General features: G+C 69.9%; 51 protein-coding genes (1 of these 51 cut by a window edge). 31 read left to right on the top strand and 20 right to left on the bottom strand.

Annotated features, from left to right (window positions below; translation table 11 throughout):
• Together AC1RN0_RS14280 and AC1RN0_RS14275 are read right to left on the bottom strand one after the other, a co-directional pair.
• Positions 1-813 carry the 5' portion of a pyridoxal phosphate-dependent aminotransferase gene (locus tag AC1RN0_RS14280; protein WP_492788122.1) on the bottom strand. 390 nt of this gene lie to the left of the window's left edge, so 813 of the gene's 1203 nt are visible here — the first part of the coding sequence; it begins with the start codon at positions 811-813; the stop codon falls past the left edge of the window.
• A 99-nt stretch (positions 814-912) separates the two neighbouring features.
• Positions 913-1557, bottom strand: coding sequence for a nucleotide-binding protein (locus AC1RN0_RS14275; RefSeq protein ID WP_492788121.1), 645 nt, complete (start codon positions 1555-1557; stop codon positions 913-915).
• Positions 1558-1778: 221 nt separating this feature from the next.
• On the opposite strand from AC1RN0_RS14275, the gene AC1RN0_RS14270 reads away from it, so the two are divergent.
• The 10 genes from AC1RN0_RS14270 to AC1RN0_RS14225 all read left to right on the top strand — a co-directional run bounded on the left by AC1RN0_RS14270 (position 1779) and on the right by AC1RN0_RS14225 (position 13691).
• Positions 1779-2504 carry a TVP38/TMEM64 family protein gene (locus tag AC1RN0_RS14270; RefSeq protein ID WP_492788120.1) on the top strand — a complete coding sequence of 242 codons (726 nt, stop codon included), beginning with the start codon at positions 1779-1781 and terminating at the stop codon, positions 2502-2504.
• Between the two features lie 74 nt (positions 2505-2578).
• On the top strand, positions 2579-4525 hold the full coding sequence (locus tag AC1RN0_RS14265) for an alkyl/aryl-sulfatase (RefSeq protein ID WP_492788119.1): 1947 nt from the start codon (positions 2579-2581) through the stop codon (positions 4523-4525).
• A 248-nt stretch (positions 4526-4773) separates the two neighbouring features.
• Positions 4774-6342, top strand: coding sequence for a 2-isopropylmalate synthase (locus AC1RN0_RS14260; RefSeq protein WP_492788118.1), 1569 nt, complete (start codon positions 4774-4776; stop codon positions 6340-6342).
• A gap of 9 nt (positions 6343-6351) precedes the next feature.
• Positions 6352-7230 carry a DMT family transporter gene (locus tag AC1RN0_RS14255; RefSeq protein WP_492788117.1) on the top strand — a complete coding sequence of 293 codons (879 nt, stop codon included), beginning with the start codon at positions 6352-6354 and terminating at the stop codon, positions 7228-7230.
• Between the two features lie 171 nt (positions 7231-7401).
• Positions 7402-8445, top strand: coding sequence for a rod shape-determining protein (locus tag AC1RN0_RS14250; RefSeq protein ID WP_492788116.1), 1044 nt, complete (start codon positions 7402-7404; stop codon positions 8443-8445).
• A 48-nt stretch (positions 8446-8493) separates the two neighbouring features.
• A complete protein-coding gene (mreC, locus tag AC1RN0_RS14245; protein ID WP_492788115.1) occupies positions 8494-9573 on the top strand; it encodes a rod shape-determining protein MreC in 1080 nt (359 codons plus the stop codon).
• Positions 9570-10085, top strand: coding sequence for a hypothetical protein (locus AC1RN0_RS14240; RefSeq protein WP_492788114.1), 516 nt, complete (start codon positions 9570-9572; stop codon positions 10083-10085). The genes mreC and AC1RN0_RS14240 overlap by 4 nt, the downstream gene beginning before the upstream one ends.
• Positions 10082-12076 (top strand): penicillin-binding protein 2, encoded by a 1995-nt coding sequence (gene mrdA, locus AC1RN0_RS14235; protein WP_492788113.1) that lies wholly within the window; start codon positions 10082-10084, stop codon positions 12074-12076. The genes AC1RN0_RS14240 and mrdA overlap by 4 nt, the downstream gene beginning before the upstream one ends.
• A complete protein-coding gene (rodA, locus tag AC1RN0_RS14230) occupies positions 12073-13230 on the top strand; it encodes a rod shape-determining protein RodA (protein WP_492788112.1) in 1158 nt (385 codons plus the stop codon). Before mrdA ends, rodA begins: the two co-directional genes overlap by 4 nt.
• Before the next feature lie 74 nt (positions 13231-13304).
• Positions 13305-13691 carry a four helix bundle protein gene (locus AC1RN0_RS14225; protein ID WP_492788111.1) on the top strand — a complete coding sequence of 129 codons (387 nt, stop codon included), beginning with the start codon at positions 13305-13307 and terminating at the stop codon, positions 13689-13691.
• Positions 13692-13799: 108 nt separating this feature from the next.
• Here AC1RN0_RS14225 and pip read toward each other — a convergent pair whose 3' ends face one another.
• Both pip and AC1RN0_RS14215 read right to left on the bottom strand, forming a co-directional pair.
• Positions 13800-14795 carry a prolyl aminopeptidase gene (gene pip / locus AC1RN0_RS14220; RefSeq protein WP_492788110.1) on the bottom strand — a complete coding sequence of 332 codons (996 nt, stop codon included), beginning with the start codon at positions 14793-14795 and terminating at the stop codon, positions 13800-13802.
• Between the two features lie 156 nt (positions 14796-14951).
• Positions 14952-15953: an alpha/beta fold hydrolase gene (locus AC1RN0_RS14215; protein ID WP_492788109.1), complete on the bottom strand. Its 1002-nt coding sequence runs from the start codon at positions 15951-15953 to the stop codon at positions 14952-14954.
• 102 nt (positions 15954-16055) lie between these two features.
• Between AC1RN0_RS14215 and AC1RN0_RS14210 the strand changes: the two genes are divergently transcribed.
• Both AC1RN0_RS14210 and AC1RN0_RS14205 read left to right on the top strand, forming a co-directional pair.
• A complete protein-coding gene (locus tag AC1RN0_RS14210; RefSeq protein ID WP_492788108.1) occupies positions 16056-17276 on the top strand; it encodes a multidrug effflux MFS transporter in 1221 nt (406 codons plus the stop codon).
• A gap of 229 nt (positions 17277-17505) precedes the next feature.
• Positions 17506-17760: a hypothetical protein gene (locus tag AC1RN0_RS14205; RefSeq protein ID WP_492788107.1), complete on the top strand. Its 255-nt coding sequence runs from the start codon at positions 17506-17508 to the stop codon at positions 17758-17760.
• Between the two features lie 62 nt (positions 17761-17822).
• Here the strand turns inward: AC1RN0_RS14205 and AC1RN0_RS14200 are convergent, their stop codons facing one another.
• A complete protein-coding gene (locus AC1RN0_RS14200) occupies positions 17823-18200 on the bottom strand; it encodes a DUF423 domain-containing protein (RefSeq protein ID WP_492788106.1) in 378 nt (125 codons plus the stop codon).
• Between the two features lie 109 nt (positions 18201-18309).
• Here AC1RN0_RS14200 and AC1RN0_RS14195 point away from each other — a divergent pair, with 109 nt between their 5' ends.
• From AC1RN0_RS14195 to AC1RN0_RS14155, 9 genes are all read left to right on the top strand, one after another.
• Positions 18310-19419, top strand: a complete 1110-nt coding sequence (locus AC1RN0_RS14195) for an Rv3169 family protein (RefSeq protein ID WP_492788105.1) — start codon at positions 18310-18312, stop codon at positions 19417-19419.
• A complete protein-coding gene (locus tag AC1RN0_RS14190; RefSeq protein ID WP_492788104.1) occupies positions 19416-20429 on the top strand; it encodes a phosphotransferase family protein in 1014 nt (337 codons plus the stop codon). The genes AC1RN0_RS14195 and AC1RN0_RS14190 overlap by 4 nt, the downstream gene beginning before the upstream one ends.
• Positions 20426-20857: a hypothetical protein gene (locus tag AC1RN0_RS14185; protein ID WP_492788103.1), complete on the top strand. Its 432-nt coding sequence runs from the start codon at positions 20426-20428 to the stop codon at positions 20855-20857. Before AC1RN0_RS14190 ends, AC1RN0_RS14185 begins: the two co-directional genes overlap by 4 nt.
• Before the next feature lie 2 nt (positions 20858-20859).
• Entirely contained in the window at positions 20860-21897 is a 1038-nt protein-coding gene (locus AC1RN0_RS14180; protein WP_492788102.1) for a DUF1176 domain-containing protein, read from the top strand.
• A 27-nt stretch (positions 21898-21924) separates the two neighbouring features.
• The gene (locus AC1RN0_RS14175; RefSeq protein ID WP_492788101.1) at positions 21925-23094 is read left to right on the top strand and encodes an MFS transporter; all 1170 of its coding nucleotides are present in this window, start codon (positions 21925-21927) and stop codon (positions 23092-23094) included.
• Positions 23091-24293: a sialidase family protein gene (locus tag AC1RN0_RS14170; RefSeq protein ID WP_492788100.1), complete on the top strand. Its 1203-nt coding sequence runs from the start codon at positions 23091-23093 to the stop codon at positions 24291-24293. The genes AC1RN0_RS14175 and AC1RN0_RS14170 overlap by 4 nt, the downstream gene beginning before the upstream one ends.
• Before the next feature lie 468 nt (positions 24294-24761).
• Positions 24762-27245: a coiled-coil domain-containing protein gene (locus AC1RN0_RS14165; RefSeq protein ID WP_492788099.1), complete on the top strand. Its 2484-nt coding sequence runs from the start codon at positions 24762-24764 to the stop codon at positions 27243-27245.
• A 67-nt stretch (positions 27246-27312) separates the two neighbouring features.
• On the top strand, positions 27313-30021 hold the full coding sequence (gene ppc / locus AC1RN0_RS14160; protein WP_492788098.1) for a phosphoenolpyruvate carboxylase: 2709 nt from the start codon (positions 27313-27315) through the stop codon (positions 30019-30021).
• Between the two features lie 107 nt (positions 30022-30128).
• Positions 30129-31277, top strand: a complete 1149-nt coding sequence (locus AC1RN0_RS14155) for an acyl-CoA dehydrogenase family protein (RefSeq protein WP_492788097.1) — start codon at positions 30129-30131, stop codon at positions 31275-31277.
• A gap of 58 nt (positions 31278-31335) precedes the next feature.
• Here AC1RN0_RS14155 and AC1RN0_RS14150 read toward each other — a convergent pair whose 3' ends face one another.
• The 3 genes from AC1RN0_RS14150 to AC1RN0_RS14140 all read right to left on the bottom strand — a co-directional run bounded on the left by AC1RN0_RS14150 (position 31336) and on the right by AC1RN0_RS14140 (position 33062).
• A complete protein-coding gene (locus tag AC1RN0_RS14150; RefSeq protein ID WP_492788096.1) occupies positions 31336-31941 on the bottom strand; it encodes an ATPase in 606 nt (201 codons plus the stop codon).
• A gap of 8 nt (positions 31942-31949) precedes the next feature.
• Positions 31950-32330 (bottom strand): TA system antitoxin ParD family protein, encoded by a 381-nt coding sequence (locus AC1RN0_RS14145; RefSeq protein ID WP_492788095.1) that lies wholly within the window; start codon positions 32328-32330, stop codon positions 31950-31952.
• 69 nt (positions 32331-32399) lie between these two features.
• Positions 32400-33062 carry a TetR/AcrR family transcriptional regulator gene (locus AC1RN0_RS14140; RefSeq protein ID WP_492788094.1) on the bottom strand — a complete coding sequence of 221 codons (663 nt, stop codon included), beginning with the start codon at positions 33060-33062 and terminating at the stop codon, positions 32400-32402.
• A 323-nt stretch (positions 33063-33385) separates the two neighbouring features.
• Here AC1RN0_RS14140 and AC1RN0_RS14135 point away from each other — a divergent pair, with 323 nt between their 5' ends.
• Entirely contained in the window at positions 33386-36781 is a 3396-nt protein-coding gene (locus AC1RN0_RS14135) for a beta strand repeat-containing protein (RefSeq protein ID WP_492788093.1), read from the top strand.
• A 22-nt stretch (positions 36782-36803) separates the two neighbouring features.
• On the opposite strand, the gene AC1RN0_RS14130 is transcribed toward AC1RN0_RS14135, so the two are convergent.
• The 6 genes from AC1RN0_RS14130 to AC1RN0_RS14105 all read right to left on the bottom strand — a co-directional run bounded on the left by AC1RN0_RS14130 (position 36804) and on the right by AC1RN0_RS14105 (position 43061).
• On the bottom strand, positions 36804-37742 hold the full coding sequence (locus tag AC1RN0_RS14130) for a hypothetical protein (protein ID WP_492788092.1): 939 nt from the start codon (positions 37740-37742) through the stop codon (positions 36804-36806).
• Between the two features lie 201 nt (positions 37743-37943).
• Positions 37944-39227 carry a sulfatase family protein gene (locus tag AC1RN0_RS14125; protein ID WP_492788091.1) on the bottom strand — a complete coding sequence of 428 codons (1284 nt, stop codon included), beginning with the start codon at positions 39225-39227 and terminating at the stop codon, positions 37944-37946.
• Between the two features lie 8 nt (positions 39228-39235).
• Complete coding sequence (locus AC1RN0_RS14120; RefSeq protein WP_492788090.1) at positions 39236-40090, bottom strand: class I SAM-dependent methyltransferase; 855 nt, start codon at positions 40088-40090, stop codon at positions 39236-39238.
• Entirely contained in the window at positions 40080-41261 is a 1182-nt protein-coding gene (locus AC1RN0_RS14115; protein WP_492788089.1) for a vWA domain-containing protein, read from the bottom strand. The genes AC1RN0_RS14120 and AC1RN0_RS14115 overlap by 11 nt, the downstream gene beginning before the upstream one ends.
• 203 nt (positions 41262-41464) lie before the next feature.
• Positions 41465-41980, bottom strand: coding sequence for a GNAT family N-acetyltransferase (locus AC1RN0_RS14110; RefSeq protein WP_492788088.1), 516 nt, complete (start codon positions 41978-41980; stop codon positions 41465-41467).
• A gap of 43 nt (positions 41981-42023) precedes the next feature.
• On the bottom strand, positions 42024-43061 hold the full coding sequence (locus AC1RN0_RS14105) for an alpha/beta hydrolase family protein (protein ID WP_492788087.1): 1038 nt from the start codon (positions 43059-43061) through the stop codon (positions 42024-42026).
• Positions 43062-43168: 107 nt separating this feature from the next.
• Between AC1RN0_RS14105 and AC1RN0_RS14100 the strand changes: the two genes are divergently transcribed.
• The 5 genes from AC1RN0_RS14100 to dxs all read left to right on the top strand — a co-directional run bounded on the left by AC1RN0_RS14100 (position 43169) and on the right by dxs (position 47938).
• Entirely contained in the window at positions 43169-44089 is a 921-nt protein-coding gene (locus tag AC1RN0_RS14100) for a histone deacetylase family protein (RefSeq protein ID WP_492788086.1), read from the top strand.
• 60 nt (positions 44090-44149) lie between these two features.
• On the top strand, positions 44150-44773 hold the full coding sequence (locus tag AC1RN0_RS14095; RefSeq protein ID WP_492788085.1) for a histidine phosphatase family protein: 624 nt from the start codon (positions 44150-44152) through the stop codon (positions 44771-44773).
• 74 nt (positions 44774-44847) lie between these two features.
• Positions 44848-45102 carry an exodeoxyribonuclease VII small subunit gene (locus tag AC1RN0_RS14090; RefSeq protein ID WP_492788084.1) on the top strand — a complete coding sequence of 85 codons (255 nt, stop codon included), beginning with the start codon at positions 44848-44850 and terminating at the stop codon, positions 45100-45102.
• Positions 45099-45980 carry a polyprenyl synthetase family protein gene (locus AC1RN0_RS14085; RefSeq protein ID WP_492788083.1) on the top strand — a complete coding sequence of 294 codons (882 nt, stop codon included), beginning with the start codon at positions 45099-45101 and terminating at the stop codon, positions 45978-45980. The genes AC1RN0_RS14090 and AC1RN0_RS14085 overlap by 4 nt, the downstream gene beginning before the upstream one ends.
• 41 nt (positions 45981-46021) lie before the next feature.
• Positions 46022-47938 (top strand): 1-deoxy-D-xylulose-5-phosphate synthase, encoded by a 1917-nt coding sequence (gene dxs / locus AC1RN0_RS14080; RefSeq protein ID WP_492788082.1) that lies wholly within the window; start codon positions 46022-46024, stop codon positions 47936-47938.
• Between the two features lie 3 nt (positions 47939-47941).
• Here the strand turns inward: dxs and AC1RN0_RS14075 are convergent, their stop codons facing one another.
• The 6 genes from AC1RN0_RS14075 to flgF form a co-directional block, all read right to left on the bottom strand.
• The gene (locus AC1RN0_RS14075) at positions 47942-49927 is read right to left on the bottom strand and encodes an alpha/beta hydrolase family protein (RefSeq protein ID WP_492788081.1); all 1986 of its coding nucleotides are present in this window, start codon (positions 49925-49927) and stop codon (positions 47942-47944) included.
• Between the two features lie 108 nt (positions 49928-50035).
• Positions 50036-50497, bottom strand: a complete 462-nt coding sequence (locus AC1RN0_RS14070) for a hypothetical protein (protein WP_492788080.1) — start codon at positions 50495-50497, stop codon at positions 50036-50038.
• A 74-nt stretch (positions 50498-50571) separates the two neighbouring features.
• Positions 50572-51303: a flagellar basal body L-ring protein FlgH gene (flgH, locus tag AC1RN0_RS14065; RefSeq protein WP_492788309.1), complete on the bottom strand. Its 732-nt coding sequence runs from the start codon at positions 51301-51303 to the stop codon at positions 50572-50574.
• Between the two features lie 10 nt (positions 51304-51313).
• Entirely contained in the window at positions 51314-52054 is a 741-nt protein-coding gene (gene flgA, locus AC1RN0_RS14060; protein ID WP_492788079.1) for a flagellar basal body P-ring formation chaperone FlgA, read from the bottom strand.
• A 1-nt stretch (position 52055) separates the two neighbouring features.
• Positions 52056-52844: a flagellar basal-body rod protein FlgG gene (gene flgG, locus AC1RN0_RS14055; protein ID WP_492788078.1), complete on the bottom strand. Its 789-nt coding sequence runs from the start codon at positions 52842-52844 to the stop codon at positions 52056-52058.
• Between the two features lie 14 nt (positions 52845-52858).
• Positions 52859-53593: a flagellar basal-body rod protein FlgF gene (gene flgF / locus AC1RN0_RS14050; RefSeq protein ID WP_492788077.1), complete on the bottom strand. Its 735-nt coding sequence runs from the start codon at positions 53591-53593 to the stop codon at positions 52859-52861.
• A gap of 214 nt (positions 53594-53807) precedes the next feature.
• On the opposite strand from flgF, the gene AC1RN0_RS14045 reads away from it, so the two are divergent.
• The 4 genes from AC1RN0_RS14045 to AC1RN0_RS14030 all read left to right on the top strand — a co-directional run.
• On the top strand, positions 53808-54428 hold the full coding sequence (locus tag AC1RN0_RS14045; protein ID WP_492788076.1) for a flagellar basal body-associated FliL family protein: 621 nt from the start codon (positions 53808-53810) through the stop codon (positions 54426-54428).
• A 26-nt stretch (positions 54429-54454) separates the two neighbouring features.
• Positions 54455-55570: a flagellar motor switch protein FliM gene (gene fliM / locus AC1RN0_RS14040; protein ID WP_492788075.1), complete on the top strand. Its 1116-nt coding sequence runs from the start codon at positions 54455-54457 to the stop codon at positions 55568-55570.
• A complete protein-coding gene (locus AC1RN0_RS14035; protein ID WP_492788074.1) occupies positions 55567-56028 on the top strand; it encodes a DUF6468 domain-containing protein in 462 nt (153 codons plus the stop codon). Before fliM ends, AC1RN0_RS14035 begins: the two co-directional genes overlap by 4 nt.
• Positions 56025-56791, top strand: a 767-nt coding sequence (locus AC1RN0_RS14030) for a MotE family protein (RefSeq protein WP_492788073.1), incomplete at its 3' end; no start/stop codon positions are given. The genes AC1RN0_RS14035 and AC1RN0_RS14030, both read left to right, overlap by 4 nt.

Raw genomic sequence — 56791 nt, 5'->3', positions numbered from 1 at the left:
GTTGGACGTGGTCTGGCTGATCATCTTGCCCATGGCCTTGATCAGCTCGACCGGACCGGCCGCGTAGCCAATGCGCCAGCCGGTCATGGCGTAGGCCTTCGACACGCCGTTCATCGTCAGGGTGCGGTCGTAGAGCTTCGGCTCGATCTGGGCGATGGTGGTGAATTCAAAGTCGTCGAACACCAGGTGCTCGTACATGTCGTCGGTCAGCACCCAGACCTGCGGATGGCGCAGCAGCACATCGGCGATCGCCTGCAGGTCGGCGCGGGTGTAGGCGCCGCCGGTCGGGTTGGACGGGCTGTTGAGGATCAGCCAGCGGGTGCGCGGCGTGATGGCCGCTTCCAGGGCCTTCGGATCGAGCTTGAAGTTGGTTTCGACCGTGGTCTCGACGGTCACCGGTTCGCCGCCGGCGAGCAGGACCATGTCCGGATAGGACACCCAGTAGGGCGCCGGGATGATCACCTCGTCGCCGGGGTTCAGCGTGGCCATCAGGGCGTTGAAGATCACCGGCTTGCCGCCCGGCGCCACATGCACCTGGGCCGGGGTGTAGGTCAGGCCATTCTCGCGGGCGAACTTGGCGCAGATGGCCGCCTTCAGCTCGGGCATGCCGTCGGGGTCGGTGTACTTGGTCTTGCCGGCGCGGATCGCGGCGATGGCCGCGTCCTTGATATTGTCGGGGGTGTCGAAGTCCGGTTCGCCCGCCGACAGGGCGATCACGTCGCGGCCGGCGGCCTTGAGGGCGCGGGCCTTGGCGCTGATGGCGATGGTGGCGGACGGCGCGATGCGCCGCAGGGCTTGGGACTCGATCGACATGGTTCTTCGGGGCTCCCCGGACTCGGAGTGTCAGGATTGCCCGGGGTCATAGACGCGCGCGTGCTGCGGCGCAACGAAACGGCGGCCGGTAAGGGCGGATCAGGCGCTTTCGACGGCCCGTTCGACGCCGAGCCGGCGTCCCAGATCGCGCCACAGGCCGGCGACCTCGCGGGCGGCGGTCGAATTGGGCTCCCATTCTCCCGCCGAGACGCCATGGGCGATGGCCGCCTGGTAGACGGCGCGCGCCCGCAGGCCGACGCCGGCCAGCGGCAGGCCGCAGAAGCGCAACGCCTCGATCGCCCGCAGCACCGCGGGCGGCTCGACGCCCTTGCGGCTCGGCGGGGCCTGGTTGAGCACCACCACGCCGGAGCGGCCGAGCCGACGCACGGCCTCCGACGAGCGGACGACGGAGGCGACGTCGAGGAAATTCGGCCGGCTGACCAGCACGCAGAGATCGGCGAGGTTCATCGCCATGGCCACCTCGGCCTCCGGCGTCGAGGGCGTGTCGATGACCAGCAGGTCGACGCCTTCGCGGCTGGCCGCCATGTGCAGCTGGAACAGCTTGCCGGCGGCGGTCTCGACCACGGAGGGCCCCGGCCGGGTCCGCGCCTTCAGGGCGTCGGTGGCGGAGCGCTGCGGGTCGATGTCGGCCAGCAGGACCCGCGCCCCGGACGCGTAGGCCGCGAGGGCCAGGTTCACCGCCACCGTGGTCTTGCCCACGCCGCCCTTGCGGGATGTCACCACTATCGTCTTCATCGCACCCGATCGCCCCGATCGATCAATGTTCTGTTAACCCGATTGCCCCCGCATTGAGTAAGGTCAATGCACGACACCCCCCGAATTGGGCTCCAGGCCCGTCTGGACCATATTTGTGCGTTTTTGCGTCGTTCAGGTGACGCTCCGCGAGGCGCGACCGCGGCCTGATCGTGCTTGACCCCCGGGGTGTGATCGGCGAGGCCTTGGCGATGAAGCGCGCCTTCCAGTTTCTGATGAACATGGACGCCAAGGCCTGGCGGACCGTCGTCGTGGCCTTCCTGCTGTTCGGCGGGGTCGGCGTGGTGTTTCTGTTCGCCGCGCCGTTGCTGGGCCTGAACAGCGAGACCACGGTCGAACAGTGGCTCGGCGCCGCGCACGGTCCGTGGGCCCTGCCGGTGGCCGTCAGCGCGTTCGCCGTGCTGGCCTTCATCGGCGTGCCGCAGTTCGTGCTGATCGCCGCCGCGGTCGTCGCCTTCGGGCCCTGGACGGGCCTCGCCTACAGCTGGATCGGAACCCTGTTCTCCTCGACCATCGGCTTCTGGCTGGGCCGGGCGTTCGGCGGGCGGCTGATCCGCGACGTCGCCAGCGAGGGCGTGGCGCGGTTCATGAAGCTGATCGGCCGCAACGGCTTCATGGCCAGCCTGATCGTGCGGCTGGTGCCGGCGGCGCCGTTCATCGTCGTCAACATGGCCGCCGGCGTGGCCCCGATGCGGTTCCGCGACTTCTTCGGCGGCACGGCCATCGGCATCATCCCGAAGATCGCCCTGACCGCCTTCGCCGGCAACTCGATGGTCCAGGTGCTGCGCGGCGGCGGGCTGCAGCACATCGTGCTGATCGTCCTGGCGGCGGTCATCTGGGTCGGCGGCGCCTGGGTGGCCCGATCGTGGCTTCGGCGGCGCGAGGATGACGCCGAACGGGAAGACGCCGGCCGCTGATTGTAACCCGGGTGTCAATCTTACGGCCGTGATCCGCTACCACGGCCGGTAACAAGACGACCCGGGAGGAAACCATGCGCCGACTGTTCGCCGTTCTGACGGCTTCGCTGATGCTGGCCGGCCCGGCGGCCGCCGCCGAGGCGCCGTCCGCCGCCACCGGCAAGGCCCAGGCGGCGCTGAAGAAGTCCCTGCCGTTCGAGGATCGCCAGGACTTCGACTTCGCCACCCGCGGCTTCATGGGCAGTCTGGCCGACCCGGTCATCCGCCGCGCCGACGGCGTCGTGGCCTGGGACCTGTCGGCCTACGACTTCCTCAAGGGGGAGGCGCCCGACACGGTGAACCCCAGCCTGTGGCGGCAGGCGCAGCTGCTGTCGAAGAGCGGGCTGTTCCAGGTCAGCGACACCATCTGGCAGGTGCGCGGCTTCGACGTGTCGAACATCACCTTCATCAAGGGCCAGACCGGCTGGATCGTCATCGATCCCCTGACCACGGCCGAGGTGGCGAAGGCCGCCTACGCCCTGGTGACCGAAAAGCTCGGCGCCCGGCCGATCGTGGCGGTCATCTACACCCACAGTCACACCGACCACTTCGGCGGGGTGAAGGGCATCGTCAGCCAGGCTGACGTCGACGCGGGCCGGGTGCAGATCATCGCGCCCAAGGGCTTCCTCGAGGAGGCGGTCAGCGAGAACGTCATCGCCGGCGTGGCCATGAGCCGCCGGGCGACCTTCCAGTTCGGCTACGGCCTGACGCCGGGCGTCGACGGCCAGGTCAGCTCCGGCATCGGCAAGGGCATCTCCAAGGGCACGGTGACGCTGATCGCCCCAACGGTGAACATCGACCACACGGGCCAGGTGCTGACGGTCGACGGCGTGAAGATGGAGTTCCAGATCACGCCGGGCACCGAGGCGCCGGCCGAGATGAACCTGTTCTTCCCCGACCTGCGCGTGCTGTGCATGGCCGAGAACGCCAACGCCACCATGCACAATGTGCTGACGCCGCGCGGGGCGCTGGTCCGCGACGCCAGGGCCTGGGCCGGCTACCTGTCGGAGTCGCTGGCGCTCTACGGTCCGCGCACCGACGTGATGTTCACCAGCCACGGCTGGCCGCGGTTCGGCGGGGAGGTCGTGCGCGGCTACCTGGCCGATCACCGCGACGCCTACAAATACCTGCACGACCAGACCGTGCGGCTGATGAACCAGGGCTATGTCGCCGACGAGATCGCCAACCGCATCGCCCTGCCGCCGGTGCTGGCGCGCGAGTGGTTCAACCGCGGCTACTACGGGACCATGAGCTTCAACAGCCGGGCGGTCTATCAGCGCTACATGGGCTGGTACGACGCCAACCCCGTGCATCTGGCGACCCTGCCGCCCGCCGACGAGGCGGCGCGCTATGTCGAGGCCATGGGCGGCGCCGACAAGGTCCGGGCCCTGGCCCAGGCGGCCCACGACAAGGGCGACTACCGCTGGGCGGCGATCCTGCTGAACAACATCGTCCTGTCGGCGCCGACCGACACGGCGGCGAAGGAGGCCCTGGCGCGCGCCTACGACCAGATGGGCTACCAGGCCGAGAGCGCCCTGTGGCGCAACATGTACCTGACCGGCGCCGACGAACTGCGCAACGGCATCAAGGCCACCCCGGCGGCCGGGTCGAGCGACATGATCGCCAACCTGCCGTCGCCGATGATCTTCGACCTGCTGGCCGTGCGGCTGGATCCGGCCAAGGCCGGCGACAGCGAGCTGCGCATCCTGTTCGTGTTCACCGACCGGGGCGAGCGCTACCTCGTCCAGGTCCGGCACGGGGTCCTGACGGCCGAGGCGGCGGCGGACGACGCGAAGGCCGACGCCACCCTGACCCTGCCGCGCGCCCTGCTGATGCAGTCGCTGTTCACCGGCGCCCCGCTAGCGCCGAAGGTGGCGTCGGGCGAGGCCAAGGTGTCGGGCAATCCGTTCGCCCTGCAGAAGCTGGTCGGCTGGTTCGACAAGCCGGCCGGCGGCTTCCCGATCGTTACGCGCCCGGAGTAGGTCGTCCTCAGACGGAAAGTTCTTGCGCCGGCGCGGCTTCGAGCGCGCTCCGGCGCAAGACTGTTGCTTGAATCGCGGGATTCCGGTATTCGTCAGGCATGCAACGTGATCGCGCCGATCTGCTTCTACTCGCGCTGGGGCTTAGCCGCCCCTGGGCGTCCGCCTGACCGCACGACCGCGGCCTGGCGCTCAGGGGCTTTTTTGATCCGCACCCTGATCCCGGCATTCGACCTTTGCAGAGACGTTACATGACCGCCCCCGTATCCGCCGCCTCGCGCGACCGCGTCATCATCTTCGACACCACCATGCGCGACGGCGAGCAATCGCCCGGCGCCTCCATGAGCCACGACGAGAAGCTCGAGCTGGCCAAGATCCTCGAGGAGATGGGCGTCGACGTCATCGAGGCCGGCTTCCCGATCGCCTCCAACGGCGACTTCGAGGCCGTCCGCGCCATCTCGCGGATCGTCACCGAAAGCACGGTCTGCGGCCTGGCCCGCGCCGCCGCCGTCGACATCGACCGCTGCGCCGAGGCGATCAAGCCCGCCGCGCGCGGCCGCATCCACACCTTCATCTCCACCAGCCCGGTGCACATGAAGTGGAAGCTGCAGATGGAGCCGGACGCCGTGCTGGAGGCCGTCACCGCCTCCGTCGGCCGGGCCCGCAACCTGTGCGGCGACGTCGAATGGTCGGCCGAGGACGCCACCCGTACGGAGCGCGACTTCCTGCTGCGCTGCGTGGAGGCGGCGATCCGCGCCGGGGCCTCGACGATCAACCTGCCCGACACCGTCGGCTACAGCTTCCCCGAAGAGTACGCCGCCATGTTCCGGGACGTGATCACCAACGTGCCCGGCGCCGACAAGGTGGTCTTCTCGGCCCACTGCCACAACGACCTGGGCCTGGCCGTGGCCAACTCGATCGCCGCCCTGCAGGGCGGGGCCCGCCAGGTCGAGTGCGCCATCAACGGCATCGGCGAGCGCGCCGGCAACGCGGCGCTGGAAGAGATCGTCATGGCCCTGAAGGTCCGCGGCGAGACCCTGGGCTTTGACAGCGAGGTGGACCCGATCCACATCACCCGCGCCAGCCGCTACGTCTCGGCCATCACCGGGTTCCCGGTGCAGTTCAACAAGGCCATCGTCGGCAAGAACGCCTTCGCGCACGAGAGCGGCATCCACCAGGACGGCATGCTCAAGAACGCCGAGACCTACGAGATCATGAAGCCGGAGGACGTGGGGCAGGGCGCCACCAACCTGGTCATGGGCAAGCACTCAGGTCGTCATGCGTTCCGCGAGAAGCTGAAGGCGCTGGGCTACGACCTGGGCCAGAACGCCCTGAACGAGGCCTTCGTCCGCTTCAAGGAACTGGCCGACAAGAAGAAGCACGTCTTCGACGATGACCTGATCGCCCTGGTCGACGACGCCCTGGCGCGCGGCTCCGAACGCATCCGCGTCGTGCACCTGCGCGTCGTGGCCGGCACCGAGGGCCAGTCGGCCGAGCTGACCCTGGCCGTCGACGACGTCGAGAAGAGCGCCCAGGCCAGCGGCGACGGTCCGGTCGACGCGGTGTTCAACGCCATCCACGAGATCGTGCCGCACAAGGCCGCCCTGCGGCTGTTCCAGGTGCACGCGGTGACCGAAGGCACGGACGCCCAGGCCCAGGTGTCGGTGCGTCTGGAAGAGGACGGCCGCATCGCCACCGGCGCGGCGGCGGATACCGATACGCTCACCGCCAGCGCCAAGGCCTATGTCAACGCGCTCAACAACCTCTTTTCCCGCAAGGAAAAGGGCAAGCCCGACACGGCGATCGCGAGCGGCTTCTAGCCCCGCTCCATGCTCTGGATTCCCATTACCGTCGCGGCCGCCGGCTTTCAGGTCGCGCGGAACGCGGCGCAGCGCAGCCTGCTGACCGGGGCCGGGCCGTGGGGCGCGACCCTGGTGCGGTTCCTGTTCGGCCTGCCGTTCAGCATCCTGTTCTCGGCCGTGGTCCTGCTGCTGACGCCGTCGGACCTGCGGGTCACGCCGGTGACCCTGGCCTGGGCGGCGCTCGGCGGGGCGATGCAGCTGGGGGCCACGGCGGCGCTGCTGACCGCGATGCATCGCTCGAGCTTCGCGCTGGGCACCGCGTTCCAGCAGAGCGGCCTGCCGTTCGCGGCGCTGCTGGGGCTGCTGGTGTTTCACGATCATCTGAGCCTGCCGGGGTGGGGCGGGGTGCTGCTGGCCTCGGCCGGTCTGGTGGTGCTGTCCTGGCCGCGAACGGGCGAGCCGGTGCGCGACTGGAGCGCGGCGGGCCTCGGGACCCTGTCGGGGTTCTGCTTCGCTGTCTCGGCCAACGCCTTCCGCCAGAGCGCCCTGGCGCTCGACCCGGTCCATCACATCCCCGCCGCCCTGGTCACCGTGGCGATCGTCCAGGCGATGCAGTCGGCCGGACTGACGCTGTGGATGGCCATGCGGGACCGACCCTCGCTGCGCTCGGCGCTGGGATCCTGGCGCGTGTCGCTGGGGGCCGGCCTGTTCGGAGCCCTGGCCTCGGCCGGCTGGTTCACCGCCCTGGCCCTGTCGCCGGCCGGTCCGGTGCGCGCGGTGGGGGTGGTCGAAATGCCGCTGGCGGCGCTGGCCGGACGCCGGCTTTTCGCCGAACAGGTGACGTTGCGCCAATGGCTGGCGGGCGGCGTAACGGCGGTCGGGGTGATCCTCGCGGCGTTCGGTTAAGACGCCGCCGCAATAGACCTTGAAATCAACACGTTCGCGGTGCACACGGCGTGTCGTCAGCTTGCCCTGCCACCCGGCGATGCTGCGTCCGGAGGGCGCGTTCGCGGATTGGTGCAAGGCTTGCAGGCCCTGCCTCGCCCGTCCCAAAAGCTCTCAGACTCAAGGCTCTGAATGTTCGGCTCACTCTTCGGCGCCATCTCGAATGACATCGCCATCGACCTCGGCACCGCCAACACCCTCATCTACATGAAGGGCAAGGGCATCGTGCTGAACGAGCCGAGCGTTGTGGCGCTTCGCAATGTCGGCGGCCGCAAGATCGTGCACGCCGTCGGCATCGAGGCCAAGCAGATGCTGGGCCGCACGCCGGGCCACATGGAAGCCATCCGTCCGATGCGCGACGGGGTCATCGCCGACTTCGAAGTCGCCGAGGAAATGATCAAGCACTTCATCCGCAAGGTTCATAACCGCAAGGGCTTCGTGAACCCCAAGGTCATCGTCTGCGTGCCGTCCGGCGCCACCGCGGTCGAGCGCCGCGCGATCAACGACTCCTGCCTCAACGCCTCGGCCCGCCGCGTCGGCCTGATCGACGAACCGATGGCCGCGGCCATCGGCGCCGGCCTGCCGATCCATGAGCCGACCGGCTCGATGGTCGTCGACATCGGCGGCGGCACCACCGAGGTGGCCGTGCTGTCCCTCTCGGGCATCGTCTATTCGCGCAGCGTGCGCGTCGGCGGCGACAAGATGGACGAGGCGATCATCAGCTACATGCGCCGCCACCATAACCTGCTGATCGGCGAGACCACCGCCGAGCGGATCAAGAAGGAAATCGGCACCGCCCGCGCGCCGGCCGACGGCGAAGGCCTGTCGATCGACGTCAAGGGTCGCGACCTGATGCAGGGCGTTCCCCGCGAGGTGCGCATTTCGGAGAAGCAGGCGGCCGACGCCCTGGCCGAACCTGTGAACCAGATCGTCGAGGCCGTGAAGGTCGCGCTGGAAGCCACGCCGCCGGAACTGGCCAGCGACATCGCCGACAAGGGCATCATGCTGACCGGCGGCGGCGCGCTGCTGCGCGGGCTCGACGCCGAGATCCGCGACCACACCGGCCTGCCGGTGACGGTGGCCGATGACCCGCTGTCCTGCGTCGCGCTCGGCTGTGGCAAGGTTCTTGAACACCCGAAGTGGATGAAGGGCGTGCTGGAAAGCACTCTCGCGTAACATCAGCATATGAGTCGGGGCCGGGGGTGGCCCTGACGGAGACATCGGGTGGCTCTGCGTCAGGATTCGTTCGGCGAATTGAAGGTTCCGCTGACCTGGATGGCAGTGGTGGCCCTGATCGTCTGCGCCGTCGTGGGCGTCTCGATTTTGCTCAGCGACCGTCGCGAAACGTTCCAGACTGAAGCCTACGGCGCGGCGCGCCAGGCCGTGGACACGGTGTCGGCCCCCGTCGGCGGCGCGGTCGCCGCGCCCGGCCGCTGGACCGGCGACCTGCTCGGATGGCTGCGCAGCTACGTCGCCGTCGCCCACGAAAACCGCCGCCTGCACAAGGTGATCGTCGGCCTGCAGACGCAGGCGGACGAAGCCGTGCGTCTGCGCGACGAGAACGAACGCCTGCGGGCCATGCTCGGGGTGCAGACCGATCCACCGATCCCGATGGTCACCGCCCGTGTTGTCACGGACTCGCGCGGCCCGTTCGCCAACGCCCGCCTGGCCAACGCCGGGGCCAACGCCGGCGTGGTGGTCGGCTTCCCGGTGCTCAGCGAGCGCGGCCTGGTCGGCCGGGTGGTCGGGGTGTCGGGCAGCGCCAGCCGCGTGCTGCTGCTGACCGATGTGGCCTCGCGCACCCCGGTGATGATCGACCGCAGCAACGCCCGCGCCATTCTGACCGGCGACGGCGGCCCCAATCCGAAACTCGAATACCTGCGCGGCCGCGACGCGGTGCACCAGGGCGACCGGGTGCTGACCAGCGGCGACGGCGGCGTGCTGCCGCGCGGCCTGCCGGTCGGCCGGGCGGTCAAGGGCCTCGACGGCCGCTGGCGCGTGGTGCTCGACGCCGACGCCGGCGCGATCGACTGGGTCCGCATCCTCAAGTTCAAGGACTATTCGCAGCTGGCCGACCAGGCCGCCCTGGCCCAGACCCATCTGCCACCGGTGATCACCGAGAACCCTGACGAGCGCATCATCGGCGCCCCGGCGCCGGCGCCGAAGCCCGCGACGCCCCCGGCGACCCCGTCTGCGACCGCCGCGCCGCCGCCGAAGCCCGCCACGGCGCCGGCGGCGAAGCCCGTCACACCGCCCGCGACCGCGGCGCCGAAGCCCGCCGCCGCGGCGAGGCCCGCTCAATGAGCTTCTCGGCCGCCCGGCCGCTTGACCCCTGGCGCTGGATCGGCGTGCCGGCCCTGCTCTGCATCGGCGCGACCATCCTGCTGGCGGCCCCGATCCAGCTGTTCGGCCTGCGCCTGCCCGAGCCGGTCTTTCCGATGGTCTGCGCCTTCGGCTGGGCGGTGATCCGGCCCTCGATCCTGGCGCCGGTGGTGCTGTTGCTGATGGGCCTGTTTCTCGACCTCTACTGGGGCGGCGCGCTCGGGCTGTGGGCCGTGTCCCTGCTGCTGGCCTATGCGGTGACCCTTGCCATGCGCAACATGATGACCGGCCAGAGCCGGCCGATGATGTGGGCCTGGTACGCCGGCATGACGCTGGCGGCCCTGACCGCCGGCTACCTGATCACCATGCTCGACGTGAAGGCCGCGCCCAGCATCGTCGGCGTGATCTGGCAGTTCCTCGCCACCGCCATCCTCTATCCGTTCGCCCACCGGCTGATCGACCGCTTCGAAGACGCGGACGTGAGGTTCCGATGAGCGAACCGACAATCTTCTTCAGCGAGGTCAACGAGAAGCAGGGCGCCTTTACCCGGCGTGCGTTCCTCATGGGCGGCCTGACCGGCGCCGGCCTGCTGGCCCTGACCGGCCGGCTGGTGCACCTGCAGATCGTCGAGGCGCAGCGCTACCAGAAGCTCGCCCAGTCCAACCAGTTCAACTTCCGCCTCGTGCCTCCGCCGCGCGGCCTGATCCTCGATCGCAACGGCGTGACCCTGGCCTCCAACCGGCCCAACTTCCGCCTGCTCGTCTCGCGTGAGACGGACATGGACGTGGAGAAGACGGTCGACGACATCGCCACCCTGGTCGCCATCGATCCCAAGAAGCGCGACCGGCTGATCAAGGACATCAAGCGCGCGCCGAAGAAGGCGCCGGTCCAGGTCATGGAGGACATGAGCTGGGAGGAGTTCTCGCGCATCAACGTCCGCGCGCCGGAGCTCGCCGGCGTCACCGCCGACATGGGCGAGGTGCGGGTCTATCCCTACGGCGGCGCCTTCGCCCACGTCATCGGCTATGTGGCGCGGGTCAACGACAAGGATATCGATGCGGCCAAGAAGGCCGGCATCAGCCCTGACCCGCTGCTCTACAATCCCGGCTTCCGCATCGGCCGGCAGGGGGTGGAGAAGGCCTTCGACGTCGAACTGCGCGGCAAGGCCGGGGCGCAGAAGCAGGAGGTCGACTCGCGCGGCCGCGTCGTGCGCCAGGATCCGGGCGGCGACATTCCCGCCACGCCGGGCAAGGAAATCCGCCTGACCCTGGACGCCGACATCCAGAACCGCGCCCTCGAGGTGATGGGCGAGGAGAGCGGCGCCATCGTGGTGATGGACTGCCGCACCGGCGACCTGCTGTGCATGGCCTCGACGCCCAGCTTCGACGCCAACCGCTTCGTCAAGGGGCTCGCCGGGCCGGAATACCGCGCGCTGGCGCAGTACGAACGCAAGCCGCTGCTCGACAAGGCCATGAGCGGCACCTACCCGCCGGGCTCGACCTTCAAGCCGATGGTGGCGCTGGCCGCGCTGTCGGCGGGGGTCAACCCCGAGGTCCGCGTCAACTGCGGCGGCAGCTGGGACTTCGGCGGCCGGACCTGGCACTGCTGGGGCCGGCACGGGTCGCAGAACATGCACGACGCGATCAAGAACTCCTGCGACATCTATTTCTACCAGACGGCGCTGAAGGTCGGACCCGATCCGATCGCCGCCGCGGCTCACGCCTTTGGCCTCGGCGGCACCTTCGACATCGGCATTCCGGGCCAGAAGAAGGGCATCGTTGGCTCCACCGAGTGGAAGCGGAAGGCCAATCGCAATCCGGCCAACCGGACCTGGTTTCCGGGCGACACCGTCAACTACGGCATCGGTCAGGGCCTGATCGCGGTGAACCCGCTGCAGTCGGCGGTGATGACCGCCCGCCTCGCCAACGGCAAGAAGGCCCTCAATCCGCGCCTGATCAAGTCGGTCGGCGGGGTGGACCAGCCGCACGGCGACGCCGTGCCGGACCTGCCGTATTCCAAGGAGCTGCTCGACTATGTCCGCGGCGGCATGATCGCCGTGGCCAACGACACCTCGGGCACCGCCTATCGCCAGAGCCAGCTGGGCCTGGGCGACATCCTCATGGCCGGCAAGACCGGCACGGCCCAGGTGCGGGTGTTCAAGACCGGCGAGTCGCGCAAGAGCGCCGGCGTCCGCTGGTCCCTGAAAGACCACAACTGGTTCATCGCCTTCGCCCCGATCGACGATCCGCGCTACGCCATCTCGGTGCTGATCGAGCACGGCGGCCTGGGCGGCGCCACGGCCGCCGCGCCGCGCGCCCGCGAGGTCATGCGCGTGGCCCTGCTCAAGGACCCGGAACTGCGCGCGCGGATCGAAAAGCCGCTGCCGATGCCCGAGATCGACCCCAACGCGCCGGTCGAGGGCGCCGCGCCGCTGCCCGCCGATGTCGGCCCCCCGCCGCCCACGCCGCCTGGAACGCTCCCATGACCCTCAGCGGCGGCCTCACCCGTCCCGGCGAACGCGATCGGCTGATCGTCAAGTTCACCGAGATCGACTGGACCTTCTGCCTGATCCTCTGCCTCATCGCGGGGGCGGGCGGGATGATGATGTTCTCGGCCGCCGAGTCCTCGTGGATGCCGTGGGCGGCGCCGCACCTGATCCGCTTCGCCGTGTTCTTCGTGATGATGATTGTGCTGGCCATGGTCGACCTGCGCGTCTGGTTCGCGGCGGCCTATCCGGTCTACGTCATGGCGCTGATCCTGCTGGTCGGCGTCGATCTCGTCGGCGACAGCGCCAAGGGCGCGCAGCGCTGGCTGGAGCTGGGGCCGCTTCGCTTCCAGCCGTCCGAGGTGATGAAGATCGGCATCGTGCTGGCGCTGGCGCGGTTCTACCACGGCATCTCCGCCGACAACGCCCGCTTGAGCTGGTGGCTGCTGGTGCCGGTGGCGATGATCGGCGCGCCGACCCTGCTGGTGGCGCTGCAGCCCGACCTCGGCACCGCGATCCTGATCGCGGCGACGGGGCTGGCGATCATGATCCTGGCCGGCCTGTCCTGGCGCGTCATCGGGGCCGGCGTCGTGCTCGGCGTCGGCGCGGCGATCCCGTTCGTGATGTTCGTGCTGCACGACTACCAGCGTCAGCGGATCCTGACCTTCCTGCACCCGGAGAACGATCCGAAGGGCGCCGGCTATCACATCCTGCAGTCCAAGATCGCGCTCGGCGCCGGCGGGCTGCTGGGCAAGGGCTATGGTCTCGGCAGTCAGAGCCAGCTGGACTTCCTGCCCGAGAAACACACCGACTTCATGTTCGCCACCCTGGCCGAGGAGTTCGGCTTCGCCGGCTGCTTCTCGATCCTGTTCCTCTACGGGGCGATCATCTTCATGGCCCTGCGGATGGCCTCGGTCAGCCACAGCCACTTCGGCCGCCTGTCCGCCGCCGGCGTGACCGCGACCTTCGCCCTCTACGTCCTGATCAACGGCGCCATGGTCATGGGTCTGGCCCCGGTGGTGGGCGTGCCGATGCCGCTGCTCAGCTACGGCGGCACCGTCATGATGACGGTGATGATCGGGTTCGGGCTGGTGCAGTCGGTGCGAGTGCACAGGTATTCTGAAGTCACCAGCGGGCGTGGCTCGTTGATGTAGCCGCTGGCTTTGGCGCCTATTTATGCGACCTATGCGCGTGTATGAGGGGCTAGGGATTAGGGACTAGGGGCTAGATGGCGCCCGTAACGTCTTACAAGGATCTCGTTGTCTGGCGGCGGGCCATGGACCTGGCGGAAGAGGTCTATCGTTTGTCCCGGCTGCTGCCCCAGGCCGAGCAGTATCGACTGACAAGCCAGGTTCTGCGATCGGTCGTCTCGGTGCCGGCAAATATCGCGGAAGGACATGCGCGGTCGGGTCCACGCGAATTTCTGAAATTCCTGAGTATCGCCGGTGGCTCGCTGGCCGAGACAGAAACGCTCCTGGTGCTCGCTGTGCGGACCGGCCTGCTTCCGGCGGAGCGAGCGTCGACGGCTATGGCGCTGTCGGACGAGGTCGGGAGAATGCTCGGCTCCCTGAAACGCAGATTGAAGAGCACGCTTCCAGCCAAACGCTCTGCCTAGCCCCTAGCCCCTAGCCCCTAGCCCCTAGTCCCTAGCCCCTGGCCCCTGGCCCCTGGCCCCTGGCCCCTGGCCCCTGGCCCCTGGCCCCTGGCCCCTGGCCCCTGGCCCCTACCTAAGCCGCGCCGCCTCGTCCGTCGCGCGGATCAGGGCATCGATGACGCCCGGCTCGGTCGAGGCGTGGCCGGCGTCCCAGATGATGTTGAAGCGGCTCTCGGGCCAGGCCTTGTGCAGCGCCCAGGCGCTTTCCAGCGGCGTGACCACGTCGAAGCGACCCTGAACGATCCAGCCGGGAATCTTGCGGATCTTCTCGACCTGCTTCAGCAGCCAGCCGTCCTCGGGGAAGAAGCCCTTGTTGGCGAAGAAGTGGCATTCGATGCGGGCGAAGGCGATGGCGAAATCGACCTCGTTGAACTTCGGCGGGCGGGCTTCCGGGCCGCGGATCGACAGGGTGTCGCCCTCCCACTGGCTCCAGGCGGCGGCGGCTTCGGCCTGCACCTTGCGGTCGGAGTGGACCAGCCGCTTGTGATAGGCGGCGATCATATCGTGCCGCTCGCCCTTGGGGATCGGCCCGACGAACCGCTCCCAGGCGTCGGGGAACAGGAACGACGCCCCGTCCTGGTAGAACCACTTCAGCTCGCGCTGGGTCAGCAGGAACACGCCGCGCAGCACCAGGGCCTCGACGCGCTCGGGATGGGTGATGGCGTAGGCCAGCGCCAGGGTCGATCCCCAGGAGCCGCCGAACACGGTCCACTTCTCGACGCCCAGATGCTCGCGCAGCCGCTCGATGTCCTCGATCAGCGACCAGGTGGTGTTGTCCTCGAGGCTGGCGTTGGGCCGACTCTTGCCGCAACCGCGCTGGTCGAACAGCGCCACGCGCCACTTCGCCGGGTCGAAGAACCGCCGCATGGTCGGGTTGATCGCGCCGCCGGGGCCGCCGTGCAGCACGACCGCCGCCTTGCCCTTCGGGTTGCCGCATTCCTCGTAGTACAGCTCGTGCGGCCCGCCCGTCGGCAGCCAGCCGATGTTGTAGGCCTCGACCTCGGGATACAGGCTCCGGCGCGAGCTGGAATGACCGGGGGAGGACGGAGACGCTGAACGATCCATACGGCTGTTCTAGCGCCGCGGAGGCGCCGGGGCCAATGACAAACGAGCCCCGACACGTTGCGTGGTTCGACATGCGCCCGGCGGGCGCTGCTCACCATGACCTGCCCTGGCGTACGTCATCCTGGGTTGGCGCGAAGCGCCGTGTCGAAGGTCGCACTACAGCGGAAACCGCCGCCCCAGCCAGTCGAGGATCAGCCGGTTCACCTGCTCGGGCTCCTCCTGCTGGGTCCAGTGGCCGGAGCCCAGCACCAGCTGCTTTTCCAGGTCTGGGATCAGGTTTTCCATGCCGTCGGCGGAGGAGGGCGGCAGGACCGCGTCCTTCTCGGCCATGATCATCAGGCTGGGCTGGCGCACGCGGTACTCGAGGTTCGCCGACTGCTCCCAGTTGCGGGTGAAGTTGCGGTACCAGTTGATGCCGCCGGTGAAGCCCGTGCGCTCGAAGGTCTCGACGAAGGCCTCGAACTCCTCGTCGGTGAGAAAGAAGGGCCGGGGGTCGACCGCCGGGTCGTAGGCCGCGATGGCGTCGACCATGGCGAACAGCGACGGATCGCCCTCCTTGCGTTCCGAGGCGAAGCCCTGGGACGCGCCCGGCATGTCGATGGGCCGGCGCAGGAACATGTCCATCACCTTGCGAGCGTCGGCGTTGAGCACGGCGTCGGCCTCGCCCGGCGTCTGGAAGTGGACGATGTACATCCGGTCGCCCATCCGTTTGCGCATGATGGCGATGGGGTCGACCGGCGAGCGGGCGTTGAACGGCGTGTTCAGGCCGATGACCCCGGCGACCCGGTCGGGATGGCGGATGGCCATGTGCCAGACGATGATGCCGCCCCAGTCGTGGCCGACGAAGATGGCCTTCTGGATGCCCTTCTGGTCGAGCAGGGCGATCAGGTCGGCGCAGAGGTTTTCGAGATCGTAGCTCAGGACGTCGGCCGGCTGGTCGGTCAGGCCGTAGCCGCGCTGGTCGGGCGCGATGACCCAGCGGCCCGCCTCCGACAGCGCCTTCAACTGATGGCGCCAGGAGAAGGCCAGCTCCGGGAAGCCGTGGCAGAAGACCAGCGGCACGCCCTGACCCTCGGGGCCGGCTTCGTAGTAGGCCATGCGGATGCCGTTGACGTCGGCGTACTGCACGGGCGGCATCATGGCGTTGAGAGCGGACATCTGGCGTTTCCCCATCTGTTTTTCCCGACCCTGACGGGTGGTCGTCGGGGAAGGCAAGGGGAGGGAGACAATCGGAATGCATCGCATTAAACACGCTCCACCTTGAACCCTTCGCCCGCACCTTCCCGCCCGTCCGCCACGCCCTGGGGCCTGGTCTTCCTGCTCGGATCGCTGACGGCGTTCGCGCCGATGTCGATCGACATGTACCTGCCGGCCTTTCCGTCGATCGGGGCGGCCCTGCACGCCAGCGCCAGCCAGCAGCAGGCGACCCTGGCGGTGTTCCTGTTCGGCATGGCCATCGGCCAGTTCCTCTACGGGCCGGCGTCGGACCGTTTCGGGCGTCGCATTCCGATCCTCGTCGGCGTCGTGGTCTATGTCGCCGCCTCGATCGCCTGCGCCCTGGCGCGGGGACCGGAGTGGCTGATCGCGGCGCGCTTTGTCCAGGCGCTGGGCGGCTGCGCCGGGGCCGTGGTGGCGCGGGCCGTGGTCCGCGACCTGTTCGACCACACCGAGACGGCGCGCATGCTGTCGCTGCTGACCCTGATCATGGGCCTGGCCCCCATCCTCGCGCCGATGTCGGGCGCGGTGGTGCTGCAGGCGCTGGGCTGGCGGGCGATCTTCTGGGTGCTGGCCGCATTCGGCACGCTCTGCGGCCTGGCCGTGTTCTTCCGACTGCGCGAGAGCCGGTCCGAGGCCACCGCGCTCCAGGCGCGGTCCGAAAGTCCGCTCAGGGCCTACGGCGCGCTGCTCTCCAACCGGCGACTGATCGGCTACTGCGTCGGCGGCGGGCTCAACGGCGCGCTGCTGTTCACCTACATCTCCTCGTCATCGGGCCTGATGATCGAGACCTACGGCTTCACCCCGTTCCTCTACACGATCGTGTTCGCCTGCAACGCCTTCGGCGTGATCGGGGCGGGCCAGGTCAACCGTATCCTCCTGCGCCGGATCTCGCCCGACCAGGTGCTGGCCCGCGCCAGTCTGGCGGCGCTCGGCTTCGGCGCGCTGCTGGTGCTGTCGGCCCTGACGGGGCTCGGCGGCAAATGGCTGGTGCTGCCGCTGCTGTTCGCCTGCCTCGCCAGCTACGGCCTGATGGCCGGCAACACCATGGCCGGGGCGCTGAACGTCGACCCCAGGCGGGCCGGCTCCACCTCGGCCCTGATGGGCGGCCTGTCGTTCGCGGCCGGGGCGTTCGCCTCCTGGCTCGGCGGCGTGCTGCACGACGGCACCGCCCGGCCGATGGCGGCGGTGATGATGGTCTGTCTGCTGGGCTCGAGCGCGGCGCTGTGGGGGTTGGCGCTGCCGAGGAAGAGCGCGGCGGCCTGACTTCGACGGCGCCTAGCCGCGATAGGCCGTCAGACGGGTCAAGGTCCCCGACCCACTACACTGCGGCCATAGCCACGACTCGACGCAAATTTTGACGGAAACACCGGGCACAGAGCCGCGTATGACGTAGGCGCTTGCCTTCGCTCCGTTCCACATCCGGGTCTCAATCCGCGATGTGCTGGCTCCGCGCGCTGGGCGCGCCTTGATCTCATTCAGGGATTCGTCCCTGATGACGATCAGTTCGTACGCGCTTCCCGAAGCGCTCCGAAACGAGAAGGCGTACCGCTCCATCTCGATCTGCGAGGACCTTTCGACCCCTTCGAGAACCGGACCGTCGCTCGTTCTGGTGATGCAGATCTCACCCACTCTGGCGGAGCAGGACGGCATATTCGCCGATCGAGCCATGATGACGGAGAGAACGGTCAACGAAATCGCCATCGCTGCGATCACTGTCAGAGTGACTGCCGTTCGCTTCATGTCTTGATCGCCTCGACTTGAGGAAGAGTGGAGCCGCCGCGTTTCGTCCGCAATGGCAAACCAGTCCCCTTAGGTCTGATCCACGCCGCGCGCGGCCCAGGCGAGAACGCCCCAGCCGATCAGGAAGCCGACCCCGCCCAGCGGCGTCGCGAACACCAGCCAGTGCGGCCCGCCGAGCGCCAGGGCGTAGAGCGATCCCGAGAACAGCACCGTCCCGCCGAGGAAGAAGGCCGGGGCGAACCGCGCCCGCCTCGCGCCGATGTTCATGAAGGTCGCGCAGGCGAAGGTCGCCATGGTGTGCATGAATTCGTAGGTCGCGCCGGTCTTCAGCCAGTCTTTCGCCACAGGGTCCGAAACCCCGTGCGCGGCGAAGGCGCCGATGGCCACGGCGGCGAATCCGCTGATCGCCGCCAGCGTCATCCAGGTGCGTCTCGTCCAGCCGGTCATGCTTTCCCCACCGTCACGGTTGCCTAGTCAGGTTGTCATCGTTCACTTTGGAGGCTGTAGGCCTGAAACGCTCCTGTGAGAAGCGACCGGCCGTTGGAGGAACAAGGCCATGGCGCTCACCAAAGGCGACGATTTCCCGATCCACCAGACGGCGGAGCCGGTCGCCTATTCGGGGACCGACCGGAACTTCTACGACCGGTATTTCTTCAACGGCTATCATCCGCAGGCCGGCGAGGACTTCTTCGCCGCCGCGTTCGGCGTCTATCCGCATCTGAACGTCGTCGACGCCGCTTTCGTGGTCGTGCGCAATGGCGTCGAGACGGCGCTGCACGCCAGCGGCTGGCTGGTCGACCGGCTGGACCTGAAGGTCGGGCCGGTGGCGATCGAGATCCTCGAGCCGCTGCACCGCCTCAAGCTCAGCGTCGACTCGCCCGAGCACGGCCTGAAGGCCGAGATCACCTTCGAGAGCCGCGCCCATCCGATCGAGGAGCCGCGCTTCGTCCGTCGCCAGGGCACGCGCACCTTCATGGACTACACCCGCCTGACCCAGAACGGCCACTACACCGGCTGGATCGAGCTGGACGGCGAGCGCCGCTCGGTCGACGGCTTCGTCGGCACCCGCGACCGGTCGTGGGGCGTGCGGCCCGTCGGCTTCCGCGACAGCCAGGAGGTGGTCCCGCCCTCGGCCCCGCAGTTCTACTGGCTGTGGTCGCCGTCGAGCTTCGACGATGGCAGCTTCTTCTTCCACAGCAACGAGGACGCGACCGGGCGGCCGTGGAACACCCGGGCCGTCTGGACGCCGGACGGCTCGACCGAAGAGCAGATGCATCACCTGAACGGCGCCGCCGCCATTGAGTGGAAGAGCAACTCCCGCCACGCCAGGAGCGCGGTCGTGACCCTGACCGACGACTACGGCAAGCCGGCCGGGTCGGTGGCCTTCCAGCCGATCTACGAGTTCCAGATGATGGGCCTCGGCTATACCCATCCGACCTGGGGCCACGGCCAGCTGCACGGCCAGCTGACGGTCGAGCGGGAGGACATCAAACTGTCGGAGGCCGACCCGACCCTGCCGTTCAACCTGCATGTCCAGGCGCTGTCGGACGTGGTCTATACCGACGCCGCCGGCAAGGTGCGCAAGGGCCGGGGCGTGCTCGAGCAGCTGGTCATCGGCCCGCATGGCCCGTCGGGCTTCACCGGCATCATGGACATGGCCAAGTGACACTGCAGGACCAGCTCGAAGCCTATCTGACCCGCATCTGGGAGACGCCCGCGCGGGTCACGACCATCGCCCGCATTCCGGGCGGGGCGAGCCGCGAGACCTATCGCTTCGACGTCGAGGTCAACGGCGGGACGCGCGGCCTGATCCTGCGCCGCGACCCGGTGGGCAGCCTGATCGACACCGAGCGGAAGCTGGAGTTCCTCGCCTTCCGCTCGTTCTTCGGCTGTGGCCTGCCGGTGCCTGAAGCGGTGGCGCTGGAAGAGGAGGGCGCCGAACTCGAGCGGCCGTTCTTCATCATGGGCCGCATCGACGGCGGCAAGGCGCAGAGCCCGTTCACCGTCGCCCCCTACGGCGAGCACGCACGGGCCATCGGCGAGCAGTTCTTCGGCCACCTCGGCCAGATCGCGGCCGCCGACCCGGCGACCCTGCCGATCGCCGAGGCCGCCACGGCCCCGGCGCTGGACGCCTGCTGGAAGAAGGAACTCGACTACTGGGAAGGCGTCATCGACGCCGACGAGGAGCATCCGCAGCCGATCGTGCGCGCCTGCATCCGCCGCCTGCGCGCCAGCCCGCCGCCGCCGGCCCAGAAGCTGTCGGTGGTGCACGGCGACTACCGGACCGGCAACTTCATGCACGACGGCGCCGGCAAGGTCATCGCCCTGCTGGACTGGGAGATGGCCCACATCGGCGATCCGCTGGAGGACCTCGGCTGGGCCATGGAGCCGCTCTGGTGCTACGGCGAGACCGACCGGGTCTCGGGCATGGTTCCGCGCGAGGAAGCCATCGCCATCTGGGAACGGGCCAGCGGCCTCAAGGTCGATCCGGCCGCCCTGGCCTGGTGGGACCTGTTCGCCTCGGTCAAGGGCCAGGCCATCTGGACCTCTTCGGCCAAGGAGTTCCGCGCCGGCGGCTTCAGGGATCCCGTGCTCGGCCTGTCGGGCTGGTACACGGCGCGCCAGCAGGACCTGGTGCTGGCCAACCGGCTCGCCGCGCTGGAGGCGCTCGCATGACCCCGACCGTTCCCGAACTGCTGCAGGGCAACTTCATCGCCCTGATGGAGCCGCCGCCGCCGGAGTCGACGGGCGACTTCCTGCAGAGCCGCGTGGCCGTCACCGGCATGATCAGCCTGCTCTGCGCCCAGGAAGCCGAACGCGGCATCGCCGCCCGGGTGTGGGAAAACGGCGCCATCCGCGAACTTCTGGCCCGCTCGGCGCCGACCTATGGCGCCGCGTTCGCCGAGGCCGCCGCGGGCGAGGACGGCGATCTGTCGCTGACCGCCCTGGACGCGGCCAACGCCGCCCTGCGCCGCGCGCTGATCGCGCTGCATATCGCCGTGGAGAACGCCCGCGACGCCGCTCTGGATACCGTCATCCGGGGGCTCTACGTTCAGATGGCCGAGGCGCGTCGCCTCGACCTGCCGCCTCTGCCCGCGAGTTGACCATGCGCACCCTCGTCGCCCTGACCGCCGGACTGACGTTGCTGACGGCGGGGGGCGCCGGGGCGGCCGGGGTGAAGAGCTTCCGGGACTGGTCGGCGGTCTGCGACAACCGCAACACCTGCGTGGCCTTCACCTATGCGCCTGACGACGCCGACGTCGCCTGGCTGCGGCTGGAACGCGCGGGCGACGCCGGCGCGCCGGTCGCGATTGTCATCGCCATCTACGCCGAGGATGACCCCGAGGTCGGCGGCGGCCCCTGGGCCCTGACCATCGACGGGAAGCCCGTCGCCGGGCTGGGCGTCCTGTCGCCGGTGCAGGACGGCACGGGCTTCTGGCGCGCCGAGGTTCCGGTGGCGGCCGGCCGCGCCCTGGCGCTCGCCGCGCGGGACGGATCGACCCTGTCGATCGCCCGCAAGGGCAAGCCGCCGATGACCCTGTCGCTGTCCGGCGGCGCGGCGACCATGCTGTGGATCGACGACCAGCAACACCGGATCGGCTCGCCGACTGCGCTCGGTCGCGGGACGGGAGCGCCGACCGCCATCGTGGTCCCGCCGGCCCCGGTGATCACCGCCGGCGCGGCGGTTTCGCAGACCGGCCTTCCAACGGCCGTCCCCGCCCCGGTGATGAAGCTCGTCGGCGACTGCGAGGACATGGAGGACCGCGCGGTCGAGCCGCTGATCGCCCGGCTGTCGCCCGGCGTCGTGCTCTACGCGCCGGTCTGCAGTCTCGGGGCCTACAACGCCGTCCACAGCCTGATCCTGGCCGACGAGGCGGGGCGCAATCCCCGTCTGATCAGTCTGCCGCTGCCGGCCGGCCTCGAGCAGACGAGCATCAGCGACCCGATGAACCTCGACTACGACCCCGACACCCGCATTCTCGGCAGCTTCGCCAAGGGCAGGGGCCTCGGCGACTGCGGCGACGAGGTCCAGTGGATCTGGGACGGCAAGGCCTTCCAGGTGCTGTCGATGCGGCTGATGCCCGATTGCCGGGGCGTGCCCGGCGACGACTGGCCGGTCCTGTTCCAGGCGGCGGTTCGCTAAACGGGCCCGACTCTGCTAGCGCGGGGCATGTCACGCGCCACCCTGCTCGGCCTGTTCTACTGCTCGATCTTCATCGGCACCGGGGCGAGCCTGCCCTACATGCCGGTCTGGTTCCGCGCCCATGGCCTCAGCGGGCTGCAGATCGGCGTGATCCTGTCGGCGCCGATGCTGGCGCGGGTGATCATCGCCCCGGCGCTGGCGGTCTGGGCCGACGGCTTCCGCATCCGCCGCACGCCGATGATCCTGCTCGGCGCGGCCTGCGGCGCCAGCTATGGCCTGATCGGCCTGGTCAGCGGCTTCGGGCCCTGGCTGGTGTTCTGGCTGGCGGCCTCCAGCTTCCTGTCCACCATCATCCCGCTGGGCGATGTGCTGACCATGCGCCGGGCGCGGACGGAGGGCTTCAACTACGGCCTGCCGCGCGGCATCGGCTCGATGGCCTTCGTCGTCGCCAACATCGGCATGGGCGCGCTGATCGCGCGGCTTGGGCCGGACATCGTCATCCCCTGGATCTGCGCCGCCGGCCTGTCGGTGGCCCTGGCCGCGCGTTTCCTGCTGCCGCCCGATCCGGTGCATGAGACGGGCGAGCGGCCCGGCCGGCGGGACCGCTGGCGCGGCGTGTCGGACCTGATGCGCAACCGGCCGTTCCTGCTGGCGGTCGGCTCGACGGCGCTGATCCAGGCGACCCACGCCTTCTACTACGCCTTCTCGGCGTTGCTGTGGAAAGCCCAGGGCGTGCCCGCGACGGTGGTCGGCCTGCTGTGGGCCACCGGCGTGGCCGCCGAGATCGCCTTCATGTGGTTCTGCGAGCCCCTGCGGCGAAGGCTCGGCCCCGAGCGGCTGGTGATCCTCGGCGGGGTCGCGGCCGCGGTCCGCTGGACGGCCTTCGCCTTCACCCCGCCGGTCTGGCTGCTGTTTCCTCTGCAGACCCTGCACGCCCTCAGTTTCGCGGCGGTGTTCATGGGCTCGCTGCAGCTCATCGAGCGCAACGCCCCGGCCCACAGCGCCTCGGCGGCCCAGACCATCAGCTCGGCCGTGTCCGGCGGCCTGATCATCGGGCTTGCGACCCTCGCCAGCGGCCGTCTCTATGACGTGGCCGGCGCGCGGGGCTATCTCGGCATGTCGGGGCTGGCGCTGGTCGGACTGATCGGCGCCTGGCGGCTCGCGGTGGCCGGGCGGAAGGCGAGGGCGGCGGCATGAGGCGATGGGGCGTTCTGCTGGGCCTGATGGCCCTGACAGCCTGCGCGCCGCGGGGCGACGATCCCCTGGCCCGCGAGGTCGGCGGCCTGCGCGGCGCGCTCATGGTCCCGGTCGCCGACGGTTATGTCCGCAACGGCGCCGGGGCGACGATCCGTCTGAAGGACGGGCGGCTGTTTCATCTCGTCACCCGCCATCGCAAGAAGGCCGGGGTGTCGATCGACCACTGGCCGGCCGACATCGCGGTGATGACCTCGGGCGACGACGGCCGGACCTGGACCCGCCCGCGCACCCTGTTCCATGGCCCGGGGCCCAGCGCCGTGCAGCCGGCGCTGGCGCGTCTGGCCTCGGGCGAACTCGGCGTCAGCTACAGCCGCATCACCGACGGCGCGGTCGCCGACAAGGTGTTCCGCTGGTCGAGGGACGAGGGAAAGACCTGGTCCGATCCGGTCCCGGTCTGCCCGCCGATCGCCTACTGCACCAGCGCTCACGACCGCCTGACGGTGCTCGCGAGCGGCCGGCTGGTGATCCCGTTGCACGTCAAGCTGAGCGTCAATCCCGAGCAGGACGCCACCCGCGTCGCCCGGTCCGACGACAACGGCCGCAGCTGGAAGGTGTCAGACCAGACCATCAACGTGCCGGTGATGATCCCCGGCTACCGCGCGCCGAAGGGCATGTCGGTGCTGCCGAGCTTCTGGGAGGCCAGTATCGTCGAGCGCCTCGACGGCTCGCTGCTGATGCTGGGCCGCACCCTTGCCGGCGGCCTGTACGCCACGACCTCGACCGATCGGGGAGAGCACTGGACAGCGCCGGCGCCGACAACCCTCGTCACCGGGGCCTCGCCGGGCGAGGCGGTGCGGCTGCCCGGGCCGGACGGAACCTTGATGGTTATCTGGAACCGCTGTTGTCTGGGGCCGAAAAGCGCCCAGTTCGGCCGGCGGCTCACGCTGTCCTCGGCGGTCAGCCACGACGGCGGCCTGACCTGGGGCGGCGTCCGCGACCTGGAGGCCATCGCGCCGGTCGGGCGGGTCGAGTATCCGGCGATCCTGATCTCCAACGGCAAGGTCTACGTCACCTATCGGGTGCTGGGCCGGTCGCTGCCGCCGGGAGGCTCGCAGGAGTACCTGGCGGTGCTGCCGGTCGACTGGTTCGACGTCGAGGCGACGTTCCATCAGCCTGAGGCCGCCGCCACGGCGCGGTGACGCGCGGATGATGACCAAAACTTCATGCCCCCGGCGGTTGAAGCGCGGCGAGTCCTGACGGATAACGTCGCTATCCGGGGTCGGGGGACGGGCCGTGCAGGCTCTGCTCGAAATCATCGCCGCGCTTGTCTTGTGGGGCGCCTCCGTGGTCCTCGCCCAGTTCGGGGTCGAGGCCGACTTCGCGCGGCCCGTCGCCCCGGTTTCGGCCCCCGCAAATCCGGACCGGCGCGCCGCCCCGACGCCGCGCGAAACGCCCGCGACCTGCCCCGGCCAGGGGGTCAGACGGACCCCGGTTCACGTTGTTTGAGCCTGCGCGACCGTCCGTCACGGGGCGGACGTTAACGAAACCTTTTCAAGCCCTTTTCCCGGGCGAGTTTCACCGTTAGGTTTCTCCCAGCGCGCGAGGTGTGGGGCCGGCGATCGCGCGGCATTTTGTCTTCTTGGCCCCTGCAGGACCGCGACCCGCGAATGACGGCCAGGAAGCCCCGCTCTCCGTTCGATTTCTCCCGCGTGTCGCGCGAGGTCGCCGCCTCGCAGCAGGTCGCTGAACAGATCGCCGAAAGCGAGCTGGACGCCCCGCCGTCGCTCGAGGCCGAACTGGAGATCCGCCAGGCGCCGCCGATGGTCGAGATGGCCGCCGAGGACGCCGCGCCGCCGACGCCGGTCCGACCGGTCGAACCCAACGCCGAGCCGCCGCTGCCGCCGGCGGTCCTGTACCGCGCCGAGAAGATCAAGGAGCCCTCGGGCAGCCCGATCTGGATCGGCGCGTTTCTCGTCAGCGCCCTGTGGGCCGTGGCGCCCGTCGCGTTCGCGCTGGGCTGGAGGTGGAAGATCGAACCGCTCGGCGACGACCCGCTCGCGCTCGGCCTGTTCGCCGTCCTGGCCATCGGCCCGGCGGCGCTGGTGTTCGTCGCCGCCTACGCCCTGGTTCAGGGCCGCAAACTGGCCGCCGAGGTGCGCCGGGCGCGCGACACGACTTCCCGCCTGCTCGGTCCGGCCGCCATGGCCGCCGCCGAAACCGGCTCGGTGATTGAGTCCGTCCGCCTGCAGATCGACAGCGCCGCCGGCGCCGCCCATGAGGCGCGCGAGACCATGCTGGCGCTGCGCCAGGCCATGGCCGAGGAGACCGAGCGTCTCGCCGCCGCCGCCGCCCAGTCGACCCGCGTCGCCGCCGATCTGGCCACGACGCTCGGCGCCGAGCGCGAACAGCTGGCCGAACTGAGCGGCGAGCTCGACGCCCGCGCCACCGCCGTCACCGACTCCATCACCAGCCAGGCCCGCATGGTCGCCGAGGCGTCCGACCTGGCCGAAACCCAGCTGCGCGAGGCCGAGGCCGCCCTGGCCGCCCGCGCCGCCGATCTGGCCGCCGCCGCGGGCGAGGCCAGCGACGCCGCCCGCGTGGCCGGCGAGGACCTGGCCCGTCAGGTCGCCCGCCTGGAGACGGCCGGCGTCGGCGTCGGCGACCAGATGCGTCTGGTCGAGGAGGGCCTGACCCAGCAGCGGGCGTCGCTCGTCACGGTCGCCCACGCCCTGCGCGCCGATCAGGAAGACTTCGCCGCCCTGGCCGAGAGCCGCACGGCGCAGCTGTCCGAGTTCATGATCCACGCCACCGAGGGCGCGACCAACCTCGGCGAACAGGCGGCCAAGGGCGCCGAGGCCCTGCGTCAGCTGATCGCCGACGCCGCCGAGCGCTTCGAGGCCCTGACTGAACACGCCCGCGCCGAACGCGCCGCGCTCGGCGAGGAAGCCGCCCAGGCGCTTTCGCTGGTCGGCTCCGCGGCGGCCCGCGAGCGCGACGGTCTGGAAGATGATCTGAAGCAGGCCATCGAGCGGCTCGGCGCCGCCGCCCAGGCCGCCCGCGAGGTGGCCGAGGGCCACGCCGAGGCCGCCAGCCAGCGTGTCGACCAGCTGAGCGAAGCCGCCTTCGCCGCGCACCAGAAGGCCGACGCAGTGTTCGAGGCGCGCCTGACCGAGGCCCGCGACCTGATCGAGCAGTCGGCCCAGATGGTCGAGCAGGCCGGCGCCGCCACGGCCCAGAAGCTGGAGCAGGGGGCCGCCTCCGCCCGCGGCGCCCTGGCCGAACTGGAGCGCATGCTCGGCGAGGTCGACGCCCGCGCCTCGCGCCTGCCCGAGGCCGCCCGCGCCCGGGTCGAGGAAGTCCGCGTCTCGGTCGAGCAGAGCATGGACGACCTGCTGGCCGCGGCGCGCCGCGCCGCCGAAGAGACCCAGACGATCGACGCCACCTTCCAGGAACGCGTCCGTCGCAACTACGACATGCTCAGCGAGGCCGTGAAGGTCATGGGTGTGGTCGCCGGGGCCGCCGGCAACGCCGCGCCGGCCATCGGGGCCAGCCGCACCCAGCGCGTCGAGACGGCGATCCGCGCCGCCGAGGCGCCGCCGTCGCCCTCGGCCGAGGCCGCCGGCCTTCGCCCGCGCCTCAAGCTGACGCCGACCGCCACGGACGAGGAATTCCGCAGCGTGTTCGAGACCGCCGGCGGTCGCACGCCGGCGCCCCAGCCCGCGCACGAGCCCGGCGAGAGCGGCTGGAGCTGGAAGGACCTGCTGACCTCGATCGACAGCGATGCGGGGGATCCGGAGAGCCTGGCCGAGCGCATGGCCGCCGAAATCGCCGGCATGGGCATCGACCCCGCCGCCCTGCTGCCGCGCAACCGCATCGACGAGATCGCCGCCGCCGTCCAGACGCGCGACGTCGAGGGCGCGCGCGAGGTGGTCCGCCGCCTGGCCCCGGCCGCCATCCGCCGTCTCGTCCGCCGCCTGTTCTCCGACGCCGCCATGCGCGGCCAGACCGAACGCTTCCTGCAGCGTTTCGGCGGGATGATCGAGGAAGCGGGCGAGCGCGACCGCAGCGGCCTGCTGGCGGGGACCCTGCTGGCCTCCGACGGCGGCCGGGCCTACCTGCTGCTGGACGCCGCGGCGGGCGATCTCGGCTAGGCGCGCCGGGAACAGGATCGGCTGTCATTGCTTGTGATCGAGGGGCCGCTTTGACAGAAGGATGGCCATGGCGCGCCCCCTGAGCTTGCAGATTCCCCGGTCGGCTTCCGGCCCCACCAGCCGGCATGTGCGGCAGAACGTGAAGCTGATGGACGACCTCCTGATGGAGGCCATCGGCTATCTCGACGGGGAGGACGCCGCGGCCCTGGTCGGCAGCGCCCGGCGCGCGGCCTCCGAAGGCGGCGACGCCCCGCATCTGGGCTTCCTGTTCAACGCCGTGACCCCCGACGAGGGCATGCTGCTGGCCCGGGCGTTCGCCTGCCACTCCATGCTGGCCAACATCGGCGAGGACGTCGCCGGCCGCCGCCGCCAGGCCGAGGACGAGGGGCAGGGCGACGCGGCCCGCACCGTCGCCGCGGCGCTGGAGTCGCTGGGGCTCGGACCCGACGCCCTGGCCGACCTGAACGTCGTGCCGGTGCTGACGGCCCATCCGACCGAGGTGCGCCGCCGGGCGCTGGTCGACCGCGAGGCGGAGATCTCGCGGCTGATGGCGCTGCGCCGCCACCACCTGCCCGTCGACCTCGACAAGCGCATCCGCGAAAGCCTGTTCCGCGAGGTGGCGCTGCTGTGGCGCACCCGCCTGCACCGCCCCGAGAAGATCACGGTGCGCGACGAGATCCGCAACGCCCTGTCGATCGTGCGCACCTCGATGTTGCCGGCGTTGATCGACCTCTACGAAAACTGGAGCGATGTGATCGGCGGCGGCGGCGACGTGCCGCCGATGCTCAAGCTGGGCAGCTGGCTCGGCGGCGACCGCGACGGCCATCCCGGCGTCACCGGCGAGACCCTGCGGCTGGCGTTGAGCTCCCAGGCGCGGGTGATCCTCGATGTCTACGCCGCCGAGGTGCGCCGGCTGTGGTCCGACCTGGCCATTTCCGACGTCTACGAGGGCGCGTCCGAGGCGCTGCTGACCCTGGCCCGGACCTCCGACGACGCCTCGATCCATCGCGCCGACGAGCCCTATCGGCTGGCGCTGGAGGTGGTGTTCGACCGGCTGTGCGCCACGTCCCTGTCGCTGACCGGGGCGATGGTCGCCTTCGCCACGACCGCGCCGGCGGCCTCGGTCCGGCCCTATGAAAGTCCGGCCGCGTTCGTCGCCGACCTGGAGACGGTGCGGGACTCCCTGGCCAGGCACGGCGGCGAGCGGCTGATCGGACCGCGCCTGACGACCCTGCTGCAGGTCGCGCGCGTCTGCGGTTTCCACCTGCTGGCCATCGACATGCGCCAGAATGCCGACGTGCATGAGCGGCTGGTCGCCGAACTGATCACCCGGTCCGGCCAGGACATCGACTATCTGGCGCTCGACGAGGACGCCAGGGTCGCGCTGCTGCTCGGCGAGATGGCTCACCAGCGCCCGCTGCGCTCGCCCTTCGCCGACTACAGCGAGGAGACCATGCGCGAGCTGGCCACGCTCGAGGCGGCGGCCGAGGCGGTGACGCTCTACGGCCCCGACGCCATCGGCGCCTATGTCGTGTCCAAGACGGCCAGCCTCTCGGACATCCTCGAGCCGCTGGTGCTGCTGGCCCAGGTCGGGCTGGTGCGGGGCGGCGCGCAGCCGCGGGCCCATGTCCGCGTCTCGCCGCTGTTCGAGACCATCGAGGACCTCGACCACGGCCCGGCCATCCTGCGCCGCTGGCTCGAGCTGCCGCTGGCCCGCGCGATCCTCGGCGACAGGCCGGTGCAGGAGGTGATGGTCGGCTATTCGGACTCCAACAAGGACGGCGGCTACGTCGCCTCGCGGCGCGGGGTGGCGCGCGCGGCCTCGGCCCTGGCGGCCGTCTGTGACGAGCTTGGCGTTGGCCTGCGCATCTTCCACGGCCGCGGCGGCTCGGTCGGCCGGGGCGGGGGCCCCGCCGCCGAGGCCGTGCTGGCCCAGCCGCCCGGCACGGTGCAGGGCCGCCTCCGGATGACCGAGCAGGGCGAGATGATCGCCCGCCGCTACGGCGACCAGCCGACCGCCCGGCGCAATCTCGAAAGCCTCGTCGCCTCGGTGCTGATCGCCAGCAACGACCGCCGCGCCACCGGCCCGTCGGCGAAGGCCACGGCGGCCATGGACGCCCTCGCGGCCGGCTCGTTCGCCGCCTACCGCGCGCTGGTCTACGAGACCCCGGGCTTCACCGACTTCTTCTGGGCCGCGACGCCGATCAGCGAGATCGTCCAGCTCAACATCGGCAGCCGGCCGGCCTCGCGCACCGCCAGCCGCGCGATCGAGGACCTGCGGGCCATCCCCTGGGTGTTCAGCTGGTCGCAGGCGCGGTTCATGCTGCCCGGCTGGTTCGGCTTCGCCGGCGGCGTGGCGCGCGCCGGGCTGACGATCCCGCAGCTGACCGATCTGGCCGGCGAGTTCGACGTCTTCGCCGCCCTGCTGTCGAACATGGAGCTGGCCCTGGCCCAGAGCGACATGACCATCGCCGCGCGCTACGCGGGCCTGGCCCATGATGTGCCCAACGCCGGCGCGATCATGGACGCCATCCGCGCCGAGCACGAGCAGGCCGTCGCGATCGCCCTGGCCATCCGCGGCGGCGACCAGCTGCTCGACGATCGCCCGGACCTGCTGGAGTCGGTCGAGCTGGCGGCCCAGGCCGTCGATCCGTTGAACTTCCTGCAGCTGGAGCTGCTGTCCCGTCGCCGCGCCGGCGACCAGGACGAACAACTGCGGCTGGCCATCCAGCTGACCGTGGCAGGCGTGGCGGCGGGCCTGCGGAACACGGGCTAGGGACAGACGCCTCGGGTGTCTGTCCCTGACGTTACGGGAGGCTTCCCCTTTGCGTCGCCCTCCCTTACTGCATCGGCAAAACAAACCGACACAAGGGACGCGCCACCATGGCCCTAGACGCCGAAACCCGGGACCAGTTCATCGACACCCTGCGCCGGTTCGTCACCGAACGGCTGCGGCCGCTCGAGGCCCAGGTGGCCGAGAACGACAAGGTGCCGGACGCGATCGTCCAGGAGATGCGCGACCTCGGCCTGTTCGGCATCTCGATCCCCGAGGAATACGGCGGCCTCGACCTGTCGATGGAAGATGAATGCCTGGTGGTGTTCGAACTGGGCCGCGCCAGCCCGGCGTTCCGCTCCGAGATCGGCACCAACGTCGGCATCGGCAGCCAGGGGCTGGTGATGTTCGGCACCGACGAGCAGAAGGCGAAGTGGCTGCCCGGCGTCGCGTCGGGCGAGGTCGTCACCTCCTTCGCCCTGACCGAGCCGGAAGCCGGTTCCGACAGCGCCGCGGTGCAGACCCGCGCGATCCTCGACGGCGACGCCTATGTGCTGAACGGCTCCAAGCGCTACATCACCAACGCCGGAAAGGCCGGGCTGTTCACCGTCATGGCGCGCAGCAATCCGGACGTGAAGGGCGGCGGCGGCGTCTCGGCCTTCCTCGTGCCGAGCAACCTGCCGGGCATCACCGTCGGCAAGCCCGAGAAGAAGATGGGCCAGCACGGCGCCCAGATCCACGACATCACCTTCGACAACGTGCGGGTGCCGGTGGAGAACCGCCTCGGCAACGAGGGCGAGGGCTTCAAGGTGGCCATGCAGGTGCTGGACAAGGGCCGGCTGCACATCGCCGCCCTGTGCGTCGGCGTGGCCGAACGCCTCATCGCCGACAGCGTCGCCTACGCCGGCGAGCGCAAGCAGTTCGGCCAGGCGCTGGCGCAGTTCCAGCTGATCCAGGGCATGATCGCCGACATGAAGACCGAGTGCATGGCCGCGCGCGCGCTGGTCATGGAGGGCGCGCGCAAGCGCGACCGCGGCGAGACCATCGTGCTGGAAGCCGCCGCCGCCAAATACTTCGCCTCGGAGATGGTCGGCCGCGTCGCCGACAAGGCCGTGCAGATCTTCGGCGGCGCCGGCTATGTCGCCGACTACGGCATCGAGCGCCTGTACCGCGACGTGCGCATCTTCCGCATCTACGAGGGCACCAGCCAGGTGCAGCAGATCGTCATCGCCCGCGAAACGATGAAGCGGGGCGGTTAGGCGAGGAGGACCGGGTCCGGCGACAGCCGGCGCCTGTCTCCGTATCGCGAGAGACGGACTATGGCAGGTCGCCGCCGTAAAGGTTGATCGCCCAGTCGGGGAGGGGCGCGCCGACCTCGGTGGCCTTTCCATCGACAAAGCTGATCAGGAGCCTGGGAGCCCGGCCCAGCCCGCTGCTGTCGAAGACTTCGGCGCGGTCAGCGCTCAGCACGGCGCTCCGTATGAGCGGCTGGTTTCGCGCGTAGCGGGCCCGGACGCGATCTTCCGGCGCCCGATGGCCCTCTTGCCTCACCCGGGCCCGGACGCGGAGGACCGCCATGTCCGCATCCTCGACGTTGAGATGATAGACGACAATCCGATAGCCCCGCGTCCGGGCGGCCTGCAGAAGGTCAAGCTTGGAGGGGTGCGAGAAGGTTGTCTCCACCACGAGATCCTCGCCCGCCCCGATCAGTTCCCGCCGCCGCAGGTCTGCAAGACGTTGGCCCTCGGCGGACTCTTCGATGGTCTCGGCCACATGGCCGAAGGTCTTGAGAGCCAATTCGTCGGCGTTGACGAATTCCGCGTCCAGCCTTCCGGCAAGCCGGTGTCTGTAGAAGGTGGTTTTGCCCGCACCGTTGGGTCCGGCGAGGATGAACAACGTCGGCGACGGCGCGAAAGCGGCCATCGGGAAACTCAGCTCGCCTTGCGAAGCCGCGGCTTGAGCGGACGTTGGACGAGCTTGCCCTCGTCGTCGAGCCCGACAGCGCCGGGCAGGTCCGCCAGAGCCGCGTAGGCGGCGATCTCGTCATCCGGCGGGGTCCTGAACCGGTCATGCATCTGGTCGAGCACCGCTTCCTGTTCATCGCGTGAAAGGGTGCGCAGCGTCACCTTTCCCTCCAGCGTCTCGCGCACCCGGCTCACCGGCATGCCCGGGGCGCTTTCCAGCGCCCGGCCCAAACGGGCCCAGTGCTCGATCTGGCCGCCCAGCGAACGGTTGACGAGCTCGGCTTCGCGACGGGCATCCTCGACGAAGGCGCTGGTCAGCTTCACGGAAGCGAAATTGCGGGCGGCCATGGCAAGGCTCCGACGGAAGGTGTCATAATGACACCTCGCGTGGCCGGATTCAAGGTCGTGGACCCGCCCCTAGCGCAGGAACCCCGCTTCGGCGAAGTCGAGCATCCGCTCCAGCAGGGCGTCGACCTCGCCCTCGCGGGTCAGGCCGCCGGACAGGACGTGCAGCCGGTCAAGCTCCATGAAGCGGTTCTGGTGGATCATCCCCAGCACGAAGTGCAGCCGCCAGTAGACCTCCTCCGGCGCCAGGCCGGGCAGGGCGGCCAGCAGGGCGTCGGCGAAGCGCTTGAGGTGGCTGACGTCGCTGCCCAGAACCTCGCGGATTTCGGCCGTGCCCTCGCTGCGGGCGCGGATCAGGAACTGCAGCGAGATGCGCCGGTCGTTCGACGGGTCCAGCCACTTGAGCGGCGGGGCGAACAGGGCGGTGAGGATCTCGCGCACCGGCGGCTTGCCGGCGTTGCGGTCGGCGGCCTCGTGCAGCATCCGCGCGCGGTCGCGGTTCAGCTCCTGGGTCCGGCGCCGGAAGATCTCGAACAGCAGGGCGTCCTTGGAGCCGAAGTGGTAGTTCACCGAGGCAAGATTGACACCCGCCTCGGCGGTGATGTCGCGCACCGAGACGTTCTGGAATCCGTGCAGGGCGAACAGCCGCTCGGCGGCGTTGAACACCAGCTGCTTGGTGGCGGCCTCGGCCTCGGGAGTCTTGGGCTCCACGCCGGGATCGTCAGTGTGACTCAAAACGCAGCCCTTCCGTTCCGTGACGGCAGCTTTACGGGCGCCGCGTCTCCGCGCAAGAGGCGATGAACAGTTGTTCGATTGCTGTGGCGTGGCGACGCACCCGGCGCGCGCCGCGCCGGCGTTTAACGCGCCATAAAGCGTTTCAATGTCTTGCCTTGGGTCAACGCGACGCAGGGTGTCATGAGATATTGGCTTGTACGAAAAGCTGATTCTCGCGTCATCGTTGCGTCCAGTCAGCCAAACCGGAAAGGCTTTCATTTCCGGGTTGTTCCAGGCAACCGCCGACGTACGCCGACTGGCGACCGGCTGGAGGATTGAAGACCATGCCCGCTCCCGCCCTCTCCGGTCTCGATACCGTCGTCTTCCTCGAAAACACGGTCAACGCCACCCCGCAGGTCATCGATTCGAGCGTGGTGTTCACCGACGTCGATGACGATTTCAACGGTGGCCGCCTCACGGTGACGGGGCTGCTGGCGGAGGACACGGTTTCGATCCGCTCCGTCGGCAACAACCCCGGAGAGATCAGCTACAACAGCGGCACGGGCGAGGTCAGTTACGGCGGCGTGGTGTTCGGTGTCGCCGTGGGCGGCGCCGGGGGCGCCCTGACGATCACCTTCGACGCGGACGCGACGTCCGCGGCCATCGACGCCCTGATCGAGAATCTTACCTACGCCAACAGCAGCGACACGCCGACGTCCAGCCGGACGCTGACGATCAATGTCTTCGATGCGGCGGGCCATGACATTCAGGGCGCCTTCGCGGTGACCCAGCTGGTCGGCGCCGCTGACCCGTTCGATGCGGGCACGGTCAGCGGCTACAACCGGCCGACGGTCGCGGATCTCGACGGAGACGGCGATCTGGACCTGATCGTCGCCGACGGCGGCGGCTTCGTGCACTATTTCGAGAACACCGGCTCCGCGACGTCGCCGGTGTTCGTCGAGCAGACGGGAGCGGCCAGCCCGGTCGACGGCATCAATCTCGGCGGCTTTGCGACGTCCACCCTCGTCGATCTGGACGGCGACGGCGACTACGACCTGTTCGCGGGCAGCTATTTCGGCGACTACCGCTACTTCGAGAACACCGGCAACGCCGCGGCGGCCGTCTTCACGGAGCGGACGGGCGGGGCCAACCCGTTCGACGGCATCAGTGTCGGCGCGATCCCGAACGCCGCCTTCGCCGATCTCGACAATGACGGTGATCTGGACTTCGTCCTCGGCGTCGACGGCGCCGTCACCTACTTCGAAAATACCGGCTCGTCGGCGGCGCCGACCTTCACCCAGCGGACCGGGGCTTCGAACCCGTTCGACAGCATCACCGCGAGCCGGGCGTCGCCGACCTTCCATGACGTGGACCAGGATGGAGACCTTGATCTCCTGCTGGGCAACTTTGACGGAACGGTCCAGTATTTCGAGAATACCGGCACAGCGGGCGCGCCTGTCTTCACCGAACGGACGGGGGCGGCCAACCCCTTTGACGGCGTCGACATCGGGTTCAACACCTCGCCGGTGTTCGCTGATCTCGACGGCGACAACGACGCGGACGTGCTGCTCGGTACGGGCGACGCCATCCAGTACTACCAGAACACCGCGAGCCACGGCTCCACGGTCAACGTCGGTGTCACGGCCCAGACGGACACCTTCACCGGCGACGGCGCGGCCAATGTGCTCACCGGCACGTCCGGCGACGATATCCTGCAGGGCCTGGACGGCGACGACACGCTGACCGGCGGCGACGGCAATGACCGTCTGCGGGGCGGCACGGGCGCCGACGCCATGTTCGGCGGCAACGGCAACGACGTCTATGTCGTCGACAACGTCCTCGACACGACGGACGAGACCGGCGGCAGCGGCACGGACACCGTGGTGACGCGCGTCACCTTCACCCTTGCGACCGACATCGAGAACCTCACCCTGGCCGCGGTCGGCGGGGCCATCGACGGCACGGGCAACACCCTCGACAACCTGATCACCGGCAATGCCTCGGCCAACGTCCTGTCAGGGATGGACGGCAATGACACGATCAATGCCGACGGCGGCAACGACACGGTCAACGGCGGCGACGGCGCCGACACGCTCAACGGCCAGGTCGGCGACGACACCCTCAACGGCGACGCCGGGATCGACACCCTCGACGGCGGCAGCGGCAACGACACGCTCGACGGCGGGACCGGCGCCGACGTCATGACCGGCGGCCTCGGCAACGACATCTACTATGTCGATGTCGGCGGCGACAGCGTCACCGAGAACGCCGGTGAGGGCACCGACGAGGTCCGGGCGGCGATCACCTACAGCCTCGGCGCCAATGTCGAAAACCTGACCCTGACCGGCGGCGGCGATATCGACGCCACCGGCAACGCGCTTCGCAACGTCATCACCGGCAACGGCGGGGCCAACACCATTCACGCCGGCGACGAGGTCGACACCGTCAGCGGCGGTGACGGCAATGACACGATCTACGGCGAAGCCGGCAATGACGTGCTGAACGGCGACAACGGCGCTGACCTGCTCGACGGCGGCGACGGCGACGACACGCTCAGCGGCGGCGCGGGCGCGGACTACCTGCGCGGCGGCGTCGGGGCCGACCGGATGAGCGGCGGCACGGGCAACGACTACTACGTCGTCGACAACGTCGGCGACACCACCGACGAGACCGGCGGCGACGGAACCGACGAGGTCATCAGCCGGATCACCTGGACCCTGCGCGACGGCACCGAGAACCTGACCCTGGCCGCGCCGGGCGGGGCGATCAACGGCACGGGCAACGCGGCGGACAACGTCATCCTCGGCAACAGCTCGGCCAACGTGCTGTCGGGCCTGGACGGCGACGACAACATCAACGGCGACGGCGGCGCCGACACCCTGCGCGGCGGCAACGGCGCCGACACCCTCGACGGCTCGGTCGGCAACGATACCCTGTACGGAGATGCGGGGATCGACACCCTGATCGGCGGCTGGGGCAACGACATCCTCGACGGCGGGACCGGCGCGGACTCGATGGCCGGCGGCCTCGGCAACGACACCTACTATGTCGACGACACCCTCGACACGATCACCGAGGGCGCTGGCGAAGGCACGGACGCGGTCGAGTCCTCGGTGACCTACACCCTGGCCGCCAACGTCGAGAACCTGACCCTGCTGGTGCTCGCCGGCAACATCGACGGCACCGGCAGCAACGTGCGCAACACCATCATCGGCACGCGCGGCGACAACGTGCTGCACGGCATGGGGGACATGGATACGCTGTACGGCGGCAACGGGGCCGACACCCTCTACGGCGACGACGGCAACGACGTACTCTACGGCGAGAACGACAACGACACCCTGTACGGCGGCAACGGCGAGGACACCCTGACCGGCGGCGGCGGCTCGGACACCTTCGTGTTCACCAACCTCGACATCCACCGCACCGGCCTTGGCCAGTCGGCCGACAAGGACAAGATCCTTGACCTGGCGTTCAACTCGAACGACCGGATCGACCTCTCGGCCATCGACGCCAACGTCAATCTCGCCGGCGACCAGGCCTTCACCTTCGTCAGCAAGTTCACCCATGTCGCCGGCCAGGCGACCCTGGCGTTCAGCGGCGGGGTCACGGTGCTGCAGCTCGACGTCGACGGCGACGGCTACGCCGACCTGCGCGTCGAGATCACCGGCAACCACGCCGCCACCACCACCAATCTCTACACGGGCGGCGGCGACACCAACGGCGGCTGGGTGCTGTAAATCCCGGAGGGCCGGGCGGCGATCAGTCGAAGATCGTCGCCGGCCCGCCCATGACGATCCGGGCGCAGCCGATGACCATGTCGGTGGTGCCCGCGATCAGACCTTCCATGTTCCGCAGCAACGGTTCGCTCAGGCGTTCGCGTCCGTCTCCCGTGGGGATCAGGAAGCCCGCCTGGCGAGCCCGTGACAGCAGGGTGTTCACCTGCATGCGCGAGGTTTCGCAGCGGGCGGCCAGGCCGGCGACCGTGAAGTCCAGCGGGCCGCGCGGCAGGAAGCTGTCGCCCGGCGCGCCGCGCTGGAGCATTTCGCACAGGATGATCAGGCCGGCGTAGCGGTCCGAGAACAGGTCCAGCTCGTTCTTGCGCGGCGCGGCCAGCTCCATGTTGGCGAAGCTGACCTCGCTGATCGTCACGAAGAAGGCGTCGAAGGCCGTCGGGTCGCTGTCGAAGCGCGCCAGCAGCGCGGGGATCGCCGGATCGAGCCGCGCCCGCACTTCGAGTTCGCGGCGGATCCGCTGCTCGAAGGCCCGCCGCATCTTCGCCGTGGTGTGAAAGTGGCGCGTACGGCCGTCCCCCGCGTGCGGCGCCGGCTCGATGTAGCCGATGAACCTCAGGTAGGCGAGCAGGGCCCGGGCCCGTCCGGGGCCCGAGATCGTCGTCCGCTTGAGCGACTCGCTCATCCGCGCCGTGGTCAGGCCGCCCGGCGTGGCCTCAAGGTAGATGGCCCAGTTGCCGGCCGCGAACCGGCCCATGTCGCGCAGAAGGCGGCTGATCTCGCCCACCTCGCCGGGGTGGGGCCCCCAGATCTCGACGATGTCCCGCGCAAGTTCGGCGAAACCCGGCATCGCCTGGCGGCGGGCGTGGGGGATCTCGCGATCAACGGCTTCGTGGTTAAGGGCCAGGGCCAGCGTGCGCGCGGCGTCCGACGGGGGCGGCGGAAGCGCGGTACGACGTTGCTGCACTTGGGTCACACGCGTCTCAACAAGGCGCCCGAAGGCGATACCAGCGGATTATTGCACTATCTGTGCCAGGAGGTGTCACCGAAATGGAGGGTCCACCAGACATTCCGACTGGCCCCGCCATCACCGGCAATGTCAGCGGGACGACGGCCAACCTCTACACCGGCGCGGCCGACGGGAACGGCGGCTGTGTGCTCTGAGGCCTCAGTCGGGATGCCAGTCGGCGATCGACGGGCGGACCCAGGGCGGGAACAGGTCGACCATCGGCTCGTACTTGTCCCGCGCCGCCTTGTGCCGCGCCTTGAGCTCGGCGACGACCTCGGGGTGCAGCGAGGCGACGCTGTAGTTTTCGCCGGGGTCGCGGCGGATGTCGAACAGCAGCGGGTAGTTGAACCGGCCGAGGTTCAGGCGCCAGCCGCGCGTATGCACCCGGGTGACGAACTTCCAGTCGGCCGTCCGGATCGCCGCCACCTTGGTGTTGTCGAACAGGAGGATCTGGTCGTGCGGCGACGGGGCGCCCTTGAAGATCACCTCGCCGATGTCCGCGCCGTCCAGCTCCAGGTCTTCGGGCAGGGCCTGGCCCGCCAGCCGCGCCAGGGTCGGCAGCAGGTCGAGGTTGCTGGCGATGGCGTCGGTGACCACCCCGGCCGGCACGGTTCCCGGCTGGCGCAGGATGAACGGCACGCGATAGCCGCCGTCGAAGCCCGAGCCGCCCTTGCGGTCGCGGAACGGCCCTGACGAACCCTCGAACCACGGCCCGTTGTCGGAGGTGAAGATCACCAGGGTGTTCTCCTCCAGCCCCAGCGCCTTCAGACGGTCGAGCAGGGTCCCGACATTGCGGTCGATCTCCTCGACCACGTCGCCATAGGCGCCGGCCGGGGAATCCCAGGTCCTGTCGTCGTTGCGCACCAGCGGCACATGCGGCGCGGTCAGGGCCAGCAGGGTGAAGAACGGCCGATCGCGGTTGGCCTCGGCGAAGGCCAGCGTCTCGGCGAAGAACCGCTGGGTCAGCTTCGGGAAGTCGACTGGGCTCTCGGTCAGGGGCGCGTCGCCGTCCTTCTCGAAATACGCCAGCGGCTGCATGTCGTGGCTGTAGGGCAGGCCCTTGAACACATCGAAGCCGTGCACGTTCGGCGGCCAGTACTGGCCCCGGTGGCCCAGGTGCCACTTGCCGATCAGGGCCGTGGCGTAGCCGGCGGGCCTGAGCGCCTTGGGGAGGGTCAGCTCGCTCAGCGGCAGGCCCCGGTCCTCGGGCGACTGGATCACCTCGTGCGCCAGGTTCATCCGCACGGGATAGCGGCCGGTCATCAGGCCGGCGCGCGAGGGGGTGCAGAGGTTGGCGCTGGCGTAGAAGTCGCTGAACCGCGTGCCCTCCGCCGCCATCCGGTCGAGGTTCGGCGTGCGGATGATCGTCCCGCCGTCGCAGCCCAGGTCGCCGTAGCCGAGGTCGTCGGCCATGATGATGATGACGTTGGGCGGACCGCTCATGGACGCTCTCAGGCTGTCGCGGTGACGATCCAGACGGCGGCGGGCAGGAAGACGCCGCTGGGGCCGGCGTGCGGCTCCAGCGCCGCGCGCAGGCTGTCGATGACCCGGTCCCGCTGGTCCGGGTTCTCGCGCAGCATCATGCCGAGCGGGCCGACGCGCAGGGACAGGGCGACGGTTTCCTCCAGCGTATTGCCGCCGATCAGGGCGTCATGGGCGTCGATCTCGACGCCTTTGAAGCCGCCCTCGGTGAGGATGCCGCGCACCCGGTCCGGGTCGGCGAAGGCGAACGGCCCCGGCGCCCAGGGATCGGCCGGCGGCGGGGGCGGGGGGAGGTGCTCCAGCGCCGCCCGCATCGGCAGCAGCATCCACTCGTTCAGCGCCAGCGGACGCCAGCAGACGAAGGCCAGCCGCCCGCCCGGCCGCAGGGCCTGACGCAGGTTGGCGAAGGCGGCCGGCGGGTCGCCGAAGAACATCACCCCGAAGCGCGAGAACACGCCGTCCGCGCCGCCCCGGGCGAAGGCGCGGGTCTGGGCGTCGGCCTCGAGGAACCGCACATTGGTCAGGCCCGCCTCGGCGGCGCGTCGTCGGGCGACGGCCAGCATCGGGGCGGAGATGTCGACGCCGAGCACCGACCCGTCGGGTCCGACCTCGCCGGCCAGCTCCAGGCTGGTCTGGCCGCAGCCGCAGCCGACGTCGATCAGGCGCTCGTCGGCCGCCGGATCGAGCGCGGCCATGGCCGTCAGGCCGAGCGGCTTGAGCTGCCGGTCGAGCCGGTCCTGCTGGTCGACCCAGGTCTCGCCCGCCGCCGCGTTCCAGTAGGCGATCTGGTCGGCGTTGGCCGCCTGCGCGCCCTCAGCGGCCACGCACGAGCTCGCGCATGGCCTTGTCCAGCCCGTCGATGGTCAGCGGGTACATGCGGTCATTGACCAGCTGCTTCATCACCCCGATCGACTGGGTGTAGTCCCAGTGGCGCTCGGCGGTCGGATTGAGCCAGACCACGTTGGGATAAATCTGGGTCACGCGGTCGACCCAGATGGCGCCGGGCTCCTCGTTCCAGTGTTCCACGCTGCCGCCCGGATAGGTGATCTCGTAGGGGCTCATGGTCGCGTCGCCGACGAAGATCACCTTGTAATCGCTGGGGAACTTGTGGAGCACGTCCCAGGTGTTCTGCTTCTCGGTCTGGCGGCGGCGGTTGTCCTTCCACACGCTCTCGTAGAGGCAGTTGTGGAAATAGAAGAACTCAAGGTTCTTGAACTCGGTGCGGGCCGCGCTGAACAGCTCCTCGCAGAGCTTGATGTGGCTGTCCATCGAGCCGCCGATGTCGAAGAAGATCAGCACCTTGATCTTGTTGCGGCGCTCGGGGCGCATGGTGATGTCGAGGTAGCCCTTGCGCGAGGTGTTCTTGATCGTGCCGTCGAGATCCAGCTCGTCCGGCGCGCCCTCGCGGGCGAACTTGCGCAGCCGGCGCAGGGCGACCTTGATGTTGCGGGTGCCCAGCTCGACGGAGTCATCGAGGTTCTTGTACTCGCGCTTGTCCCAGACCTTCACGGCCTTGCCGTGGCGGCCCTTGTCCTGGCCGATGCGCACGCCTTCGGGATTGTAGCCGTTGGCGCCGAACGGGCTGGTGCCGCCGGTGCCGATCATCTTGTTGCCGCCCTCGTGGCGCTTCTTCTGCTCTTCCAGCCGCTTCTGGAGCATCTCCATCAGCTTGTCGAAGCCGCCCATGGCCTCGATCTGGGCCTTCTCCTCGTCGGTCAGGAACTTCTCGGTCAGCAGCTTGAGCCACTCGGCCGGAATCTCCGGATTGCCGGCGTCACCAACCATCTCCAGGCCCTTGAACACATGGCCGAAGACCTGGTCGAACTTGTCGAGGTTCTTCTCGTCCTTCACCAGGGCCGAGCGCGACAGGAAGTAGAAGTCCTCGACCTTGTGGTCGATGACGTCCTTGTCCATCGCCTCCATGAGCATCAGGTATTCCTTCAGCGTCACGGGGACCTTGGCCTCCCGCAGCGCGGTGAAGAAGTTCATGAACATGGCGGACTCTCGGGTGTCGAACGGTTGTTTGGATCAGGATGGGGGGCAACCGCCGCCTTGTCCAGTTTCGAGCGCCGACATGCGTCCTTCAAGCCCCGGATCACGTCCGGGGGATGCCGACGGATCGCTCCTCGGGATGACGTACACAAGCGCCCGTGATGGTGAGGAGTTGGGCCCCAGCCGGGCGTCTCGAACCACGCAGGCTACCCCCGCCGCAGGATGAACTCCCGGTCCCGCGTCTGTCCGACGGGGAACTCGTACTCGCCGACCTTCGCAAACCCCATCCGGCCATAGAGCCGCTGGGCCCCGTAGTTCTCCGACCAGACGCCGATCCACAGGGGGCGGGGGCCGTCGCGTTCCAGCCAGGCGAGGGTTTCGGCCAGCAGGCGCGAGCCCGTGCCGCCGCCCTGGAAGGCCTTGAGCACATAGAGCCGCTTCAGCTCGCCGCAGGCCGGGGTGACGTCCTCGTGCGGCAGGTCGCAGGGACCCGCCAGGGCGTAGCCGACGGCCGCGCCGTCGGCCTCGACCAGCCAGGACGCCTTCGCCGGGTCGGCCAGATCGGCGCGCGTCCGGTCCAGGCCGTAGGCGTAGACGAGGAAGTCGGCCAGGTCCTGCGGCGGATACATGTGGCCGAAGGTCTCGGTGAAGGTATCGGCGCCGATGCGGCTCAGGGCCTCGGCGTCGTCGGGACCGGCGCGGCGGATCGTGGGGGCGGACATGAGGTCCTGAATAACGCCCGCCCGCATCCGTGCAAGCGCCCGGTCAGCGCGTCGGGCCGCGCCAGCGGACGGCGGCGTCCGGGCCGGCGAAAGCCGCCAGCCCGCCGTCGTGCAGGTACGCCAGCGCCGTCGGATCGTCCTTCAGCCAGGCGTCCCACCAGGCCAGGGCGGCGGCGAGGATGATCTGGCGATGGCGCGCATCATTCGGCCGGGCCGGAGCGCCGACCTCCTGCCGTCCGGAAAAGACCATGTGATCCCCGCCGGTCAGCAGCACCAGCATGTCCGGTCCCGACATATGGGCGAAGGGTTGCTGGCGGCCGGCGACGACCTCGGCCGGGGTCTGGCCCGCGCCGACGGTGAAGCTGTCCTCGGTGCCGGTCAGCGACAGGAAGGGAAGGGTAATCGACCCGAAGGCGGCCGCGTTGTCGCCGTCGCGGGCGGCCGACGGGCTCATGGCCAGGAAGGCGGTGAAGCGCGGCTCGGGCAGCGAACGGCCGCCGGGATAGACCTGGCCGGCCATGGCCTGGGTCGTCACGGCGCCGAAGCTGTGCCCCGACATGCCGATGCGCGTCAGGTCCATGCGGCCCTTCAGCGGGCCGTCCGCCGCGTTCATCAGGGTCAGCTGGTCCAGCGCGAACGGGATGTCGAGAAAGCGGTTCAGCGTCGCCCTGGGGTCGGCGATGGCCCGCGCCAGCAAACCCTGGTCGACATTGCCGGGGTCAGGCCGCACGCCGTTCCAGATCGACACGTCCGAGCCCGGATGCTGCACCATCACCACGACATAGCCGTGGCTGGCCAGATGCTCGCCATAGTAGGCCGCGCCGCGCCGGCTCCCGCCGAGTCCGTGGGAGAAGATGACCACCGGGACCGGCCCGGTCGCGCCATCCGGATAGCGGATCAGGTACGGCACGCTCCGGTCGCGTCGCGCGTCCCGCCATTCGCCCTCGATCTGGGCGACCCGGTAGGGGCCGGCCTGGCTCCAGGCGGCCGGGGCCGGCGCCGTCGCGGCGGCCGCCGCCGGGACCGGTGCGGCGACCAGCAGGCCGACAAGCAGGGCGACGAGGCGGAGGCTGCGGCGCATTGAAGGGCTCCCGGGGCGACGGCGTGACACAGCCTGACACGTTCCTTGGCGCCACCTTCCGTCGGCGCGGTCTTCGCAGGGCGGCGGGTCGCCTGTAGCCTGCCGCCATGACCCTCGCCCTTTACAGCCATCCGGCCATGCTCGGCCACGACCAGGGCGCCGGCCATGCCGAGCGGCCCGAACGCCTCGGGGCGGTGCTGGACGCGCTGGCCGACGACGCCACGCTGCGGCTCGACCGGCGCGAGGCGCCGCAGGCGACGGAGGCCGACCTCGCGCGCGTCCATGACCGGGCCTATCTGGACGGCATCCGCGCGGCGGGGGAGGCGGGTCGCCTCGTCCGGCTCGATCCCGACACGGCGATGAACATCGGCAGCCTCAAGGCGGCGCGGCGTGCCGCCGGCGCGCCGATCGCCGCCGTCCGGGCCGTGGCGGCGGGCGAACTGGAGCGGGCCTTCTGCGCCGTCCGGCCGCCGGGCCACCACGCCGAGCCGGACCGGGCGATGGGCTTCTGCGTCTATTCCAACCTCGCCGTGGCGGCCCGCGTGGCCCAGGCGGAAGGGCTGGCGCGGGTGGCGGTGGTCGATTTCGATGTGCACCACGGCAACGGCACCCAGGCGGCGTTCGAGCACGAGCCGACGCTGTTCCTGGCCTCGATCCACCAGCGGCCGCTCTATCCCGGCAGCGGCGACCCGTCGGAGACGGGCGTCGGCAACATCGTCAACGGCGTGGTGGGCCCCCATGCGCCGCGCGAGCGATGGCGCAGGGTGTTCGAGGGACTGATGAGCCAGGTCGACGCCTTCGAACCCGACCTGATCCTGATCTCCGCCGGGTTCGACGCCCATGCCCGCGACCCGCTGGCCAGCCAGTCGCTGGAGGCGGAGGACTTCGCCTGGGCCACCCGTGCGATCATGGCGGTGGCGCGGGGGCGCGCGAAAGGTCGGGTTGTGTCCTCCCTTGAGGGTGGGTACGACTTGGAAGCGCTCGGGCGGTCCGCCCTGGCGCATGTGCAGGCGTTGCAGGAGGGATGACGGGGCGCCGGGGGACGGTCCGCGTCATGCGCGGCGCTCTTCCACCAGCCCCGGGGGATCATGGCCGAGGTTCTCGCCGCCGATGGCGCCACGACGACGCCGGACGCCGCTCGCCCGGGCGCGGTCGTGCTCGCGCGCCACGGCGAGCCTGATCTGTCCCGCAAGGTGCTGCTCAACGCCGAAGGCTATCGCCGGTGGTGGGGCGTCTACGAAACGAAGGGCCTGCGCGAAGGGCAGTCCGCGCCCGAGGACCTGAAGGCCGTCGCCGGCCGGGCCGGCGCGGTGATCGCCTCGACCCGTCCACGGTCGCGGGAGACCGCGGAGGCCGTGTGCCAGGGCAGGGCCTTCGCCCAGGACCCGCTGTTCGTCGAGGCGCCGCTGCCGCCGCCGCCGTTTCCGGCCTGGCTACACCTGTCGCCCCGGCTGTGGGGCTTCATCTCCCGCTTCTGGTGGTGGTTCTTCGATCATCACGCCGGCGAGGAGAGCCGCGCCGAGGCGGAAGCCCGCGCCGACCAGGCCGCCGGCCTGCTGGCCGAGATGGCCCGCGACGGCCAGGACGTGCTGGTGGTCGCGCACGGCTTCTTCAACACCATGATCGGCGAGGCCCTTAAACGTCAGGGCTGGCGCTGCACGCAGGACCAGGGATTCCGCTACTGGCGGGCCCGCACGTTCGAGCGGAATTAACGCTGCGGGGGAATCGGCCGATTGCCCGCTTGGCCGCGCCTCTCTAGGCTGGCCCAACTCGCCTGGAACACGACATGACCGACGCCCCCGCCATCGATCCGGCCTTCGCCGCCCTGAGCTTCGAGGAAGCCCTCGCCGAACTGGAGAAGATCGTCCAGCGGCTGGAATCCGGCTCCGCCCCGCTGGAGGAGTCGATCTCCATCTACGAGCGCGGCGCCGCGCTGAAGGGCCATTGCGAAGCGCGGCTGGAGCAGGCGCGTCTGCGGGTCGAGAAGGTGGTGCTCAGCCAGGGTTCAGCGAGCGGCGTCGAGCCGGCCGACTTCTCGTGAACCTCGCCCGCCGCATCGCCGAGACGGCCGATGTCGTGACGGTGGCGCTGGATGCGCTGCTGCCGCGCGCCGATGGTCCCGAGACGCGGCTGATGGAGGCGATGCGCTACGCGGCGCTGGGACCCGGCAAGCGGTTGAGGCCGTTCTTCGCGCTCGAGACGGGCAAGATGTTCGACCTGCCGGAACGGCCGGTGCTGCGCGCGGCCTGCGCGCTGGAATGCATCCACGCCTACAGCCTGGTGCATGACGACCTGCCGGCGATGGACGACGACGACGTGCGTCGCGGTCGACCGACGGTGCACAAACAGTATGACGAGGCCACCGCCATTCTCGCCGGCGACGCCCTGCAGACGGCGGCCTTCGAGATCATGGCCCACCCGGACACCCATCCGGACGGCAATGTCCGCGCCGAGCTGGTGCGCAAGTTGGCCCACGCCTCCGGGGCCCAGGGCATGGCCGGCGGCCAGATGATCGACCTGCTGGGCGTGCGCGAGGACCTCGGCGGCGTCGCCCGCATGCAGCGGCTCAAGACCGGCGCCCTGATCGCCTTCGCCTTCGAGATCCCGCTGATCATCGCCCACGCCCAGGACGCCGAGCGGCACGCCTTGATGGCTTTTGCACAGGACCTCGGCCTGGCCTACCAGATCGTCGACGACCTGCTGGACGCCGAAGGTGATCCGGACAAGCTGGGCAAGGCGGCGGGCGGCAAGGATGCGGCGCTCGGCAAAACAAACTATGTGACGCTGCTCGGGATCGACGCGGCGAAGGAACGGGTGGCTCATCTGGCCGACCAGACCCGCGCCCATCTCGATATGTTCGGCGAGCGGGCCGCAACCTTGCGGGCGTCTGTCGATTTCGTGCTGGACCGGAACTCGTAACCGCGCTTTCGTCGCGGACATTCGTAATCGACGGATTTTTCATGCCCCCCGTTACGCCGTTGCTCGACAAGATTTCGTCGCCCGCCGACACCCGCGGCCTTTCCATTCCGGAATTGAAGCAGCTGGCGGAAGAAGTTCGCGCCGAAATGATCGACGCGGTCTCGGTGACCGGCGGGCATCTGGGGGCGGGTCTGGGCGTGGTCGAGCTGACCGTCGCCCTGCACCATGTGTTCGAGACGCCGAAGGACATCGTCATCTGGGACGTCGGCCACCAGGCCTATCCGCACAAGATCCTCACCGGCCGCCGCGACCGCATCCGGACCCTGCGCACGGGCGGGGGCTTGTCGGGCTTCACCAAGCGGGCCGAGAGCGAATACGACCCGTTCGGCGCGGCCCATGCCGCCACCTCGATCTCCGCGGCGCTCGGCTTCTGCGCGGCGCGCGACGCCAAGGGCGAGCAAAACAAGGTCGTGGCGATCATCGGCGACGGCTCGATGAGCGCCGGCATGGCCTACGAGGCGATGAACAACGCCGCCGAGACGACCAAGCAGCTGATCGTCATCCTCAACGACAACGACATGTCGATCGCCCCGCCGGTCGGCGGGATGAGCGCCTATCTGGCCCGGATGGTCTCCAGCGGCGGCTACCAGTCGCTGCGCAAGATCGGCCGCCACATGGCCGGGGCCCTGCCCAAGCGGCTGCAGCAGGCCGCCCGCAAGGCCGAGGAGTTCGCCCGCGGCATGGTCACCGGCGGCACCTTCTTCGAGGAGCTGGGCTTCCATTACGTCGGGCCGATCGACGGCCATGACCTCGACGCCCTGACGCCGGTGCTGAAGAACGCCCGCGACTTCGAGGGCAAGCCGGTGCTGGTTCACGTCGTGACCCAGAAGGGCAAGGGCTACGCCCCGGCCGAGAACGCGGCCGACAAGTACCACGGCGTGGTCAAGTTCAACGTCATCACCGGTGAGCAGGCCAAGGCCGCCGCCGGCCCGCCCAGCTACACCAAGGTGTTCGCCCAGGCGCTGGTCAAGGAAGCGGAGAGGGACGACCGCATCGTCGCCGTCACCGCCGCCATGCCGTCGGGCACGGGTCTCGACCTGTTCGGCAAGGCCTTCCCGGACCGCACCTTCGACGTCGGCATCGCCGAGCAGCACGCGGTGACCTTCGCCGCCGGCATGGCGGCCGACGGCATGAAGCCGTTCTGCGCCATCTATTCGACCTTCCTGCAGCGCGGCTACGACCAGGTGGTGCACGACGTGGCCATCCAGCGGCTGCCGGTGCGCTTCGCCATGGACCGGGCTGGCCTGGTCGGCGCCGACGGCCCGACCCACGCCGGCAGCTTCGATGTCGGCTTCATGGGCGCGCTGCCCGGCATGGTGCTGATGGCCGCCGCCGACGAGGTCGAGCTGGCCCGCATGGTCGCCACCGCCGCGGCCATCGACGATCGGCCCAGCGCCTTCCGCTATCCGCGCGGCGAGGGCCTCGGCCTCGACATGCCGGCGATCAACGAACCGCTGGAGATCGGCAAGGGGCGCATCGTCCGCGAGGGCTCGGCCGTGGCCATCCTGTCGTTCGGCACGCGCCTGGGCGAAAGCCTCAAGGCCGCCGACCTGCTGGCCGCGCGCGGCCTGACCGCGACCGTGGCCGACGCCCGCTTCGCCAAGCCGCTGGATATCGAGCTGATCCTGCGCCTGGCCCGCGAGCACGAGGCCCTGATCACCGTCGAGGAAGGCGCCATGGGCGGCTTCGGCGCCTTCGTGCTGCAGGCCTTGGCCGAGCACGGCGCGCTGGACCGCGGCCTGAAGGTGCGGACCCTGGTTCTCCCGGACGTGTTCCAGGACCAGGACAAGCCCGACCTCATGTACGCCCAGGCCGGCCTCGACGCCGAGGGCATCGCCGCCGGCGCCCTTGCGGCGCTCGGCGTCACCAACGTCAGCACGGCCGGCCGTCGGGCCTGACGCCTAGGGCGTCACCGGCAGGTGCTTCGCCAGGAAGGCGCCCACGGCGTCGAGCATCTGCGTCCGCGTCGATGAATAGGACAGGTAGTGGTCGTCGTTCTTGAGGATGACCACCTCGACCGGCTTGCCGGCGGCCTGCATCGCCTGCTGCATGATCTCGGTCTGACGCGGGCTGACGGTCGTGTCCCGGTCGCCGTGGATCAGCAGCACCGGCGCGGTGATCCGGGCGGCCTGCCGGGCCGGTGAACTGCTGTCGAGCAGGGTCCGGTCGGCGATCGACCGGCCGATGTTCGCGGTCCACCAGGCCAGGGTGTCGGACTCTTCGCCGTAGGTGTGGCGCGCGTCGCCGATGAAGGCCGGAAGGTCCGAGACTCCGGCCACCGAGACGGCGCATTTGTAAGCGTCCGGATTGAGGCTGACGCCGGCCAGGGCGGCGTAGCCGCCGAAGCTGGCCCCGACAATGCAGACCCGGGCCGGATCGATAACGCCCTTGCCCGCCAGATCGGCCACGCCGTCGAGCAGGTCGGTCTGGATCTTGCCGCCCCATTCGCGCCGGCCGGCCGCTTCGAAGGCGTTGCCGAAGCCCCAGGAGCCGCGGAACTGCGGCTGCAGCACCGCATAGCCGCGCGTCGCCAGGAACTGGACCAGGAAGTCGAAGCCGAAGCTGTCGCGCGCCGCCGGCCCGCCGTGGGGCAGGACGATCAGCGGCAGATTGCCGCCGGTCGCCGGCGCGCCGGGCGGCAGGGTCAGATAGGCCGGGATTTCAAGGCCGTCGCGGGCCTTGTAGGTCACCCAGCTGGTCTTGCCCAAGGCGACGCCGGCCAGTTCCGGATAGGCCTCGCCAATCGGCGACAGCTCCTTGCGGGACTTGTCGAACAGGTACCAGACCGGCGGAGAGTCCGGGGCGTCGACGCGGGCGAGGAACAGCATCCGGTCGCGTGACCAGCTTTCAAGCGAGACCCGCTTGCCCTTGAAGGCGCGTTCGAAGACCCCGAAGACGGCCCCCATCTCCGGATCGAGCCAGGTGTATTCCGGCCGCTCGCCCTGGGAGACGGCGGCGATCGGCGACTTCCGGTAGGGGTCCCAGACGAGCTCGGGCGACCGGTTTTCCGGGATCGGCGCGACCACCGTGGTCTCGCCGCTGGCCAGACTCTGACGCACGATGGCCGAGGCGCCGTCGGGCTGGCGCGCGGCCAGATAGAGGGAGTCGTCCGCGTCGCTGTACCCCAGGACGCTGCGGAAATCCTCGTCGGTGTCGCCGCTCAGGACGGTCTTCCAGGCCGACTGCCCCTTGGCGCGCGCCTTGAGAATCCAGCCGCCGGTCGGGCCGCTGCTGTCCTGCCGGACCCGGGCCTGGCCGGTCAGGTCGACGTCGAACAACCGGGTCTCGGGCGTCCCGCGGTCGGTGATCGACGCCCGGCCGCTGGGGATGTCCAGTTTCCAGACCACGGTGAGGAGAGGCTGTTCGCCCCCGGTGGAAATGCGGGAATCCCGGGTCGACAACGCCCGCGCCGACCAGTCGAACCCGAGCACCGACACGAACGGCTTGTCCCCGGGCGTGATGCCGATCACCGGCTGGGCGATGGCGTAGTTGGCCACGTCGCCGGTGGAAAACAGCTGCCCGGCGGACCGGGCGTCCGCGCCGACGACGACGTTGCGTTCGAAGTTGTAGGCCTCGCGCGGCCCGACCGTTTCCCAGACCACGATCTTTAGCAGCGCGAACCGTCCGTCGACCCATTCGATGTCCGAGATACGGGTGTCGGCGAGGTCGAGCCGCGAAACGGCCGTGGCGTCGAGCGGCGCCATGGTCAGGAGGCGCTTGCCCGGCATGCCGCCCACCATGGCGATGGTCTTGCCGTCGGGGGACATGGCGGCCGTCTCGAGCGCCGGAAGGCGACCGAAGGCCGAGGCGGGGGGCGGGGTCTGCGCCGTTGCAGCACCGGCGGCCAGCACGAGCCACGCCGCCGTCGACATCATCAAACGCTTCACTGGAAGTCCCCCGCACCCGGCCTTCCTCGACACGGGAGGCCTGCCCGACCCTATCCGGTTTGGCGGGGCGATTCCTAGTGCTGGTAGAGCTTTCGCGCGCTGTGCAACCTACGCGCTGCAGGCCGCGAAGAAGCGGCTGACGCTGGCGCGGTCCAGCGGCGTGGCGTCGAGACGGACCGTCCGGCCGCGGTCCACGAGCGAGAGGTCGCCGGTGCGGGCGAAGCGGGCGAGGGCGGGGGACGCGATGTGGGCCGAGCCCTCAATCATCTGGCCGGCGTCCGGCGAGGCCACAAGCCCGGCCGCAACCGTCTGGCGGGCGTCGCCGGAGGCCAGCACCAGCCCGCCCTGCGGCGAGCCGCCGATCAGCGAGACGTCGACGCGGCGGGCGGCGGGCTCGCAGGTCATCATCAGCACGACATTGTCGGAGGACGGCGCGCCGTAGGCCAGCTTGGGGCCTTCCCCGGCGTTGTTCTGGTAGCTCCAGGCGAAACCGGGGGCGGCCGGACTGGCCACGCAGCTGCCGAGGGCGGCGCAGGCGACGGCGGCGATCAGGGCGGGCAGTCTGGTCATCGGAATGCTCCTTCGCAGTGAGGGAACGCGCCGAACTGGACGAAGTTCAGAAGTATTAAGACCGCCCGTCCGGGTCAGAACGGCGTGAACCGTTCGACCACGGCCTGACCGGCCGGAGTCCGCTGCTGGCGGCTGATGTCGCCGCGGCCGCCGTAGGCGATGCGGGCCTCGGCGATCTGGGTGTGTTTGACGGTGTTGGCGGCGGAAATGTCCTCAGGCCGCACGATGCCGGACACGGTCAGGCGGCGCACTTCGCCGTTGGTCATGACTTCCTGGGTGCCCTGGATGACCAGGTTGCCGTTGGGCAGCACGCCGGTGACGACGGCCGCGACGGTCAGGCTGATCTTCTCCGAGCGGGTCACCGCGCCGGCGCCGGCCTTGGCGCTGGTCGAGCCGGTCTCGATGGCCGCCGCGGGGTCGAACCCGCCCGGCAGAATTTTCCCCAGCGAGCTTTCCAGCCCGAACAGGTGCGGGAAGCCCATGGTCTGGTTGGCCGTCCGCGAGGTGGTGGTGTTGTTCTGCGTGCGGGCCGAGTCGTCGATGTCGATCTGCACCGTCAGGATGTCGCCGATGCGCGAGGCGCGCTGGTCGACGAAGAAGGCGCGGGCGCCGGCGCGCCACAGGGAATTGGCGCTGGCCGGCTGCGGGGTCATGCCGGGCGCGGCGAGGACCATCTGCTGCTGCGGCACCAGGGCGGCCGGATAGCCGATCGGCGCCAGCTCGGGGCCGGCGACGGCCTCCTTGACGGTCGAACAGGCGGCGAGGGGGGCGAGGGCAAGGACGGCGAGGGTGGCGATACGCATCAGACTGAATCCTCTAGCGGGCGGCGTACTGTGGGGAGCCGGCGGCTTTCAGCCGTTGCGCCTCGGGGCCGGTGACGGCCTGTCCGGGCGCGGTCGCGACCGCCTCGATGATTTTCTTCGAGGCGGGATTCTGGACATTGAAACTCTGGCCGACGGCCGCGGCGCCGAGCGCCCTGGCCTGCAGCGACAGACTGATGCCGCCGTCGGACCAGGTGACCTGGACCGTGTCGCCGGCCTTGATGACCTGTTGGGCCGTCACGTCGCGCTGGGAGACCACCGCGCCTTCACGCAGCGGACGCTTGGCGGCCATGCCGATGACCGCGTCGGCGTCGCGCGGCGCATCGGCCGGAGCGCCGGACACCTTGGTCCAGGTCATGTCTTCGGGCTGGACGATGTCGCCGGCGTTGAGGCTGCGGGCCCAGGTCAGGACCTCGACGTTGCCGCGTTGCGCCGTGGCGGACGGGCCCTCGGCCGCACCGCCGCGCACGACAATGCGGCGCAGGCCCTGCGGGTTGCTCCAGTCGAGGCCCGAGCGTCGGGCCAGGCCCTGAACCGCGGCGGCGTCGAGCACCACCGACGGGCCCGTGCGCGTCGCGACCAGCACGCCGGCCGCGCCGCCCGCGCCGTCGAACAGGTCGCCCAGCGTCACCCGGCCGTCGCCGTCGGCGACATCGGCCTTCAGCGTCACCGTCCCGGCCAGCGCCGGCGTGCCGATCAGCGCCCCGCAGAGCGCGACGAGGAGGGCGCGGCGCATACTAGCCCTTCACCTGGTTGGCGGCCTGCAGCATCTGGTCGGCCGTGGTGATGACCTTGGAGTTCATCTCGTAGGCGCGCTGGGCGATGATCAGGGCGGTGATTTCGCTGACGGCGTCGACGTTCGAGGCTTCGGTGTAGCCCTGCAGCAGCTTGCCGAATCCGACCGTGCCGGGGGCGCCCGTCGTCGCCGGGCCCGAGGCCCCGCTTTCCATGTACAGGTTGTCGCCCATGGCCTCGAGGCCGGCTTCGTTGATGAAGGTCGCCAGCTCGATCTGGCCGGCGACTTCCGGCGCCGCCGTGCCGGCCTTGGTCACCTGGACCTGGCCGGACTTGGAGATGGTCACGTCGACGGCGTCGGCCGGGATCGTGATCGACGGCTGGATCTGGTAGCCGTCCTCGGTCACCAGCTGGCCCTGGTCGTTGAGCGACAGGTTGCCGGCGCGGGTGTAGGCGGTCTCGCCCGTCGGCAGCAGCACCTGCAGGTAGCCCCGTCCCTGGATGGCCAGGTCGTAGGTGTTCTCGGTGTTGGTCATCGCCCCCTGGCCGGTGATCCGGTAGGTGCTGCCGGCCTTGACGCCGCCGCCGATCTGCACGCCGGTCGGAACCACCGTGCCCTGGTCGGACGACTGCGCGCCGGCCCGCTCGAGGTTCTGGTAGAGCAGATCCTGGAACTCGGCCCGCTGGCGCTTGAAGCCGACGGTGTTCATGTTGGCGATGTTGTTCGAGATGACCTCGACGTTCAGCTGCTGCGCGGCCATACCGGTCGCCGCGGTGCGAAGAGCCTGCATCAGACGTTACTCCCTCAAGCCACCCGCCCCAGACGCTCGACCGAGCGACGGGACAGTTCGGCGGAATTTTCGATGGTCTTGGCCATGCTCTCGTAGGCGCGGCTGATTTCGATCAGGCGCGTGATCTGCAGGACCGAGTTGACGTTGCTGCCCTCCAGCATGCCCTGGTGCACGCGCGCGGCGCTGGCCGGCTGGGGCTGCAGGTTGGAGGTGTTGCGATACTGGTTGTCGCCGGTCTTCGACAGGCTGGCGAGGTCGTCGAAGGTCACGACCGAGATCTTGCCGACCTTGGTCGCGCCCTGGCTGACGGTGCCGTCGGCGGCGATCGTCACCGGGCCCTGGGTCGGATCGACGACGATGTCGCCGCCCTCGCCCTGGACCGCGTCGCCGGCCTGGGTGGTCAGCTTGCCGTCCGGACCCAGGGTGAAGCGGCCGTCGCGGGTGTAGCGTTCACCGGCCGCCGTCTGGACGGTGAAGAACCCCTGGCCCTCGATGCCGAGATCGAACGTCCCGTCGGTCTGGCGCAGTGCGCCCTGGCTGAAGTCGCGGGTCACGCCGTCGTCGATGACGAACTTCAGGCTCGGCGGGCCGTCGACCATCTTCGCCCCGGTGGAGGGGTCGGTCTTGACCATCGCGCCCTCGACCTTGAACCCGGTCGTGTCGACGTTGGCGATGTTGTTGGCGACGATATTCAGCTCGCGCTGCAGCGTCATCTGGCGCGACAGGGCGACGTACATCGCGTTGTCCATGACGGGTCTCCCTGGGCGAATTCGACGCGGTTTGCGACGCCTCCGGCCCTGCAACCTTCGGGCCAGTCCAAAAGCTCAATGATTTCAGCAAGCAGAATGGTTAACGGGCGCCGCCCGGCGGTTCTTGCCGGGCGCATTCGGCCGCCCTTCAAAACCGATCCTTAACCAACGTGAACCAATGAAAGGATGACAAGGATTCTAGGGAGCCGCGCGCGTGGCCAAGGACAAGGTCAAGGAAGCCGAAGCCGCCCCCGAAGGTGAGGGCGCGGCCGAAGGCGAGGACGGCGCGGCCGGCGGCAAGAAAAAGCTGCCGATGAAGATGATCATCATCGCCGGCGCGGCCGCCGTGCTGGTGCTGGGCGGTGGCGGCGGGGCCGCGTTCTTCTTCATGAAGCCCAAGCCGGCGGCCGAGGCGGGCGCGCACGGCGGTCACGAGAAACCGAAGAAACCGAAGAAGAAGGAAGGCGGTCACGGCGGCGGCGGCGAAAAGCCGGAAGCCGGCGCGGCGACCGTCAAGGAAGGCCCCGACGGGGTCTTTTTCTACACCCTGCCCGACATCGTCGTGAACATGCAGACGGCCGACGGCAAGCCGACCTTCCTCAAGCTCAAGCTGACCTTCGAACTTCCCGACGAGGAAGCCGCCGACGTGCTGAACCCCAACATGCCGCGCCTGCAGGACATGCTGCAGACCTTCCTGCGCGAGCTGCGTCCCGAGGATCTGCAGGGCAGCCAGGGCAGCTACCAGCTGCGCATGGAAATCCTCCGCCGGGTGAACCTCGTCGCCGCCCCGACCAAGGTGAACGCCGTCCTGATCGAGGAGATGCTGATCAACTAGGCCCCGGCCTGGCTGAAGCGCGACCCATGGCAGACGAATCCGACGATCAGGCCGCGATGGCCCAGTGGGCCCAGGAAAACGCCCCGGCGGCCGACAGCGCGCCCATGCCGGGCGGCGACTGGGACGCGGGCGGGGCCGACGACGCCCTCATCGGCTCCGAGCGGATCCTGAACCAGGACGAGATCGACAGCCTGCTCGGCTTCGACCTCAGCGACGACGATGCGGCCGAGCGCACCGGCATCCGGGCGATCATCAATTCCGCGCTGGTGTCCTACGAGCGCCTGCCGATGCTCGAGATCGTCTTCGACCGGCTGGTCCGGTTGATGACGACCTCGCTGCGCAACTTCACCAGCGACAACGTCGAGGTCAGCCTCGACAACATCAGCTCGATCCGCTTCGGCGACTATCTCAACTCGATCCCGCTGCCGGCCATCCTGTCGGTGTTCCGGGCCGAGGAGCTGGACAACTACGGCCTGCTGACGGTCGACTCCAACCTGATCTACTCGATCGTCGACGTGCTGCTCGGCGGTCGCCGCGGCACGGCGGCCATGCGCATCGAGGGCCGCCCCTACACGACCATCGAGCGGGTGCTGGTGCAGCGGATGGTCGAGGTGGTGCTGGCCGACGCCAAGGCCGCGTTCGAGCCGCTGACACCGGTCAACTTCGTGCTCGACCGGCTGGAGACCAACCCGCGCTTCGCGGCCATCGCCCGTCCGGCCAACGCCGCCATCCTGGTCAAGCTGCGCATCGACATGGAAGACCGCGGCGGGCGCATCGAGCTGCTGCTGCCCTACGCCACGCTCGAGCCGATCCGGAAAATGCTGCTGCAGCAGTTCATGGGCGAGAAGTTCGGCCGCGACAACATCTGGGAAGGCCACCTGGCCACCGAGCTGTGGACCACGCAGATGGAGGTCCGCGCCGTGCTCGACGAGCAGCAGGTGGGCCTCTCGAAGGTGCTCAATCTCAAGGTCGGCGACACCTTCATGCTCAATGCGACCGCCGACAGCCTGATTGAGTTGCGCGCCGGCACGATTCCCCTGACTCGGGGGCGCATGGGGCGTCGCAATCACCACATCGCCGTGCGTTGCGAGGCGCCCCTGACCCCGGCCGCCAAGCAGGCCGTGCAGAAGAGGCTCACATGAGCGCCGTCGCCATCGTCATGAACCTGCTCCTGTCGGGGCTGCTGCTGGCGGCCCTGGCCTTCGGCTGGCGGCTGGAGCGGCGGCTCAAGGCGCTCAAGGACAGCCACGACAGCTTCGCCCGCGCCGTGTCCGAGCTCGACACCGCCGCCGCCCGCGCCGAGCAGGGCCTGGCCGACCTCCGCGCCGCCACCGACGAGGCGGCCGACACCCTGGCCGAGCGGATCGAGACGGCGAAGGCCCTGGCGACCCGCCTTGAGCGCGGCGTTTCCGCTTCCTCAACCCCGGGCGTGCAGACTGACGCCCGGCCGGCGGCGAGCGCGCCCGTGCGGGAGCGCGACGTCTACGTGCGGCCGGAACCTGTCGCCACGCCGCGCTCGAAGGCGCGCGTGGACGATGACCTGTTTGAGCCGGATGCCGATGCGGGACACCTGCGCGCCATCCATGGAGGCCGCCGATGAAAAACATGCCCCGCATCCTGCCGCTGGCGGGCATCGCCGTGGCCGGCGTCCTGGCGGTCAACGCCGTGGCCGGCGCCAAGTCGGTCCCCGACCTGTTCAGCGGCGCGCGCGCCTTCGCCGAGGATCTGGCCGGCGGCAAGCCGGGCCAGGTGAGTCCGGCCGCTCCGGTCGCCGCCGCCGCGCCGAAGCCGGCCGCCGTCTGCGCCCCCACGGCCGCCGAACTGGCCCGTGAAGCCAATCTGTCGCCCGCCGAACTGCAGACCCTGCAGAGCCTCAGCGCCCGTCGCGGCGAGCTGGACCAGCGCGAGGGCGACATCGACCTGCAGCTGCAGCTGCTGGCCGCCGCCGAGGCCAAGCTCGACGCCCGGGTCAAGGCGCTGGACGCCCTGAAGGGCGACATCCAGGGCCTGCTCGGCCAGGCCGACGCCCAGCAGCAGGCGGAGGTGACCCGCATGGTCGCCGTGTTCTCGGCGATGAAGCCCAAGGACGCCGCCGCGCGCATGGCGATCCTCGAGGATTCCGTCCGCCTGCCGATCGCCGCGAAGATGAAGGAGCGGACGCTCGCCGCCATCCTCGCCCAGATGGACCCGGCCGTGGCCAAGAAGATGACCGAGAGCCTGGCCACCCGCTTCGCCGCCAACAGCAGCCTCGCCGCCGCCCGAACGGCCATCGCGCCGCAGCCGGCGCAGACCGCCGCCGCGACCCCGCCTGCCGCGCCGGCGGCCGCCGCCGCGACTCCGGCGGCGACGAAGCCGGCCCCGGC

This window comes from Caulobacter sp. GW821-FHT12F03, from assembly GCF_058806855.1.
The sequence above is the reverse complement of the archived record's forward strand: the minus strand, read 5'-3'. Positions and strand labels throughout refer to the sequence as shown.

Bases quoted from the DNA above. Each gene is read 5' to 3' on its own strand.
- AC1RN0_RS14270 (WP_492788120.1), top strand. From the start codon at position 1,779: ATGAAGCGCGCCTTCCAGTTTCTGATGAACATGGACGCCAAGGCCTGG.
- AC1RN0_RS14265 (WP_492788119.1), top strand. From the start codon at position 2,579: ATGCGCCGACTGTTCGCCGTTCTGACGGCTTCGCTGATGCTGGCCGGC.
- AC1RN0_RS14260 (WP_492788118.1), top strand. From the start codon at position 4,774: ATGACCGCCCCCGTATCCGCCGCCTCGCGCGACCGCGTCATCATCTTC.
- AC1RN0_RS14255 (WP_492788117.1), top strand. From the start codon at position 6,352: ATGCTCTGGATTCCCATTACCGTCGCGGCCGCCGGCTTTCAGGTCGCG.
- AC1RN0_RS14250 (WP_492788116.1), top strand. From the start codon at position 7,402: ATGTTCGGCTCACTCTTCGGCGCCATCTCGAATGACATCGCCATCGAC.
- AC1RN0_RS14240 (WP_492788114.1), top strand. From the start codon at position 9,570: ATGAGCTTCTCGGCCGCCCGGCCGCTTGACCCCTGGCGCTGGATCGGC.
- mrdA (WP_492788113.1), top strand. From the start codon at position 10,082: ATGAGCGAACCGACAATCTTCTTCAGCGAGGTCAACGAGAAGCAGGGC.
- rodA (WP_492788112.1), top strand. From the start codon at position 12,073: ATGACCCTCAGCGGCGGCCTCACCCGTCCCGGCGAACGCGATCGGCTG.
- AC1RN0_RS14225 (WP_492788111.1), top strand. From the start codon at position 13,305: ATGGCGCCCGTAACGTCTTACAAGGATCTCGTTGTCTGGCGGCGGGCC.
- pip (WP_492788110.1), bottom strand. From the start codon at position 14,795: ATGGATCGTTCAGCGTCTCCGTCCTCCCCCGGTCATTCCAGCTCGCGC.
- AC1RN0_RS14215 (WP_492788109.1), bottom strand. From the start codon at position 15,953: ATGTCCGCTCTCAACGCCATGATGCCGCCCGTGCAGTACGCCGACGTC.
- AC1RN0_RS14205 (WP_492788107.1), top strand. From the start codon at position 17,506: ATGACGATCAGTTCGTACGCGCTTCCCGAAGCGCTCCGAAACGAGAAG.
- AC1RN0_RS14200 (WP_492788106.1), bottom strand. From the start codon at position 18,200: ATGACCGGCTGGACGAGACGCACCTGGATGACGCTGGCGGCGATCAGC.
- AC1RN0_RS14195 (WP_492788105.1), top strand. From the start codon at position 18,310: ATGGCGCTCACCAAAGGCGACGATTTCCCGATCCACCAGACGGCGGAG.
- AC1RN0_RS14185 (WP_492788103.1), top strand. From the start codon at position 20,426: ATGACCCCGACCGTTCCCGAACTGCTGCAGGGCAACTTCATCGCCCTG.
- AC1RN0_RS14180 (WP_492788102.1), top strand. From the start codon at position 20,860: ATGCGCACCCTCGTCGCCCTGACCGCCGGACTGACGTTGCTGACGGCG.
- AC1RN0_RS14175 (WP_492788101.1), top strand. From the start codon at position 21,925: ATGTCACGCGCCACCCTGCTCGGCCTGTTCTACTGCTCGATCTTCATC.
- AC1RN0_RS14170 (WP_492788100.1), top strand. From the start codon at position 23,091: ATGAGGCGATGGGGCGTTCTGCTGGGCCTGATGGCCCTGACAGCCTGC.
- AC1RN0_RS14165 (WP_492788099.1), top strand. From the start codon at position 24,762: ATGACGGCCAGGAAGCCCCGCTCTCCGTTCGATTTCTCCCGCGTGTCG.
- ppc (WP_492788098.1), top strand. From the start codon at position 27,313: ATGGCGCGCCCCCTGAGCTTGCAGATTCCCCGGTCGGCTTCCGGCCCC.
- AC1RN0_RS14155 (WP_492788097.1), top strand. From the start codon at position 30,129: ATGGCCCTAGACGCCGAAACCCGGGACCAGTTCATCGACACCCTGCGC.
- AC1RN0_RS14150 (WP_492788096.1), bottom strand. From the start codon at position 31,941: ATGGCCGCTTTCGCGCCGTCGCCGACGTTGTTCATCCTCGCCGGACCC.
- AC1RN0_RS14145 (WP_492788095.1), bottom strand. From the start codon at position 32,330: ATGGCCGCCCGCAATTTCGCTTCCGTGAAGCTGACCAGCGCCTTCGTC.
- AC1RN0_RS14135 (WP_492788093.1), top strand. From the start codon at position 33,386: ATGCCCGCTCCCGCCCTCTCCGGTCTCGATACCGTCGTCTTCCTCGAA.
- AC1RN0_RS14125 (WP_492788091.1), bottom strand. From the start codon at position 39,227: ATGAGCGGTCCGCCCAACGTCATCATCATCATGGCCGACGACCTCGGC.
- AC1RN0_RS14115 (WP_492788089.1), bottom strand. From the start codon at position 41,261: ATGTTCATGAACTTCTTCACCGCGCTGCGGGAGGCCAAGGTCCCCGTG.
- AC1RN0_RS14110 (WP_492788088.1), bottom strand. From the start codon at position 41,980: ATGTCCGCCCCCACGATCCGCCGCGCCGGTCCCGACGACGCCGAGGCC.
- AC1RN0_RS14105 (WP_492788087.1), bottom strand. From the start codon at position 43,061: ATGCGCCGCAGCCTCCGCCTCGTCGCCCTGCTTGTCGGCCTGCTGGTC.
- AC1RN0_RS14100 (WP_492788086.1), top strand. From the start codon at position 43,169: ATGACCCTCGCCCTTTACAGCCATCCGGCCATGCTCGGCCACGACCAG.
- AC1RN0_RS14095 (WP_492788085.1), top strand. From the start codon at position 44,150: ATGGCCGAGGTTCTCGCCGCCGATGGCGCCACGACGACGCCGGACGCC.
- AC1RN0_RS14090 (WP_492788084.1), top strand. From the start codon at position 44,848: ATGACCGACGCCCCCGCCATCGATCCGGCCTTCGCCGCCCTGAGCTTC.
- dxs (WP_492788082.1), top strand. From the start codon at position 46,022: ATGCCCCCCGTTACGCCGTTGCTCGACAAGATTTCGTCGCCCGCCGAC.
- AC1RN0_RS14070 (WP_492788080.1), bottom strand. From the start codon at position 50,497: ATGACCAGACTGCCCGCCCTGATCGCCGCCGTCGCCTGCGCCGCCCTC.
- flgA (WP_492788079.1), bottom strand. From the start codon at position 52,054: ATGCGCCGCGCCCTCCTCGTCGCGCTCTGCGGGGCGCTGATCGGCACG.
- flgG (WP_492788078.1), bottom strand. From the start codon at position 52,844: ATGCAGGCTCTTCGCACCGCGGCGACCGGTATGGCCGCGCAGCAGCTG.
- flgF (WP_492788077.1), bottom strand. From the start codon at position 53,593: ATGGACAACGCGATGTACGTCGCCCTGTCGCGCCAGATGACGCTGCAG.
- fliM (WP_492788075.1), top strand. From the start codon at position 54,455: ATGGCAGACGAATCCGACGATCAGGCCGCGATGGCCCAGTGGGCCCAG.
- AC1RN0_RS14035 (WP_492788074.1), top strand. From the start codon at position 55,567: ATGAGCGCCGTCGCCATCGTCATGAACCTGCTCCTGTCGGGGCTGCTG.